Origin of the sequence: Acinetobacter sp. NS-4, from assembly GCF_037402435.1 — a bacterium.
In the GTDB taxonomy this organism is placed as follows: Bacteria; Pseudomonadota; Gammaproteobacteria; order Pseudomonadales; family Moraxellaceae; genus Acinetobacter.
The window spans coordinates 1-54,365 of the sequence record NZ_JBBEUE010000022.1; the positions used below are offsets into that span (position 1 = coordinate 1).

The window sequence follows — 54,365 nt, forward strand, 5'->3', positions numbered from 1 at the left end:
AGCTGCTGTTGAAGCAGCTGCGTCACAAGGCGATGCTGGCATCTCTAAATTCGTTTCAGAAGAAATCGTTAAATCTGAACGTCCAGAATTAACTGCTGCACGCATCGTTGTTTCTGGTGGTCGTGGTGTGGGTTCAGGTGAAAACTATCACAAAATCCTGGATCCATTAGCGGATAAACTTGGCGCTGCGCAAGGTGCTTCACGTGCTGCAGTTGACGCTGGCTTTGTTCCTAACGACATGCAAGTGGGTCAAACGGGTAAAATCGTTGCGCCTGAGCTATACATCGCTGTAGGTATTTCTGGTGCGATTCAGCATTTGGCAGGTATGAAAGAGTCTAAAGTGATCGTTGCGATCAACAAAGATGAAGAAGCGCCAATCAATGCAGTTGCTGACTACTGGTTAGTGGGTGACTTGAACACTGTAGTTCCGGAATTGGTGTCTCATATTTAAAGATATTTGATGACTTAAATTAAAAAGCCAGTCTGTATAAACAGACTGGCTTTTTAATGGGTTACTATTAATTCAAGTGAGCTAAATAAATGTATATAGACTGAGGTAAGTCAAATCAAATCTTAGTCTAGAGTGATCTCAAAGGAATGACATCGCGGAATTAAAAAAAAGCCTTTTTAAAGCGCATTTAACGCATCTTCAATATTTTGAACCATGTAAATCAGACGTGGCCCAATTTCATTTTCAAGCTTTTCTTGATTGACCAAATAGCTTGGTGCGCCGCAGTTAAAGACCAGTAAACCATGAATTGGATGCACCATAGGTACAGCAACAGAATTGACTTCTTTGTGCCATTCACTCAAGGAAAGGCAATAACCATAGTTTCGATAATCGTGAAATGAACGTTCTAGCCCCCGCCTCATCATTGGCCATTCATCTTGATGGCGTTTTGATAAGGCTTCCATAATGAAATTGCGTTCGTTTTCAGGCAGTGCAGCCAAACACGCGCGGCCCATTGCAGTATTGTGTAAAGGGATTGTTGAACCAATCGGGCGACGCATGGTTAAATTTGACTCAGCTTGTACCACGTCTAAATACAGCATATTTAAACGGTCGCGCGTTGCCATCGCTACTGGTGCTTGAGCATATTTCGCCATTTCTTCCATATAAGGACGGGCATGTATACGCGCAGAGATATTTGATAAAGATGCATAGCCCAGTGCCAAAACACCTGTATCTAATGTGTATTTTGTTGAATTCGGTAATTGTTTTAAGTAACCAAGGGAAACCAGTGTATTGGTAATCCGTGCAATCGTAGGCTTTGGTAAGCCTGTTAATTGTGAGAGTTCTTGATTACCTAGAATTTGAGTGGTTGCGGTAAAACAGCGCAGAATTTCTAAGCCGCGTGCAAGAGATGCAATAAATTGGGGATTATTTTCACGATGGATATGTGAAATTGGATCAAGGCGAATTTCATCTAAATTTATTTTTTTTTCTAGTTGCTCAGGAGCAATCTCATCTTGATGATTCATAGTGTTCCATTCGTTAGTCAAACAATATATAACATATAATATCAACAAATTTCGCTATACAAAACTTTTTAAAGATTTGACTTGAAGATATCTGTATAGCGAACTTTATTATTTAGACCAATGCTTATTTTTAAAATGCATTTAATTCAGCTGGGTATTTTCAATAACCATGGCTAAACCTTGTCCAACCCCAATGCACAAGCTGATGACAGCATATTTTTTGCTGCGGCGTTTTAATTCACGCGCTGCAGTCAAGGCAAGACGTGCACCCGAGCAGCCCAATGGATGACCAATCGCAATTGCACCGCCATTTGGATTTACCCGCGGATCATCAAACTCGATATTTAAGCCTTTGAGGCAAGATAAAACTTGCGGTGCAAAGGCCTCATTAATTTCAATAATATCCATGTCGTCTAAGCTGAGATTGGCACGTTTTAAAGCTTTATTGATTGCTTCAATAGGGCCTGCACCCATGATGCGCGGTTCGATCCCGGAAGATGCAGAGGCTAAAATTTTAGCCAGAGGGCGAATACCGTATTTTTCTTCGATACTTTCATTACCAATCAGTAAAGCTGCGGCACCATCATTCACTCCAGAGGCATTTCCAGCAGTCACAACACCATCTTCAAATAAAGGTTTTAATTTTTGTAAAGCTTCAAAGTTAGACGTAGGGCGCGGGTGTTCATCTTCATCCACAATTTTTGGCGGAGCTTTACGGCCTTGCGGCACTTCAATTGCTAAAATTTCATCTTTAAAAAAGCCGTCTTGTTTGGCTTGTCCATATTTGGCCTGTGACGCTGCTGCAAAACGATCGGATTCTTCACGGCTAATGCCATAAGCTTCTGCAACATTGTCACCGGTTTCTGGCATAGAGTCGTTGCCATATAGTTTAGTTAAAATCGGATTCGGAAAACGAGAACCAATGGTGCTATCAAACATTTTTATGTCACGGCTGTAAGCAGATTCTGCCTTGGCTAGAACAAAGGGCGCGCGTGACATACTTTCAACACCGCCGGCAATATAAAGGTTGCCTTCACCGCAGTGTATGGCACGGGCTGCATCAACCACTGCGGCTAAACCGCTGGCGCATAAGCGATTGACCGTTTGAGCTGCAACACTGACCGGCAGCTCCGCCAGCAATAAAGCATGACGAGCCACATTTCTGCAATCTTCGCCGGCTTGGTTGGTATTTCCTAAAATCACTTCTTCGATATCAGCAGCATCTACGCCCGTTTTTTGCACTAAGGATTTAATGACCAGAGCAGCCAGATTGTCAGGACGGATACTGGCAAGACTGCCTGCATGGCGGCCAATTGGGGTACGTAAACCATCGTAAATATAAGCGTTCATACTATTCTTTCCTTGAAGTTTTAATTTAAAATTTATTGTTGATGCATCAGTGATAAATTTAGTTTGCAGCGGCGCTGTAACCATGGGCTCGGGCGATAGCGCGGATCTTGGCTAATGCTAGAGATGCGTTCCAGAATCCGTAATATTTTTTCTTTGCCAATCACATCGCCCCATTCAATTGGGCCAAATGGATAGCCAAGTCCAAGCTTCACCGCAGCATTAATATCTTCAACCGTCGCGATTTTCTGCTGCGCCATATCGCATGCCAAATTGACCACCATGGCAAGCACACGCTGCGAGATAAAACCAAGACTTTCATCAATCACAATGGTTTCGCAGTCTGGCTGGCTGAATAGATCCAGCGCAGCTTCAATCATTTTCGGTTTGGTAATGAGGCTTGGCATTAAAGTGCGGCAGTGTTCAAAATTGCCCAGCATATCAATGCAGACCACCTGTTCAGGATTGACCCCTAAACGCAGCGCACTGTATGTTGCGTCATCGCCATAATTGGCAATTAAAATCAAATCATCGGCATCTGGTTGGGTATTTGGATTAATCTGAATATTTTTTTGAGCTAAATATGCAGAGAGCTTTTCAAAATCATCTTTAAATTCAGTGCTGAGCCAAACTGTTTTTAGGCCATGACAATTTGCTGAATATTTTTGAACAATCGGAATCTCTTGTTTGACTTGATCAATATATTTGTAAAATCCTTCGCTTGTTTTACGCCCTAATTTTTTACCGATCAGCATTTGCTGTGTTAATACATTTGGGCGGTAACGCGGCTCTTGAAAATACTGGTTGTAAATCGACAGCATGACAGGGTGAGAAACGTCTAAGCCAGTGAGATCAAGCAGCTCAAATGGTCCCATTTTAAAACCCAATGATTTTTTCAAAATAAGGTCAATTGCAGGAATTGAAGCAATATTTTCACTTAAAATTTTAAGCGCTTCAGTGCCATAAGCACGGCCTGCGTGATTGATAATAAAGCCAGGAGTATCTTTAGTGCGTACAGGGTGATGTCCTATATTGCGGGCAAGTTCTGAGAGCTGTTCAATAATTTGTGCATCGGTATGTAAGCCTTGAATGATTTCAACCACTTTCATTAAAGGTACAGGATTGAAGAAGTGATAGCCAACTACCCGTTCTGGGTGCTGGCATTCAGCGGCAATTTCAGTAATGGACAGGGAGGAGGTATTTGACGCCAATATACATTGCGGACTGACAATGCTCTCAAGCTGTTTCATCAGCGTTTGCTTGATCTCTAATTTTTCAATGATTGCTTCAATAATCAAATCACAGGCATGCAGATCTTGAATATTTTCGACAATATGTAAGTTTGATAAAGCTTGTTCAAGTTCAGATTGAGAAATTTTATTTTTTTCGACCAATCGGCTGAATGTCGCATTTAATTTTTCATAAGCATTTTTCGCCGCATTTGGCTGTGCATCATATAAGTAAACAGGATGATTGGCTTGAACAGCAATTTGAACAATGCCAATTCCCATGATTCCTGCGCCGATCACTCCAATGTTTTTGATTCGTCTTTCCATGTTGACCTCAATAGCGTTTAATCAATGTTGCGCTGATGTTTATTATTTGCCTTGATAGCTTGGTTTGCGTTTTTCTAAAAATGCTGCCATGCCTTCTTTTTGATCTTCAGTACTGAAGAGCAATTGGAACGCTTTACGTTCAAAGGACAGCCCAGCATGCAAAGGCACATCTTCACTGAGTAAAACCGCCTCTTTAATTTGCTCTAGGGCAATTGAAGGAAGCTTGGCGATTTGCTGCGCCATTTTATAAGCGGTATTTAAGGTCTCAGTATCCTCTGTGACTTGAGAAACTAACCCCATGGCGAAGGCTTCATCTGCAGATATAAGGCAGCCCGTCATAATCATGCGCATAGCTTGAAATTTACCGACTGCGCGGACTAAACGCTGTGTGCCGCCCGCACCAGGCATAATGCCAACTTTAATTTCCGGCTGACCAAATTGTGCATTTTGACCTGCAATAATAATGTCGGCATGCATTGCCAGTTCACAGCCACCACCCAAAGCAAAACCATTGACTGCGGCAATAATCGGTTTTGGGCAATTGGCAATGGTTTGCCAGTAGCGTTCAGTTCGGCGTAAATACATGTCCATTGAACTTGCTTCAGCAAGTTCAGTTAAGTCAGCGCCTGCAGCAAAAACATCATCACCACCAGTTAAAATAATCACGCGGATATCATGATTTTCAACTTGCTGAGCAACAGCCTCAGCAAGCATTTTACGCACTTGTGTATTCAGTGCATTTTTAGCTTCAGGGCGGTTAATTTTTATTGTTGCTATTGCAGGAAGTGCATAATCAATTTGAACAACTGCATTTTGATTCATTTTTATAAAATTCCGTATAGCAAAATTAAATTTACAAAATAATTTAAGCCAAATTTGTTCATTGTTCAATCAAAATGACAATAAAAAATAAAATATCTAAAACAAAAGCAAATTTTTGTAATTATTTTTATAAATATACACAATTTTAATTGTCACCATAGGGAAATATTGATAATGTATTTCGCATAACGAAATTTAATGCCTATTTTGATAATTAAAGGAAGTCTCATCCTAAAAATGGACTAGGAGAAAAAATGATTCGTGACGAACAGATGTTAGAGCAGTTGCTATCGACGCTTCGTGATTTTGTGAAAACTGTATTAAGACCGCTAGAGCATGAAGTTGATGAAACAGATGCGATCCCTGAACATATTGTGCAGCAAATGCGTGAAATGGGGCTTTTTGGTTTAACGATTCCAGAAGAGTTTGGTGGCCTTGGTATTACCATGGAAGAAGAAGTCCGTGTAGCTTTTGAGCTTGGTCATACTTCTGCTGCATTTCGTTCTTTAATTGGGACAAATAACGGTATCGGTTCAAGCGGTATTTTGATCGACGGTACGGAAGAACAGAAACAGAAATACCTGCCGCGCTATGCAAGCGGTGAAATTATCGGTTCATTCTGCTTAACGGAACCAGATTCAGGTTCAGATGCCGCAGCATTAAAAACATCAGCTGTGAAAGATGGTGACTACTATGTGTTAAATGGAACAAAACGTTTTATCACCAATGCTCCGCGTGCGCAGACCTTTACTGTAATGGCTCGCACCAATCCTGAGATTAAAGGCGCAGCGGGCATTTCAGCCTTTCTGGTAGAAGCTGGTACCGCAGGTTTGTCACTGGGTAAAATTGATAAAAAAATGGGTCAAAAAGGCTCTTATACCTGTGATGTAATTTTTGATAATTGCCGCGTGCATAAGGATCAGCTGATTGGCGGTGTTGAAGGTGTGGGCTTTAAAACGGCGATGAAAGTCCTAGATAAAGGACGTTTGCATATTGCTGCCTATAGCGCTGGTATGGCGGAGCGAATGCTTGATGATGCTTTGAACTATGCCATTGAACGTAAGCAATTCGGCCAGCCGATTGCAAATTTCCAGCTCATTCAAGGTATGCTGGCTGACTCTAAAACTGAAATTTATGCAGCCAAATGCATGGTATTGGATGCTGCGCGCCGCCGTGATTTAGGTGAAAACATCAGTACGGAAGCATCTTGCTCGAAAATGTTTGCAACAGAAATGTGCGGCCGTGTTGCAGACCGCTGCTTACAGATTCATGGGGGTGCAGGTTATATCAGTGAGTATTCAATCGAACGCTTTTACCGTGATGTGCGTTTGTTCCGTTTATACGAAGGTACCACCCAGATTCAGCAGATTATTATTGCGCGTGACATGATCAAAGCAGCGACTGCATAACACGATAAATTGAGGAAAAACAAAATGAAAAATGCAAAGTTTAACTGGCAAGATCCGTTTTTATTAGAGCTTCAACTCACTGAAGAAGAGCGAATGATCCGTGATTCAGCACATGCCTATTCCCAAGAGCGCTTGCAGCCACGTGTACTGGAACAGTTCCGTCATGAACAAACCGATCCAAAAATTTTCCGTGAAATGGGGGAGCTTGGTTTACTAGGCCCGACCATTCCAGAGCAGTATGGCGGCGCAGGTTTAAACTACGTCAGTTATGGCTTGGTAGCGCGTGAGATTGAATATGTCGATTCGGGATACCGTTCTATGGCGAGTGTGCAAAGCTCACTGGTGATGGTGCCGATTAATGAATTTGGCTCAGAAGAGCAGAAACAGAAATACCTGCCGAAACTTGCAACAGGTGAATATATTGGTTGCTTCGGTTTAACCGAACCGGATCATGGCTCAGATCCTGGCAGTATGATTACCCGTGCAAAAAAAGTCGATGGCGGCTACCGTTTAACAGGTGCGAAAATGTGGATTACCAACAGTCCAATCGCCGATGTCTTTGTGGTTTGGGCCAAAGAAGTCTCTGCTGAGGGTAATGTTGGTGATATCCGCGGTTTTATTCTGGAGAAAGGCTGGGAAGGGTTGTCCGCTCCTGCAATTCACGGCAAGGTGGGTTTACGTGCATCCATCACGGGTGAAATTGTCATGGATAATGTGTTTGTCCCTGAAGAAAATGCCTTCCCTGAAATACGCGGATTGCGTGGTCCATTTACTTGTCTAAACAGTGCCCGTTATGGCATTGCATGGGGTGCCATGGGTGCCGCTGAATTCTGCTGGCATACCGCACACCAATACACTATGGATCGAAAGCAGTTCGGACGACCATTGGCAGCCAATCAGTTAATCCAAAAGAAACTTGCAGATATGCAGACTGAGATAGCCTTAGGTTTGCAAGCAGCACTACGTTTTGGACGTATGAAAGATGAAGGTGTTGCATCGGTAGAAGGCACCTCACTGATCAAGCGAAATAACTGTGGTAAGGCGCTTGATATTGCTCGTGTTGCTCGTGACATGATGGGGGGGAATGGTATTTCTGACGAATTTGGAGTGGCACGTCATCTTGTGAATCTTGAAGTGGTGAATACTTACGAAGGGACTCATGATGTGCATGCATTGATTCTCGGGCGAGCGCAAACGGGTATTCCAGCATTTTGTAATTGATCCGTAACGGTCACTTTTAAAAGAACACAGCAATCCACCGTTAAAATAAACAGTGGGCAGTTGAGCGTTATTTTAAAAATCTGTATTTTTTAAAGGCATTACCTTCGTTGTAATGCCTTTTTTATGCCAATAGACCAGCTTAAAGCTTTTTTATGATAAAAATATTAAATTTCACTATACGGAATATTTTAATATTTAAGTTTCATTTTTAAATTTATATGCAGAAATAAAGATGCTATTTTTTAAATTTAATGATTTAAAAATTAAACAATATCTAAATATGTAACAAAATATTTCTATTTTTGGTCTTTATTTTAAATAATAAATATAAATAACAATAAGATATGTTTTTTTAGATTAATTTAGAAAAATTTCGTATAGCAAAATATTATAATCAATAATTGAAATTAATTTTCTTTTTGTCTATGTTAGATTTATCGATTAGAAGATCATAATTCTGAATAACACGAAGAAAGGATACTGGTATGAAAGGCCTAAAGGATAAAGTCATTATTGTAACAGGCGGTGCTGGTGGTATCGGCAGTGCAACATGTAAACGCTTAGCACAGGAAGGCGCAAAAGTTGCGGTATTTGACATGAATATTGATGCTGCGCAAAAGGTAGTAACGGATATTCAAAATGCAGGCGGGAATGCACTCGCAGTGCAGTGCGACATTACCAATAAAGAAGTCGTTGATCAGGCGATTGTGCAAACAGAAGCTGAGCTTGGCCCAATCGATGGTCTCGTAAACAATGCAGGTTGGGATATCTTCAAACCATTCATTAAATCTGTTCCTGAAGAGTGGGAAAAACTGATTCAAATCAATTTAGTCGGCATGTTGAACATGCACCACGCTGTACTCCAAGGCATGGTTGAGCGTAATCAAGGACGTATCGTTAATATTGCATCAGACGCAGCGCGCGTGGGTTCATCAGGTGAAGCGGTATATGCCGCGTGTAAGGGTGGATTGCTTTCTTTCTCTAAAACTTTAGCGCGTGAGCATTCGCGCAATAACATTACGGTCAATGTAATTTGTCCAGGCCCAACAGATACAGCACTTTTAGCTGGCGTGACTGAAGGCGCATCGAATCCTGAAAAACTTCGTGAAGCATTTACACGCGCTATCCCGCTAGGCCGTTTAGGTCAGCCGGATGATCTGGCTTCATCTATCGCATTTTTCTTAAGTGATGACGCAAGCTTTATTACAGGACAAGTCCTGAGTGTCTCTGGTGGTTTAACCATGAATGGTTAAGTGACTTGCAACGCGCAGAGTTAAGTAATGAGCGATGGACTCTACTGAATTTGCAAGTCCTAAAAATATATGAAGTAAAAAGTTAAAAGTAGTTTTCAAGGAAAGGAAAAGATCATGAATTTTGAAGATATTTTATACGAAGTAAAAAATGGCGTGGCATGGATCACCATTAATCGCCCAGAAAAAATGAATGCTTTTCGTGGACAAACCTGTGACGAAATTATCCGCGCATTAAACAAAGCAGGCTACGACCGTGAAATCGGCGCAATTGTACTGACGGGTGCGGGTGAGAAAGCCTTCTGTACCGGAGGAGATCAATCTGCACATGACGGAAACTATGATGGTCGCGGTACGATTGGTTTGCCAATGGAAGAGCTGCATACCGCTATTCGCGATGTGCCTAAACCAGTGATTGCCCGTGTACAAGGCTATGCAATTGGCGGTGGTAACGTTTTAGCTACCATTTGTGATTTAACCATTTGTTCTGAAAATGCAATTTTCGGTCAAGTGGGTCCAAAAATGGGTTCAGTAGATCCGGGCTTTGGTACAGCGTATTTAGCGCGTGTGGTTGGTGAGAAGAAAGCACGTGAAATTTGGTATTTATGCCGCCGCTATAAAGGTCAAGAAGCTGTCGACATTGGTTTAGCCAATAAATGTGTACCTGCAGATCAATTAGACGCAGAAGTACAAGCTTGGGCAGAAGAAATTTGTGAACGTAGCCCAACGGCAATTGCCATTGCTAAACGCAGCTTCAACATGGATACCGCACATCAAGCAGGCATTGCAGGCATGGGCATGTACGCTTTGAAGCTTTATTACGATACAGAAGAGTCGCGTGAAGGTGTCAATGCGCTAAAAGAAAAACGCAAACCTGAATTCCGTAAATTTTTTAAGTAAGGAGAAACAAGCCATGAGTAAAAATCCTTACATCACTGAAGATTTAGAGTTCTTAGCAGAAACTGCTGAAAAATTTGCGCAAAAGTATATTGCTCCAGGTTTTTTAGAACGTGATCAAAGCCGAATTTTTGACCGTGATTTAGTCAAAAAAATGGGGGAAATGGGCTTCATCGCACCTGAATTGCCTGAACAATATGGCGGACAAGGCATGGGGCGATTGGCAGCTGGCGTGATTCATGAAGCCGTTGCAAAAGCCGATTTAAGCTTTTCTTATATCAATTTATTAGCATCACTGAATGGTCAAATTTTGGCGGAACATGGCGATCCAGAAGTAGTAGAGCCATGGCTGCGCAAGTTAACTGCTGGTGAAGCGATTTTTTCCATTGGATTAACCGAGCCGCGCGGCGGTTCAGATGCAGGCAGCCTGCGTCTTAAAATTGAACGTGATGGCGACGAATACGTGCTCAATGGTGAAAAGACCTCAATTTCTGCTGCCGACCAAGCTGATGCATCGGTCATTTTTGGACGTACGGGTACGATTGAATCAGGCGCACATGGCGTGACGGCCGTTTTAGTGCCGATGGATTTACCGGGCATCACCACGACCCGTTTCGATTGTCATGGTCAGCGTGCAATTGGCCGTGGTTCAATTTTCTTTGACAATGTGCGGGTTCCGGTTAATCACCGCTTAGGTGAAGAGAATAAGGGCTTCGTTCAAGTGATGCAGGGCTTTGACTTTTCCCGTGCATTGATTGGTTTGCAAGTACTGGCTGTAGCACGTGTGTCTTTGGATGAGGCTTGGCAATATGCTGCGCAGCGAGAAGCTTTTGGTAAACCATTGACAGCATTCCAAGGTGTTTCACATCCATTAGCGGACTATGAAACTCAAGTCGAGGCAGCCCGTTTATTATGTTTACAAACTTTATGGTTGAAAGATAATCACTTGCCGCATACCGCAGAAGCAGGCATGTGCAAATGGTGGGGTCCGAAATTGGCTTACGATGTTGTGCACCAATGCTTGCTAACTTTCGGTCATGCAGGTTATGACCGTGGTGTGATGGAACAGCGTATGCGTGATGTACTTGGTTTTCAAATTGGCGATGGCACTGCGCAAATTATGAAAACGATTATTGCCAGACATAAAGCGGGACGTAAGGCAGTGCCAGCGTAAACAAACGTGAAGCAGTTTTATATGTCTATTACCTGAATTTACTTTTGGGTAATAGGCACATATTGAAATGAAATAAGAAAAGCAGCTGTGCGCTGGCAATTAAGCGGTTTGAAATAAAACGGTTGGATAATTATAAATTGGAGTTATGGAATGGATTTCGATGCGGTTCTTTTACCCCCTCGCAGGGAAAAAATGATTCAAGAAGGCTACTGGCTGAATAAAACTATCCTGCAATCCTTAAATGAAGCAGTGCACCAGTATCCGGATAAAATTGGCTTAGTGAGCTATAAGACAGAAGATCAGTCGGAAACCAGCTTTACTTACCGTGAAATGCTGCATACAGCAAATCGAATGGCTTTGGGTTTAAAGCGTCTGGGGGTGCAAAAACAAGATATCGTTTCTTGCCAATTGCCCAACTGGTGGGAATTCACATTGCTTTATATTGCTTGTCGACGCATTGGTGCAGTGTTGAATCCACTCATGCCGATTTTCAGAGAACGCGAACTTTCTTTTATGTTAAAACATACGGAAAGTAAAGTTTTTGTCGTACCGAAAATCTTCCGTAAATTTGACTATGAAAAACAGGCGAATCAGCTTAAAAGCAACATTCCAAGTATTGAGCATGTTGTTGTCATCGGCGGTGAGGGAGAAAACAGTTTTGAAAAATTGTTGCTTAATCATGGCTTAGACAGTGATCCGCAGATTCTAAACACATTGAATGATGTCACTATTACGGCAGATGATATTGCACAGCTGGTCTTTACCTCGGGAACCACGGGTGAACCCAAAGGTGTAATGCATACCGCAAATACCTTATTTTCCAATATTGTACCTTATGCTAAACGCCTGCATTTAAATAAAGATGATGTGATCTTCATGGGTTCGCCAATGGCACATCAAACGGGCTTTATGTATGGCCTAATTATGCCTGTATTGCTCAAAGCCAAAGCTGTATTGCAAGATGTATGGGACGTTAATACCGCAATTGATCTGATTCATAAGCATCAAGTGTCATTTACCATGGCATCTACACCATTTTTAAATGATTTATCTGAGGCTGTTTTGGATAGCCATCAATCCTTAGATAGTTTGAAATTATTCTTGTGTGCAGGTGCGCCAATTCCAAGTACTTTGGTGCAAAAAGCGCGTCAGAATATGGGGGTTAAAGTGATTTCGGCCTGGGGAATGACCGAGTGCGGCGCAGTGACCATGACGCGCCCTGAAGATGATGACGAGCGTTCATTTAATACCGATGGACTGCCATTGCCTGGTGTTGAAGTGAAAATTGTCGGTGATGATGGTAAAACTTTATCCCCGATGCAATCGGGCACACTGATGATCCGTTGCTGTTCGAATTTTGGCGGATATTTAAAACGTCCACAATTAAATGAAACTGATGCCGAAGATTGGTTTGATACTGGGGATATCGCTTATCAAGATGAACAAGGCTATATCCGCATTGCGGGACGTAAAAAAGATGTGATTATCCGTGGCGGGGAGAATATTCCAGTTGCAGAAATTGAATCTCTTATTTACCTACATCCTGAGATTGCGACAGTCGCTTTAGTACCGTATCCAGATGAGCGTATGGGGGAAAAAGCCTGTGCAGTAGTCAAACTGAAAAATCCAGAACATGAGCTGACGCTGCCATCACTATTGGAATTTTTGAAAACGCATCAACTGGCTAATCAATATTTACCAGAACGGCTAGAAATTTGGGATGAACTTCCAATGACGCCATCGGGCAAAATTCAAAAATTCAAAATTCGTGAATTATTAAAGAATTAACAAATACAGAGACGTATTTTACCAACCAAAATCTGAACAAATCTATTCGATAAATATTATTTTTTATATTTATCAATAGTTTTTTTCGGTCTGTAAAAAATGTGAGTATCCAAAATTAAACATTTGGGGAATAAAAGGACTTTAACAATGAAAAAAAATGTACAGCTTTTTGCTAAAAGCACTCTGACCTTATCCATATTGGTTTTTACGTCATTGGCTCATGCAAAGGTCAGTTTGGAACAGCAAGTTACACAATTGCAGCAGCAAGTCCAAGCCCTGCAGGAATTGGTGCAACAACAGCAAAAAGCCAATGATCAAAAGTTCAATGAACAGAAAATGGCAGCTGCACCTGTATGGGTTGAAAGTGCTGCACCACAAAAATCACCAGCACCTATTTTAAAGCATACGACAAAGGGCGGTGCTGAATTTGAACTATACGGCAATGTGCGCGCGGACATGAGTTATCAAATGAAAGGTCCAAGCACCATGTATAACTTAATCAGTGCTGTACCGCTGGAAGGAACAGAGACTGAACGCAAAAACTCAGATAAATTTCAAAGTACTTTAAATGCCACACGTTTTGGTTTTAATTTTAAAACACCTCAACTTGGCGATCACGCAGTTGGCGGTAAGGTAGAAATGGACTTTTTTGGCGGAGCTGGGCGTGATACTTTCCGTATTCGTCATGCCTATATGACTTATGATCAATGGCTCTTGGGTCAAACATGGTCTAACTTTAATGCTGTAGAATATTTCCCTGAAACGGTAGATGCATCACTTTCTGTCGGTGGGTCATTAACCCGTGTTCCGCAAATCAAATATTCAGTTCCTGTGAACCCTCATCTGAATTTGGCATTTAGTTTGGAAGATTCGAAAGCTGAAACGGTGACACGTACAGGTACGCAGAATTTTACAACAGATCCCGATGCGAAATTAAAATTGCCATCAGCAACTGGGCGTGTGAATTATAAATTTGATAATGGTTTGGCGCTTTCTGGACGTGCTTTCATTACACAAAAAGCAACCAATCATGAAGGCAATGATGATTTCTTAGCATGGGGTATGGCATTAGGCGGAAAATATCAGGCTGCGGAAAATACCTTAATTCGTTTCGACTACAACCACATTAAAGGAGATACCAAAAACTTACTTTGGTCTAATATGGCCTATGTCTTTGATGAAAATAATAAAATGCGTGCCAATCAGTTTGATGCGATTAGCGTCGGTTTAACGCAAAAAATCACGCCTAAAATCCGCTCAACATTAGGCTTTGGCTATATGAAAGCAGATGATAATAATGCCTTTTCACAGCTGGTGCATAATGATGAAACCCAAAATTCCGAGCTGAAAGAAGGCTGGATCAATTTATTTTACAATCCAGTGAAACCAGTGAATTTTGGTCTGGAGTATATGTATGGTGAGCGTAAAACATTTAATGATAAAAAGGGTATCGATAATCGACTGAATTTCACGGCAATTTATGATTTTTAATTCATCATACCGTTCATTTGATTATCCATCTTGTTATACATTTTATGCGCTTAAAGCTTAAATAGGGTTTATAGCAGGGTGGATATTTAAATGAGTTGAAACGATTCAATAGTCAATAATAAATCCTATCAAATATATCGCGGTTTATTCCTTATGAATTTAGCTAAACAGCAAAGACACTTGATGAATATCCATAATATTCTGGAGGCTGCAGAACAGATCATTATTGAAAGTGAACATGAGCTGGTAGTTTTAGACCTGGCAAAACAAGTAGATCTGGCAAAAGGGACGGTATATAAATACTTTAAAAGTAAAAACCAGTTATATCTTGAAATATTAATAAAAAACGAAAAACGTCTGCTCGAAATTTCCATACAACACGATGGAAATATTCATAAGTTTTTATCTACGTATATGAAATACCATTTGTATGCGTCGCTTCGTACAATTAAATTTCATCATTTAGAAGAAAAAATTACCAATAAGGAAAAAAACCTCAATGCCTTGTTTCAAGAGCTATATGCGATACGGGAAAAAAGAATTGTTGAAATGAAAGACATTACAGCGGAGCATTTAAAACGGGTGGGAAGTGGATTTTCTGTGCGTGATTATTTTTCTTATATTTGGAGTATTACCTATGGGGCTGCTCTGCTGATCAGTTCAAACAATTGTAAACTATCAGTGCTGAATAAAGAGAAATTGATCAACTTTTACATTGACCAAGTCATGAATATTTAAGGTTGGAATCTAGAGATTATCTTTGGGCAAGCAGCTAGTAGGTGCTTTGATATTTGAGTAAGCTTGTTAGATATGTTTTTAATCCTAATCCTTTAACTGATTCATCCCAGAAAATGACATAAGGTTTTTTATCAGGGCATGTACATTGGTTTAAGCGATTGGTTGTAAATTTAAATGTTGTAGTTGTCATAAAAAAGGTAGTAGATAGAATCAATTTTAAGATTTTATTATCAACTCAAAATAGATTAGATTTTTATAATTCTATCTATATATCATTAAATTAAAGCAATAGAACAACGCTAATGAACGCTGATAAATATATTGAAGCAAGAACTCATAATTCTATGCCTTCGACCACATAGCATCGATTAATCTTTTATGGCGAGAGATATTCAGTCTTTTGAATACATTAAACAAGCCAGTTCCATAAAAATGCCTATTCTGATGAATCTGAATAGAACCTATGCATTATCATCAAAACGACATACTGATTAGTGCTTCTTTCTAACCTGTAATGCCCCCTATTGGAGTAATTTTAATAGTGCTTCTGCTGTCGCAGCAGAAGAAGCCGGGTTTTGTCCGGTAATCAGTAAGCCGTCTTGCTGTACATGCACCTGCCAGTCTTCAGCTTTAGAATACTGTCCTCCATTTTCCCGGAGCATGTCTTCGACCAGAAAGGGAACAATTTCGGTCAGGCCCACAGCATTTTCTTCCGTATTGCTAAAGCCTGTGACTGATTTGCCTTTTACAATAGGCTGGTCATCAGTGCTTTTTGCATAACGGAGTACGCCGGGTGCATGACACACCAAGGCCAGCGGTTTATTGGCTTGCAGGGTTTGCTCAATCAGGGAAATCGAGGTCTGATCTTCGGCCAGATCCCATAATGGACCATGACCACCCGGATAAAATATCGCATCAAAATCGGCAATAGAGATTTCACTTAGTTTCCGGGTATTCGCCAAGGCTTGCATGGCCGATGTATCCGCTTCAAAACGCCGGGTGGTTTCAGTTTGTGCATCCGCTTCGCTGCTTTTCGGATCTAGCGGTGGCTGCCCGCCTTTCGGAGAGGCCAAGGTGACTTCTGCACCGGCATCCACAAAGGTGTAGTAAGGCGCAGCCAGTTCTTCCAGCCAGAAGCCGGTTTTCTTAGTGGTCTTACCAAGCGTGTCATGTGAAGTCAAAACCATCAGAATGTTCATATTATTTTCCTGTCTTTCTTTAACGTTTATACGCATCATCGCAAGTTAATTTAGCAATTCGCTGGCATGTAGATTGTTGTGATCCGTTCATTTGCTGTATCGAGATGTTGTTATTGAAATTGATTCAAGCTGTGATTTATCAGCCCATTAATAGTCCTTGCTGAACATCGGCCTGTTTACGCAAAAAATCCCACACTAACTTAATTCTGGGCTCATGTTGTAAATCGACCAGAGTCAGCATCCAGAAAGTATGGGTAAAACTCAGCTGATCGCCCAGAACTTCTTCCAGTTCGCTTTTATCATGCACCAGAAATCGTGGCAAAATCGCCAGTCCGGCACCTGCACGCACTGCAATCTCCTGCGCCAGAATGCTGTTACTGCGAAAGCAGGCGCTGACCTGCAAGGGTAAACGTTCCAGCGAATACAGCGCAGCGCTATAAACCAGATCATCAATATAATCGACAAAGCGGTGCTGCTTGAGGTCTTCCAGTTTTTTAATTTTCGGATTTTTCTGTAAATAATGCTGACTGCCATACAGCTTTAGACAGTAATTCGACAGCCGGGTAATGATATACGGTCCGGATTTGGGCCGGTCGATGGAAATGACAATGTCGGCTTCACGATGCGAGAGTTTAATGGTTTTCGGCACTGGAATCAGGTCAATGGTCAGCAACGGATAATGCTGGGAAAACTCTGCCAAAAGACCGGCCAGAAATGCCGTGCCGAATCCTTCCGGCGCTCCGATACGGACTCGACCTTGCAAGGGGTCATGCCGCTTGTCAATCTGGATAAAGGACTGTTCCATCTGTTCTACACGCGGTACCAGCGCCAAACCTTCCGAGGTCAGCTCATAACCGCTGGCTTCGCGTTTAAACAGTTGCGTACCCAAGGTACTTTCCAGCGCCTGAATGCGCCGTGCCACGGTACTGTGTTCGACCCCAATCAAGCGGGCTGCATTGGTGAGCGTTTTAGCACGTGCCAAAACCAAAAAAAAGCGTAAATGATCCCAATCTACTTTCATCTTCTATTTAACATCCTGTTAAATTCCTGTGCATATTTGCACAACCATCGTGCATCAATTTCTATTGGTGGTCAAAGTGTTCTTTGTTAGTCTGCTGAAACAGCGTAAAAAATACGTTAAAAAAGCCAGTAAAGGCAGAGACAACGACAATAACAAACCAGCACGGAGCGACCATGAACGCTATTCATCATCCACAGCAAAGTACCGGATTCACCACGGCCAAATTATTGATTAATGGTGAATTTGTCGATTCAAAAACCAGCCATTGGCAAGATATTGTCAATCCTGCGACTCAGGAAATCTTGGGTCAGGTGCCTTTTGCCACGACTGAAGAAGTCAATGCTGCGATTGCAGCTGCACAAAATGCCTTGGCCAGCTGGCGCCAGACCCCCATTCAGGCCCGTATGCGCATTATGCTGAAACTACAGGACCTGATCCGTAATAATTTAAAAAGCATTGCCCAGGTCTTGACTGCTGAACAGGGCAAAACCCTGGCCGATGCCGAGGGTGATATCCAGCGCGGTCTGGAAGTGGTCGAGCATGCCTGTTCTATCGGTACTCTGCAAATGGGGGAGTATGTGGAAGGCGTGGCACGCGGTGTCGATACCTACACCTTGCAGCAGCCGCTGGGGGTCTGTGCGGGGATTACCCCGTTTAACTTCCCGGCGATGATTCCCCTGTGGATGTTCCCGATGGCCATTGTCTGCGGCAATACCTTTGTCTTAAAGCCTTCGGAACAAGACCCCCTGTCGACCATGATGCTGGTGGAGCTGGCGATTCAGGCGGGTGTACCGGCGGGTGTACTGAATGTGGTCCATGGTGGCAAAGAAGTAGTCGATCTGCTGTGTACCCATCGTGACATCAAAGCCATTTCTTTTGTCGGTTCAACCGCAGTCGGTACGCATGTGTATAACCTTGCAGGCCAGCATGGCAAGCGTGTGCAGTCGATGATGGGTGCCAAAAACCATGTGGTGGTGATGCCGGATGCCAATAAAGAACAGACCTTGAATGCGTTGGTGGGAGCAGCTTTTGGCGCGGCGGGTCAGCGTTGTATGGCTCTTTCAGTGGCAGTGATGGTCGGTGAAACCAAACACTGGGTCGATGAACTGGTGAATAAAACCAAAACCTTAAAGGTCAATGCCGGACATGAACCCAATACCGATGTTGGACCGGTGATTTCAACCCGTGCCAAGGCACGCGTATTGGACCTGATTAACAGCGGGGTTGAACAGGGCGCCGAACTGCTGCTGGATGGGCGTGATGTGCAGGTTCCAGGCTATGAACAAGGTAATTTTGTCGGTCCCACGATTTTTAACCATGTTACGACCGAGATGCGCATTTATAAGGAAGAAGTGTTTGGCCCGGTACTGGCGATCATGCATGTCGACACTTTAGAGCAAGCAATTGAGCTGATTAATGCCAATCCGTTCGGTAATGGCGTTGGACTGTTTACCCAGAATGGCAATACGGCGCGTACATTCCAAAACCAGATTGATATCGGTCAGGTCGGTATTAACATTCCAATTCCGGTACCTGTACCTTTCTTCAGCTTTACCGGATCACGCGGTTCAAAACTCGGCGATTTAGGTCCTTATGGCAAACAGGCAGTGCAGTTCTATACCCAGACCAAAACCATTACCAGCCGCTGGTTTGAAGATGATCAGGAAACTACTGGTGTGAATACCACCATCAGTCTGCGTTAAGGAGTATCAGCATGAAGATTGCATTTATTGGTCTAGGCAATATGGGCGGCTCGATGGCGCAGAATCTGCTCAAGTCAGGACACCAAGTGTTTGGTTACGACCTCAGTGAAACAGCACTACAGCATTTTGCATCAGCCGGTGGCATCGTCTGTGACAGTCCACAAGCCGCTGCCAAGCAGGCAGAGGTTGTGGTCAGTATGTTGCCCGCAGCCAAGCATGTTCGTGACGTCTATCTCGGTGAACACGGTATTTTGAACGTACTTCAAGCGGGCAGCCTGTGTATTGACAGTAGCACCATTGACCCGCAAACCATTCAAGAGATTGCCGCAGCAGCGCAGGCCAAACAGGTTCGCGTCTGTGATGCACCGGTATCCGGTGGAACTTTAGGGGCCAAAGACGGCACTTTAACCTTTATGGTCGGTGCCGATGATGCCACCTTTGAAGCGGTTAAACCGGTTCTCAGCTGCATGGGTAAAAATCTGGTGCATTGTGGCGCTGTGGGAACAGGACAGGTGGCCAAAATCTGTAATAACCTGATTCTGGGTATTTCCATGACTGCTGTGGCAGAAGGAATGGCGCTCGGGGCCAAACTGGGGATTGATCCACAGGCGCTGGCTGGCGTGATCAACAGCTCTACCGGACGTTGCTGGAGTTCTGAAATCTATAATCCCTGGCCAGATATCTGTGCCAATGCACCGTCTTCACGGGGGTATACCGACGGTTTTGCCGCGCAACTGATGCTGAAAGATCTGGGTCTGGCGGTTGATGCAGCGCAACAGGCCGAGCAGCCGGTAGTTCTGGGCAGCATGGTACAAAAACTCTACCAACAGCTGTGTCAGGACGGTCATGCCCATCTGGATTTCTCCAGCATCATGCATCAATACACCACAACACCTGCTTAAAAAATTAATGATCCAATGGAGCAAGGATTCGCTTCATCAACAATACCTTGTCAGTAATAACGATAAATTCAGGCTGAGGTTGAACATGTTAGATTATCAAAAAACGGTTGAAAATTTTGATTTAGATGCGGTGGCAAAGCAGTATTTGTCCGGTTCGATGCAGGCAGTGAATGCCTGTTATGAATGTTGTGACCGGCATGCCGATTCCGATGCGATTGCCTTGTACTGGTATGGCAAAGATGGCCGCAAAGAACAATACAGCTTTCGCGAGCTGAAGAAATATTCCAGTCAGTTTGCCAACTTTTTAAAGTCACAGGGCATTGGTAAAGGCGACCGCGTTTCCGGCTTATTGCCGCGCACCCCAGAGCTGATCATTACCATTTTAGCAACCTGGCGCATTGGTGCAGTGTATCAGCCTTTATTTACCGCCTTTGGCCCTAAAGCTATTGAGCATCGTATTCAGCTGGCGCAAAGCAAGCTGGTGGTGACTGATCTGGCCAATCGGGAAAAATTATCCGAGATCAGCAACTGTCCCCCGATTGTGACGGTACAGGCTGAACTTCAGGCCGAAGTCTATCCGCAGGATCTCAGCTTCTGGAGGGTGCTGAACCGGCAAGCGAAAAACTGTGAACTGGAAATGCTCGGTATCGATGAGCCATTTTTACTGATGTTTACCTCGGGCACCACCGGGCCAGCCAAACCGTTAAAAGTTCCGCTGAAAGCGCTGATTGCTTTTGCCGGCTATATGCACAATGCCATCGGTCTCACCGAGGACGACGCCTTCTGGAATATTGCCGATCCGGGCTGGGCTTATGGTTTGTACTATGCGATTACCGGACCCTTACTGCTTGGACACGCGACCCTGTTTTATGAAGGCGGTTTTAATGCCGAAAGTGTCTGCGAAATCGTCAAGGAATATGGCATCACCAATCTGGCTGGTGCACCGACCGCTTACCGCATGATGATGGCAGCAGACCCTGAACAGATGGCCCAGCTGCGCGGCAAGTTGCGCGTGGTCAGTAGTGCCGGAGAGCCGTTAAATCCTGAAGTGATCCGCTGGTTTAAAGATGTGCTGGATGTGCCGATTTATGACCATTATGGCCAGACCGAAGTCGGGATGGTGGTCTGTAACCATCATGCACTGGAACATCCGGTGCGTTCAGGTTCGGCAGGCTTTGCCAGCCCGGGTTACCGGATTGCAGTTGTCGATGAGCAGGGCCATGAATTAGCGGCTGATGTTCCGGGCATTCTGGTGGTGGATATCAGCCAGTCGCCGATGATGTGGTTTTCGGGCTATGAAGAAAGCCGCAAGTCACCTTTTGTCGGTCATTACTATTTAACCGGAGATACCGCCGAAATTCATGCTGATGGCAGTATGAGTTTTGTCGGACGCAGTGATGATGTCATTACCACTTCAGGTTATCGGGTCGGTCCGTTTGATGTGGAAAGTGCCTTGCTGGAGCATGACGCGGTGATCGAAGCGGCGGTGATAGGTGTACCCGATCCAGAGCGGACCGAAATCATTAAAGCCTTTGTGATTCTGGCCAGCCATTCTCCTGCAACTGCCGAGCTGCAACAGGAACTGGGACAGTTTGTGAAAAAGCGCTTGTCAGCCCATGCCTATCCGCGTCTGATTGAATTTGTGACTGAACTTCCGAAAACCCCGAGTGGCAAGATTCAGCGCTTTTTACTGCGCAATCAGGAAATCAACAAGCAGCAGGCCAAGACAGCATAAGCAGCCAAAGCCAGCAGATTGAATAAAAGATCAAATTAAAGAGATTGAAGGAAGAATCGATGCAATTTACGGAAGAACAACACCTGATTCAGGATATGGCCAAGAGCTTTGCCCAGGAACAGATTAAACCACATGCCGGCGAGTGGGATCAAAAAGGCATCTTTCCCAAAGATGCGTTGGCTCAAATGGGCGAGTTAGGTTTTCTGGGCATGCTGATTCCCGAGGAATGGGGCGGTTCCGGCACAGGCACATTGGCTTATGTGCTGGCACTGGAAGAAATCGCCGCAGCCGATGGTGCAACTTCTGCGATTATGAGCGTGCACAATTCGGTCGGTTGTGTACCGATTCTCAAGTTCGGAACCGAACAGCAAAAGCAGCAATTTTTAAAGCCGTTGGCCCAAGGTGAAATGATTGGTGCTTTTGCCCTGACCGAACCGCATACTGGCTCGGATGCTGCTGCAATTAAAACCCGTGCGGTCAAAGATGGCGATCACTACATCATCAATGGTGCCAAACAGTTTATTACTTCTGGAAATAATGCCGGAATGATTATTGTCTTTGCCGTCACCGATCCGACTGCGGGTAAAAAAGGCATGAGTGCTTTTCTGGTTCCGCGCGATACTCCCGGCTATGAAGTGATCCGGGTGGAAGAAAAACTGGGCCTGCATGCTTCGGATACCTGTCAGATTGCCTTAACCGATATGCGCATTCATGAAAGTTTAAGACTCGGTGCAGAAGGTGAAGGCCTGAAAATCGCCCTGGCCAATCTGGAAGGTGGACGGATTGGTATTGCCGCACAAGCGGTCGGTCTGGCGCGTGCCGCTTTAGAAGAAGCCAGCAAATATGCGCATGACCGCGTGGCCTTTGGCAAACCGATTTTTGAGCAGCAGGCGATTGCATTCAGGCTGGCCAGCATGGCCACCGAAATTGAAGCGGCACGTCAACTGGTCCATTTTGCCGCACGTAAAAAGGAAGCTGGTGAAAGCTGTTTGACTGAAGCCTCCATGGCCAAACTATTTGCTTCGGAAATGGCCGAACGTGTCTGTTCCAAAGCCTTACAGATTTTTGGTGGCTATGGTTATCTGAAAGATTTTCCGATTGAACGCATTTATCGCGATGCCCGGATTTGTCAGATTTATGAAGGCACCAGCGATATTCAGCGCTTGGTGATTGCACGTAGTTTATAACCAATTAAAAAGGATTTTTATCATGCAATGGCAAACCATTTTACTCGAACAACGTAACGGCGTCGGATTGATTACTTTAAATCGACCACAGGCATTAAATGCACTGAATAACCAGCTGATTGTCGAGGTCAATCAAGCCCTGGATCAGCTGGAAAAAGACCCGGCCATCGGCTGTATCGTGATTACCGGTTCGGAAAAAGCTTTCGCAGCAGGCGCCGATATTAAGGAAATGGCCGATTTAACTTTCCCGCAAATTTATCTGGACGATTTTTTCAGTCTGGCCGACCGGATTGCCCAGCGCCGTAAGCCTTTAATTGCCGCGGTCAGTGGCTATGCCTTGGGCGGTGGTTGCGAATTGGCGCTGATGTGCGACTTTATTTACTGTGCCGACAATGCAAAATTTGGTCTGCCTGAAGTCACCTTAGGTGTGTTGCCCGGCATTGGCGGCACCCAGCGTTTAACCCTGGCCATTGGCAAGGCCAAAGCTATGGAAATGTGTCTGACTGCACGACACATGGGAGCACAGGAAGCCGAGCAAAGCGGTCTGGTGGCACGGGTCTTTGCCAAGGAAGAACTGCTGCAACACACCCTGCAAGCGGCGGAAAAGATTGCCGAGAAATCTTTGCCGGCAGTGATGATGATTAAAGAGTCGATTAACCGGGCCTTTGAAGTGAGTCTGGCTGAAGGTCTGCGTTTTGAACGCCGGGTTTTCCATTCCATTTTTGCCGGTGCTGACCAGAAAGAAGGCATGCAGGCCTTTGTGGAAAAACGTCCAGCCCAATTTACCCATCAATAAAAATCATAATAGGAACAAAAAGAATGAGTGATGAAAATAATTTAGCGATTCGTGTCGCAGGAGGTCTGGGCATCATCAGCCTGGACCGCACCAGCCATTTAAATGCCTTAACCCTGCCGATGATTCAGGGTATTCAGGCACAACTCGATCAGTGGCGCCATGACCCGCAGGTGCAAGCTATCCTGATCAATTCCAACAGTCCGAAAGCGTTCTGTGCTGGAGGCGATATCCGTTATCTGTATGACAGCTATCAGGCCGGAAATACCCGATATCAGGATTTTTTCGCCACTGAATATGCCATGCTGAGCACATTGCGCAATTTCCCTAAACCTGTGATCGCGATGATGGATGGCTATGTACTGGGCGGAGGATTTGGATTGGCTCAGGCCTGTCATATCAAGGTCACCAGTGAAAAATCACGTTTTGCCATGCCAGAAACCGCGATTGGCTTTTTCCCTGATGTCGGTGCAACCCATTTCCTGTCTCGACTGGATGAAGTCGGCGTTTATATGGCACTGACCGGTGAGCAGATCAGCAGCAGTGATGCGCTGTATCTGGATCTGGTCGATTATCATGTGCCGAGTGAACATTTTGCTGATTTAGAAGCGGCATTGAGCGCGGCAGCTGTTTTGAACCCAGTGGAAATCCGAAAAATCATCAGTACATTTATCACCCATCCGCTAGAAAGCGAATTACAAAAACGTATCGACCCGATTAACCAGCATTTTTCCTATCCTCATCTGGACGAAATTGAACACAGTCTGGCCCATGCCAGCGATGCCCTCAATCAGGACTGGGCCAAGAAAATGCTGGCTCTCTTGCAGCAACGCCCGCTGATGGCAAAACAAGCCAGTCTGAAATTGCAGCAGACCGGTCAGAACCTGTCACTGGAAAAATGTATGCAACTGGAACGGGATTTGCAGGATATCTGGTTAGAGCAGGGCGATTTTATTGAGGGTGTACGGGCACTGATCATTGATAAAGACAAAAATCCGCAGTGGCAAACAGATGCTGCAAAATTCAAGCAAATTATGGACAGGCTATCCTAGTGCCAAACAGGACACTCAGCTTCACCGGCAAAGTGCTGCTTTTCAGCAGGTGGTTTGGCTCTTGGATGGGTGGTACGGCTTTTAATAGGTGCATGAATCTGGAGAGATTGACTATATGCTGAAAAATATTTCCCCTTACACTGCTTGATCGAAAGAGCAATGCGACGACTTGAAGAACAATTAAAACCCGGGAAAAACCAACAGTATTGCGCTATTCTGGATGAGGCACATGCCTGGGCAGGTGCATGCCGGCATGTGATGCAAAAATGAAGCATGCATTGCCGAATCCAGTACATCAAGCACAAAGTATAGGCAGCATTTCGGTCTAATGGGGGAGAGCAACATGCCGTGGATTAAACCGGTTGAATTGGTGGGTGAACAGGTCATTTTAAGACCGCTTGATTTAACCCAGGTCGAAGCACTTGTGGATGCGGTTCGCGATGGCGAACTCTGGAAGCTGTGGTATACGCGTATTCCTGCACCAGAGCAAGTGAGTGCTGAAATTCAACGACGGCTGGCATTACAACATTCGGGAAGTATGCTGCCTTTTTATATAGAAGATCGCAGCACAGGGCAGGCATTAGGCATGACCAGTTTTATGAATATTGAGCCGCTGCATCGACGTGTGGAAATTGGTTCTACCTGGTATCGGCAGTCCGTACAGCGCACACTGGTGAATACAGAGTCTAAGCAGTTACTGCTTGCGCATGCCTTTGAACAATTGAATTGTATTGCGGTGGAATTCAGAACATCTTCTTTTAATGTTCGCAGTCAGGCCGCAATTTTACGCCTGGGGGCAAAGCTGGATGGTATCTTAAGAAGTCATCAGGTGGTGGCTGGCGATATTTTAAGAGACACCTATGTGTACAGTATTCTAAAACATGAGTGGCCTGCCGTTCGCCAAAACTTAAACTGGCTGATCAGTAAACCCCGCGGGTAACAACTTCTCAAGTCCGCCATTTTTTAGCCAGCTGCCGCAACAGCAGCTGTCTGTTTAGCGTCGGGTTAAGCGCCTGTGTTATGATACATCCCTGCAGGAAGCTGGTGTAATACAGCGTTTAACCGGTTCTTATCACAAGCCAACCTCCATCGATTGGGCCTAGAAGCAATGACATGGTCTAAGCCTACTTCGGCATTCATTCGCCCTATTTCCACCTCAAGGGCGTTTAAAAATTCCAGCGAATAGCGTGAGACAACAGGATCCAGTAGCGGAATTTTGATGGACAAAAGCTAGAAACCCAAGCTTTCAGCACTTCAAGCCAATTTGATTCATCATGGTGCAGGGCAGCGAAGATTACGTTGCAATGCCTGCTTTTATGCCCAATACAGTGTGATAAAAATAAAAAATCGTAATACTAAACTGGCACATCATTTGCATTTACCTCTCTAGCATAAAGTGATCTAGGGTTCCGGCAGTTATTTGGGCAGTTATTTGCAAAAATACTGTGCCTGAGACCGAGAGTTCACGGCTTAGTTTTGATAAAAAACAGAGCTACACGGAGGGATAAAAGCCCGGGAGGTTGGAACAAAAACCTTAGAGAGGTCATGCACATGGGCGACTATCATAACAATCACACTTTATGGACTGAAATCTTGCCAGGCGGGCATCACTGGTCCGGCCGCATTCAAAAAGGCGCAATTCTGCAATTCAAGGCACTCGGTGCCAATGCCAACGTTTCCCTGTTCTGTGTCAATGCTGAGGATAAGCTGGAACGCTACAACATGCCCGACAGCCTAAAAGGGCAGCATACCGCATTTTTAAGCACCGGCCATGTGCTGTATTCAGATCTCGGCCGGGTCATGGCATCGATTGTCAAAGATGAGCATGGCTGGAATGATGCTTTATGCGCTCCAAGCACCAAAGTACAAATTGAAAAACAGTTTGGAACCAAAACCTTTCAAGATGCACGCAATGACATGTACCGCAATGGCCGTGACAGCTTGCTGTTAGAGATGACCAAATTTGGCTTATCGACTCAAGATTTAAGCGCTACGGTCAATCTGTTTTCTAAAGTTGTGCCAAATGATGCCGGTGAGCTGTCTTATGTGGCATCGGACCATACCGATCAGATCATTGAACTGCGTTTTGAAATGGACTGTCTGCTGTTCCTGTCTGCAGCACCCCATGCCTTAGATAACAGTGCTGAGTATCAACCTGCCGATATTCAATTGTCATTGTTCAAAGCCAATACTTTAGCCGAGACCGATATTTGCCGTGATTCATGCCCGCAAAATCAGCGTGCTTTCCAAAACAATAATCGTTACTACGCTCTAGGCGCTTAATTGGGGGAATCATCATGACTGCATTAGCTAATTTAGAAAATGGTTTAGAAAAATCAGTATTAAGTGAAGTCTGTCCTGCCGGTGAAGCGTGGATGGGTGAAGTCAAGAAAGGACAGTATTTCCGTATTGTTGACCTGGAGGGCAACCAGGCGGTGGATACCTTATTTATTTCAGCAAGAAATCCTGAAGAGCGTTACAGCGCAAGCGATACGCTTTCGATCAATAAACAGATTTATTTAGAAAAAGGCATCACGCTTTATAGCAATTTTGGCAATGCGATTGCAAAAATCCAGGATGATAACTGCGGCCGTCACGACACTTTAGGCGGTGCATGTTCATGTGAAAGTAACAGCGTGCGTTATGCGCATGATAAATACCCAATGCACAGCTGCCGTAATAATTTCATGATGGCGTTGTCTCAGCATCCGATTGCGAAAAAGCATGAGCTGAATGTGCGTCATATTGGTCCAAACATTAATTTCTTTATGAATGTGCCGGTGACAGCAGACGGTCATTTGAAATTTGATGATGGCATTTCAGCACCCGGTAAATATGTCGAGATTCAAGCAGAAATGGATCTGATTGTACTGATCTCAAATTGCCCGCAACTGAATAACCCCTGCAATGCCTATAACCCAACCAAAATTCAACTGATCATCCGTGAAGGTGAGGAGTAAGTCATGTTCAATAAAGTCCTCATTGCCAACCGTGGCGCGATTGCCTGCCGCGTGATCCGTACTTTAAAGAAATTGGGTATCCAGTCGGTTGCGGTGTATTCAGAAGCCGACCGTGATTCCTTGCATGTCACTTTGGCGGATGAAGCGGTGTATATCGGTGAAGCAGCGGCCAGTCAAAGCTATTTAAATGTTGAGAAAATTCTAGAAGTTGCCAAACAGACCGGTGCGCAGGCCATTCACCCGGGTTATGGTTTCCTGTCTGAAAATGCCGAATTCTGCGACCTGTGTGAATCTCAAGGCATTGCCTTTATTGGTCCAAACTCCACACAAATGCGTAAGTTTGGCCTGAAACACACCGCACGTGAACTGGCGATTCAAGCCAAGGTGCCATTACTGCCGGGCAGCCAGTTACTGGCGGATGAAGCTGAAGCGCTGAATGAGGCTGCGCGTATTGGCTATCCGGTGATGCTAAAAAGTACTGCAGGTGGCGGCGGCATCGGCATGCGTCTGGTCTGGAACGAAGCCGAGCTGAAAGATGCCTATGCAACGGTGTCTTACTTAGCCCAAGCCAACTTTAAAGATGCAGGTTTATACCTAGAGAAATTTGTACAAAACGCGCGTCATATCGAAGTGCAGATTTTTGGTGATGGCAACGGACAGGTACTTGCACTGGGTGAACGTGATTGTTCAGTACAGCGTCGTAACCAGAAAGTGATTGAAGAAACCCCGGCACCGCATATTACTGATCAACAGCGTGCCTATATCCAGAATGTCGCGATCCAGCTGATGCAGTCAGTGAATTACCGTTCGGCCGGTACGGTTGAATTCGTGATGGATACCGATACGCAGGAATTTTACTTCCTCGAAGTGAATACCCGTCTGCAAGTCGAGCACGGCGTGACGGAGCAGGTCTTTGACGTGGATCTGGTGGAATGGATGGTGACCCTGGCCAGCGGTGACTGGACCGCCCCAAGTGAGAAACTGGAAGCCAAAGGCCATTCGATTCAGGTGCGTCTGTATGCCGAAGACCCGATCAAGAACTTCCAGCCCAGTGCAGGACTTTTGACCCATGTTGAGTTTGATGCCCATGCCCGCAATGAAACCTGGGTAGAAACCGGTTCCACCGTATCCTCTTTTTACGATCCGATGATTGCCAAAATCATTGTGACTGCGGACGATCGTGAGTCTGCGATTCAGGCGGTGACCGAAACGCTGGCAAAAACGCAGGTTGCGGGGATTGAAACCAATCTGGAATATCTGCAAAACATCATCGACGGTGAGGTGTTTAAAGCCGGTACCCAAACCACACGTTTTTTAAATACCTTTGCATGGAAAACCCAAAAAATTGAAGTGCTACAAGCGGGCATCCAAACTGCGGTACAAGACGTCACAGGTCGTTTGGGCTATTGGGATGTTGGTGTACCGCCCTCAGGTGCGATTGATCCATTGTCACTCAATGTCGCCAACCAGTTACTTGGCAATGCGCCAAATACGGCCGGTCTGGAATGTACCCTGCAAGGCCCAACACTGAAATTCCATTGTGATAGCCAGATCGTACTGGCCGGTGGGGATATGCCATCGACCTTGGATGGTGTAGAGGTGCCGATGTGGCAAACGGTGAATGTAGGTAAAGGCCAGATTTTAAAATGTGGCAAAATCACTACAGGTTGCCGTACCTATATTGGCATCAAGGGCGGTTTGAATGTCCCGAAATATCTGGGTTCACAAGCGACCTTTACCTTGGGCCAGTTTGGTGGTCATGCCGGGCGTAACCTGTTAATTGGCGATATGCTGCCAATCACAGCATTTAGTTCAGATGAAGTGAAAGCACTTGCACCTGAACAAGTGCCAACATTCAGCCATGAATGGGAAATTGCGGTGATGTACGGTCCGCATGGCGCGCCGGATTTCTTTAGCAAAAATGACATTGATACCTTCTTTGCCAACAGCTTTGAGATTCACTTTAACTCCAGCCGTACCGGGATTCGTCTGATTGGTCCAAAACCGGAATGGGCACGTGAGGACGGTGGTGAAGCCGGTCTGCATCCCTCCAATATTCATGACAATGCTTATGCCATTGGTGCGATTGACTTTACTGGCGATATGCCGATTATTTTAGGCCCAGATGGACCAAGTCTGGGTGGCTTCGTCTGTCCAGCCGTAGTGATCAATTCAGAACTGTGGAAACTCGGTCAGCTGAAAGCCGGTGACAAAGTCAAGTTTGTCCCTGTCAGCTATACCCAAGCCAAAGTGCTCAATGAAAAATATCATGCGCAGTTAGAAGCGTCAGATACAAAAAATGTAGCATTTGATGAATCGTTCTACCCTGAAATCAGTACGCTGAAAAATGCCGTGCTGGATACCTTAAAAGGTCAGAATGGATTGCCGGATGTAGTGTATCGTCCTGCCGGCAATAACTATATGCTGGTGGAATATGGCGAGCTGGTGCTGGACCTGAACCTGCGTTTCCGTATCCATGCCTTGATGCAATGGGTACAGAAACAGAATATTGCTGGCATTATTGACCTGACACCGGGCATTCGTTCGCTGCAAATCCATTTTGATTCGATCCAGCTGGATCAGCTTGACCTGCTGCGCCTGTTGCAAGTCGCTGAAGCTGAACTGCCGGATGTGACAGCAATGCAAGTACCATCACGTACCGTGTATCTGCCGCTGGCCTGGGAAGATTCACAAACCCAACTGGCAACTGAGCGTTATATGCAAACCGTGCGTCCAGATGCGCCGTGGTGTCCAGACAATATCGAGTTCATTCGCCGTATTAATGGCTTAAAAGATAAACAAGCCGTGAAAGATGTGGTCTATAACGCAAGTTATCTGGTTATGGGCCTGGGCGATGTGTATTTAGGGGCACCTGTGGCAACGCCACTTGATCCGCGTCAGCGTCTGGTCACCACCAAATATAACCCGGCACGTACCTGGACACCTGAAAATGCCGTAGGTATTGGCGGTGCCTATATGTGTGTGTACGGTATGGAAGGTCCGGGGGGGTATCAGTTTGTCGGTCGTACTACGCAAATGTGGTCACGCTACCGTAAAAATGCCGACTTTGAACAAGGCAAACCTTGGTTACTGCGCTTCTTTGACCAGATCAAGTTCTATGAAGTCTCTGAAGTGGAACTCATGCAAATGCGTGAGGACTTTAAAGCGGGACGTTTAAAATTGCGTATTGAAGAAGGTGTACTCAACCTCAAAGAGTACAACGATTTCTTAACGGAAAATCAGGAATCAATTTCTGCCTTTAAGTCTGTGCAACAAGCCAACTTTGATGCAGAACGTCGTCGCTGGCATGCAGCAGGTCTTGCAGAATATGTGTCTGAAAGCCTAGATGCTGTCGATGATGGTGAAGGCGTTGAAATTCCTGATGGTGGCTGTGCAGTAGAGTCGCATATGCCGGGTTCGATCTGGAAAATTGAATGTCAGTCAGGTGATATTGTGGAAGAAGGTTCAACTTTGGCTGTAATTGAAGCGATGAAAATTGAGATTCCAATTCTTGCCCCTGAGCGTATGCGTGTGGATGCCATTACCATTGAGAAAGGGCAAACGGTGAAAACGGGGCAGGTATTGTTTACCTTGGCGCCAGTGGCTTAATTAAGTGGAAATAAAAAAGACCGTCCGTTAGGGCGGTTCTTTATTATACTAATGAAAAATATATGAATTATTCAAATCCAGACTATGAATGAAACCAATAGTGCTCTATCAAATATTACTGATGCAGGATTATTCGAAAGATTAGCATCTGATGTGCTTAGATTTGCTGAACCTGAGATTTATAAGAGTATTTCTCATCAGGGTATGAATCCGCAAGGTAAAACAATTAAAGCACCATTGGATAATGTAGGTTGGTGTTATGTCAACGGCGAAGCAAAGGTTGTTGCAGTAGCACATACAACAACATCACGTAATGATTTAGAAACCAAATGGTTGAGAGATTTAGACACAGTTACACCGAGAAAAAAAGGTAGTAAACCCACAGGAAGTGATGGTGACTTAGTAAAAGCAATTAAAGAGTTAGTTAAAATTAGGCAAGGAAATCCTGATTTAAAAGCAAGGTTAGCCTTGATGTGTAATAGTGATGAGCCTCAAGAAATACGTATAAAAGCACATCAGCTTGCTTCACAACATGATATTGAATTAGAAATATGGTCAAACTCTAGAATTTCTTCATTTTTAGATATTGATCCGAATGGTCAAACAATCCGTCATAAATATTTTGGTGTTTTGCCTACTGTTCTATCTCATGAAGAACTCTTAAGAATAGGCACTTTAAGTACTGTACATCTTAATTTTAAACAAGACTTATTCGTTGAACGTGATGACATAAAATTTCAAAATTTGAATTTAGTAATTGGAACCTCTGGTTCAGGTAAAACTACTATTTGTACGAACTTTATTCTAAAAAAGTTAGATAAAGGGCATCCGATTTTAGTATTGAGGGAAGAAAACATACAAAATTCTTTAAACTTAGATGAAGCTATTGAAAAAGAGCTACAGAGATATTCAGGTCGCTTAATTAAAGGATGTGGTAGAAAGGCTTTAGATTTATGTTCTGTGGAAAACCCTTTAATCATTTTAATTGAGGATATTAACAATATAAATAATACCGAACAACTAATTGAAAAAATTAGCTCATGGGCAAGCAATGAAAAAAGAATAAATATCTTGTGTCCTGTTTGGTATCAAAAACTAAGCATACTTTCACTCAAGCTCAAAGAAGAATTATCTAAAAACGGATTTTCATATATTTATTTAGATAATTACACAGATGAGCAAGCATTAGAGGCATTACAAAAAAGATGTAAATCAGAAAACCTAAATATTGATGAGTTGACATTAAAAAGTATTGCAAGGAACGTTGGTAATGATCCCTTGCTTTTGGCTTTAGTTGATTTTAAGGAAACTAAAAAAAATGATAAAATTATTGAAAAATTTATTTCAACAACACTAGAAAATATTGCATATGCAAAAGAAAAATTTTGTAATGATCTTGAAATAACTCTTTCAAAAAGTATTTCATATTTGGTTTTAAATAAGATTGATAAAATCAATATAAGTCAATTATCTGGATTTTTAGATCGTGAGGAAAGGTCAGATCTACGGAATATACTCGATGATGGACAAATTATAAGACTTGATGAACAAAATATTATTATCTTTCGTCATGACAAGATTAAATTTCTGCTCATGGCTCAAGCTATACAGGATTTTTTAGAAAAAGATGAATATTTAGAATTTTTGACTGATCCCTATTTCTCAGAAGCATTGGGACTATCCTGTTATTTATCCTTATTAAACATTGAAAGACTTGAATTACTTAATCAGCATAATTTTTTAATAGGAATATATGCTTACTATTATGCTATCAAAGACAATTCTGAATATATTGATACTTGCATAAAAGTTATTTCAAATTGGTTGAATAATCAAGAAAATCATAAGCTATCGAAGAGTACATTACGTTATAAATCACTTACGGTTCTAAATGAATTGGTACACACCTCAATTCTAGAATTGCTTAAACTTTATCCTAAAAAAGATCGCCATGATTTGTATTATGAATGTGGCTTTAAAAATGGAAATTTAAGTGATGGTATTCATTGGATAAGATTGTTCCCTTTTGAAATAAACTATCCGCAGATTCATTTAGTTATAAATTTCATAGTAAAAAAATATAAAAATGGCTTAAAAAATAAGTTATTTGAAATTCTTAAAGATCAAAATACTAAAGTTTCAACTCTTCATTCGCTATTTATAATCATAGGATACATTGAAGATGTAGAGTATTTAGATTCGGTAACGATTGCTATAGACAACATTAAAGATGAAGAAAAAGATTACCTTCTTGTATTTTGGGTGCTATCAAGAATCTGTGATGAAAAATCAGTATATTTACTAGATTCAGTTTTAAACTATTGGAATAACTTATCAGAAGAGCAAGATCAGTATCAGAGATCACCTAAAAATTCATTCACAATGTACTCTTTGGACTTTAAATTTAAAAATTATTTACCAACAGAGTCTACTATCCATTATTTACTAAATTGGGCTCAGACGAGTGGTTTAAAAAATTATATTTTGTATTTATTGAGATTAGTTGATCATCCTGATGTATTAGAAGCCCAAGTTAAAAAATTAGCAGATTGGGATAGAAGAGGATTTCATACATGGGGACAGATAGCTGACGATGTGAGTCGTGCTTTTAAAGAAGGTCAATTATTATCTAAGCCTTCAAAGGATAGACTTAAAGAAATATTTATAAATAATCAAAATGATTCTTGTGCTCGTAAACATGCTTTAGCTATATGGATTAGCAGTCCTAGTGAGGGGGATCTACCTATACTTCAAACCATTTTAAGTGAAGATGAAATATATGATAGAGTTTTAATGGCAAAAGCAAAATATAGGGATTTGAGCATAGTCGATCAGTTAATAGATAAAATTAAAAATGATGATTCCACATATTGGTGGCAAGCAACTCGCTATATGTGGCATGACAAATTTGAACAAATCTTTGAAGATCATATGTTGACCATCAATGATGATAATTATTGGATGCTATTTGAAATATTCGAAAAATTCTCTATAGAGAAAGCAGAAACTTTATTAAAAAAACATTGGGATAAGCTCAATCAATATAATATTTTTATTCAGCTAGCACTTTTAGTTGGTACTGATAAATTATGTTCGTTAGTGAATAACTCAATCCAAGAGAGAAATTTACAAGAAGTTTTTAAATACTTTAATCATCATTGGGGCTTTAAAACTGAAGGTCGTAAAGGAATCTATCGTGATCAACAAATTTTAGCAATAAAGCCATATATTCAATATTTTGATGATCTAGCTAAAATGAATTTGTACCAAATTTGTCTTAAAAATGGGTGGAAAAATTTTGCACAAGAAATTATAGAACCTCTAATTGCTGATGATAGCCAATATTCCTTAAAAATAAGTACTAAAAGGCTTAGTGAAGAACTTCAAGAAGGCAGAATTATTTGGTCAGATAGATGGCTTCATGATTGTGTTGATCAAGGATGGAGTATTGTTGAAGCATTTGAAGTCTTAATATCTTGGCTTGATACCAATTATTGTGATTTAGCGGTAGATATTGTTGTATCTAATCTTGAGTACACAGGTTTGAGACAACATTTTTTAAGATTGAATGACTTATGTGAAATAAAAGGTGTAAATCAACATATACAAGAAATATTAGAGAGAACCTATTGGGCAATTTATTTAAGAACGATTGAATGAGTTTAAAGACCAATTAATAGGTCTTTTAAAAGATCTCTAAATTAGTTATAATTTGTCTATTGTTTACATATCCAGGACATCCACCAATATGAACAATATTATCCATTCACGCTTTGTCGCAAGCGTTTCAGACCTGAAAAAGAACCCCATGGAAGTGGTTAATAACGGATTTGGTGAAGCAGTCGCAATTCTGAACCGAAACAATCCAGCATTCTATTGTGTTCCTGCGGACATGTATGAACGTCTGATGGATTTAATTGAAGACAAAGAACTGCTCAAACTTGCAGAAGAAGCTGAAACTGAAGAAACCATAAAGGTAAGCTTAGATGACCTACGAGCTAGAGTTCACAAAAATCGCGCTTAAAAAGTTTGATAAGCTGAATCCGCAAATAGCAGAACAGTTTATTCGTAAGCTCGAAACTATTTTGGAAAATCCCAAGATTCCCAAAAACAAGCTCAGTGGCTCAGTAGACCTATACAAAGTAAAACTCAGATCCGCAGGCTATCGCTTGGTCTATCAAGTGATCGACTCAAAAGTTGTTGTGCTTGTTCTGGATGTAGATCGGCGAGATACCATTTATAAAAATATGTAAACAAACCGCCTCTTGGCGGTTTTTATTTTAAATATGCTTATGATCTAAGAGCCAAATCCCCCAAGCCACCACAGCCGGAATCAAAATCCACAAACTCATTGGTAAAACACTATAACTGCCACCCAAGACTACACAGCACAATTTTATATTTTAAATGACATCGTTTTGGTGCAAATCTGATCAATCTTGGCGCATAAACATTTGATCAATATTTTGAAGCACTTTTTACTTTAATAAATAACTGTTTTTAGATAATTTTATTTATAAGAACTAAGCTGGCATGCTTTCTGCTTTTATTTATATGACAGATAAACAGAGGAGAGCCATTCACTTGATCACTCAACCACACTCATCGGTCAACCCATCATGTATAAAAAAAATAACTGTACATGAAGAATAAAAGCAATCGAACCGGTGAAATCATCAATAACCCCCTGATTTAAAACAGGCCCCAGCTCAGCGTACTGGGGCTTTTTTTTAGCCGTTTTTATTTCACCCCATCGCTAAAATTGGCACGCTTTCTGCATTTTAGCAAGTAATACGAAATTCCAGTTTTGTAATACCTGTAGGAGTTGCACATGAATCATCCAAACTCGAATAAAAAGCTGCATCCATGGCTGAAATTTTTAGTTGAGCTTTTAAGCGTACGTGCCGGACTACATTTACAGCAATCCGCACAGCAGAAGGAATACCACCGTGGCTAAACAGAAATTGGCACGGATTAGTATCACCCTGCCGGAAAGCACGCTTCAGGCACTCGATCAAAAGATTGTCGAGCAACATTATGAAAGCCGTTCTCAGGCTATTCTCGACATGATTAACCGGTATTTGATTGATGATCTGGTGGCACACGATGAAGTGATGGTCGGCACACTGACTTTGGTCTATGACGTCAGCCTCAAGCCGCTACGTTCCCAGCTGGTGGACCTGCAACAGCAATATCTGGAACAGGTGATCAGCTCTCTGCATATTCAGCTAGATGATGAAAAAGTGCTGCAGGTGATGCTGATGCAGGGCGTGAGCAGTGACCTGAAAGAAATTAGTGAACAATTTATTGCATTGAAAGGGATGCTCAAAGGGCATCTGGAACTGATGGATGCCGTGATGCCTCCCATTCCTCAAAATACCAATAAAGGAGTATTGTCATGAACACTTTATGGACCATTCAGGACTGGCAGAATGCTTACCAACAGCAGCAGATCCAGTTACAGGACCTGATCTCCTATGTTGCATCGTTTAACAACGACGATCATGCCTGGATTTCCATTGCCTTAAGCGAACAACTACAAGCCCAAATTGATACTTTAAAGGGTAAATCCGCAGCAGACCTGCCACTGTACGGTATTCCATTTGCGGTGAAAGACAATATTGATGTTGCCGGTTTTTATAGCACGGCAGCCTGTAAAGAAGCTGCGTATCTGGCCAGCAGGGATGCGGCTGTTGTTGCAAAATTAAAAGCGGCTGGTGCGATTGTGGTGGGTAAAACCAATCTGGACCAGTTCGCGACGGGTCTGGTCGGCGTACGTTCTCCATACGGTGCAGTCAAAAACAGCTTTCATCCGGACTACATCAGTGGCGGTTCAAGTTCGGGTTCATCTGTGGCAGTTGCCAATGGTCAGGTGCCCTTCAGTTTAGGCACCGATACCGCAGGTTCAGGCCGTGTGCCGGCAGGACATAACAATATTGTGGGGCTTAAACCGACCAAGGGATGGTTCTCAACTTCGGGGCTGATTCCGGCTTGCCGTACCATTGATGTGATTTCAATTTTTGCCTTGACGGTGGATGATGCCTGGCAAGTGGCTCAGCTAATGCAAGGCTATGATACATCTGATGAATATTCACGCCAGCATCCAGCCAATGTACCCACCCAGTTCTCCAAAGGCAAAATTGCCATTCCGGCACAGCTGGAATTTTATGCAGATGTGGAATCGGAAAAAGCCTTTAAACTGGCGATCGCTCGTGCCAAACAGCTGGGCTATACGGTCGAAGCGATTGATTTCAGCATCTTCAATCAGCTGGCTTCGGCTTTATATAACAAAGCCTGGGTCGCAGAGCGTTGCAGCGCCGTAGAGAAAATGGTCTCGTGTGAGGTGACCCATCCGGTGATTCACCAGATCATCAGTCAGGCGGACAACTTCAACGCTGTCGATATGATGCAGGCGGAATATGAACGTGCCCAGCTGGCGAGCCAAATCAATCTGGTATTGGCGGACTTTGATGCCTTGATGGTGCCTACCGCACCGACCATTTACAAGATTACCGATGTGGAAGCAGATCCACTGGTCAAGAACAGCCACATGGGTGCCTATACTAATTTTGTCAATTTTGCCGATCTGTCAGCCTTGGCACTGCCAAATAGCATTCGTGCCGATGGCCTGCCAAGCGGTGTGACCTTTATTGCTCCCGCCTGGATGGATCAGGCCTTGGCCAACTTTGCTCAACGCTGGCAGCAAGCGACCGCTTTAACGTTGGGGACTTCGCAAAAAACTTATATACCAAGCACCCAGATTCAATCTCAGCATTCGGTCAAACTCGCAGTCGTAGGTGCACACCTGACGGGTATGCCGTTGAACTTTCAGCTGACTACACGTGGCGGAACCTTGCTGCAAACCACCCAGACCGCAGCCAGCTATAAACTATATGCCTTGAAAAATACCACACCGCCTAAACCTGGCCTGCAGTACAGCAGTACAGGTCAGAAGATTGCAGTCGAAGTCTGGGATATTCCATTTGCCAACTTTGGTCAGATTGTTGCAGAAGTGCCGGCACCGCTCGGTATTGGCAATGTTCAGCTGGCGGATGGTAGTTGGGTCAAAGGCTTTATCTGTGAAGGCTATGCGCTGGAAGATGCCACTGACATCAGCCATTTCGGCGGCTGGCGTGACTTTATTCAATCAAAACAACCTTCAAACACGCATTTTAAATGTAATTGCATAGGGGAAATCGCACCATGATGAAAAAATTAAGTTTAGCCGCATCAGTCTGTGGCGCCATTTTATTGAGTGGCTGTGACAATACGGCTAAAGTGCCAGAACCATCCAGTAAAACAACTGGAACGGTAAATACTAAACCAATCACCATTGGCTACAGCGACTGGCCGGGCTGGGTGGCTTGGCAAGTCGCTATTGAAAAAGGTTTCTTTAAAGAAGCTGGTGTGAATGTAGACTTTAAATGGTTTGACTATTCAGCGTCGATTAATGCCTTTTCTGCGAACCAGCTGGATGCAATTTCCGTGACCAATGGTGACAATCTGGTGATTGCATCCGGCGGTACTAAAGGTGCAATGATCATGGTGACAGATTATTCTGCGGGTAATGACGTCATCATCGCTAAAAATGGCATCAATAGTGTTGATGAACTGAAAGGCAAAAAAATTGCGGTAGAAAAAGGTCTGGTCGATCACTTGCTGCTGTCTACAGCCCTGGAAGATGCCAAGATTAAATCTTCTGAGGTCAATCTGATTAACTCGATGACCAATGAATTGCCACAGGTGTTTAATAGCCCTGATGTATCGGCGATTGCAGTTTGGCAACCAGTAGCAAATCAGGCACTCAAAGCAGTTTCAGGTTCTAAAATTATCTATAGCTCGAAAGATAAACCGGGTCTGATCTACGATACGCTGACTGTGAATATGACCCATTTGTCTGCAAATAAAGAAGAATGGAAAAAGATCATTCAGGTTTGGGACAAGACTGTTAAATTCATCAATGACCCAGCGACCCATGAAGAAGCTGTAAAAATCATGGCAAATAAAGTGGGCGTTGATCCTAAACAATATGAACAGTTTATTGGTGGTACACATCTGCTAGATCTGTCAGCCAATAAAAAGGTATTTAGCAAAGGTACAGGTTTCGATTCAATTTATGGATCAACTTACTATGTGAATAAATTCAACGTAAGCAATGGTGTTTATACTACTGAACAAGATGCAGATGGCCTGATTGTGCCAACACTGGTGGAATCATTACAATAATACCAAAAACGTGAAAAGCCCAGATCCAAATCTGGGCTTTTTTCTAGTTTATTTTTAAAGTTTGCAATGACTGAGAAACGACAAGTAAAAAATTAAACAGTAGTTGAACTTGAAAAGATATTAATAATAAAAATACCCACCAAAATAAATGCCAAACCGATCATCGCAGCGGCATCCAGATGTTGTTTAAAGACAATCCAGCCTATCGTAGAAATAAATACAATCCCAGCACCAGACCAGAGAGCATAGGTAATCCCCATCGGAATACTTTTCATGGTTAATGCCAGGAAATAAATAGCAATCAAATAACCAATACAGGTCACAACACTGGGTTGCCAAACGGTAAAGCCTTTTGATGCATTCAGTGCAGAGGTCGCAATAACCTCTGAAATGACTGCAATCAATAAATACACATAAGCCATTATGGTCTTGGTCTACCTCTTATTTGGAGTTACTAATTTTAGTTAAGCGTGGAATAGTCGGCAGATCCGCCAGTGCAGGATCCAGTTCATCTTCCTGGGCATGCACCAGGTGATTGACATGCTCACGCAGCTGTTTAAATTCCGGCGTCAGCATCAGATCGGGATGACGCGGACGTGGCAGATTCACTTCAATAATTTCCTTGATCTCACCTGGATTGGCTTTCAAGGTCACAATCCGGTCGGCCAGCAAAATCGCTTCATCCATATCGTGGGTCACGAAAATAATGGTGATATCGATGTTCTGCCACAGGTCCAGCAGGTGACGCTGCATTTTCTGGCGCGTATGCGGATCCAGCGCACCAAAAGGTTCATCCATCAGCAAGACTTTGGGTTCATTGACCAGCGCACGGGCAATCGCGACACGCTGTTTCATCCCGCCAGAAAGCTGATGCGGATACTGGTCCTGATATTTTTCCAGACCAATGATATTGATCCATTCCCGTGCCTGCGCTTCGGCTGAGGCATTACTTTGGCCTTTCATTTTCGGGCCAAACATGACATTTTCTTTGACGGTTTTCCATGGGAACAGGGTATAGCCCTGAAACACCATGCCACGTTCCGGACTCGGACCGGTAATCGGCTGGCCATCGACCAGAATCTCACCACTACTATAAGGGTCTAGCCCCGCCACCACACGGCTAAAGGTCGATTTACCACAACCGGAAGGACCAATCACACAGATAAACTCACGCTTATGAATTTTGAGATCTAAGGCATTTAAAACCGTACGTTCAGTTTTGCCATGACTGAATTTTTGCGTCAGCTGTTTCGCTTCCAGAATCACCGGACGGCTATAAATCTTGTCAAAGTATTCGCGGGTATTAAATTCAGGGTTTTGCATCAGTTTGCTCCCGGTTTCCATTTAAATAGGCGTTGTCCCAGTTTCATTAACATCACATCGCAAAGCAGACCAATCACCCCAATGATCAGGATCGCTGCAAAGACATTGTCAAAATTCTGGTAACGGGCTTGCTGGGTAATGAACCAGGTAATCCCGGAGGTACTGCCGATCAGTTCCGCCACGATCAGGTAAGTCCATGCCCAGCCAAGCAGGACACGCAGATTGCGGTAAATTTCAGGAAGGGCCGCTGGAATGACCACATGAAACAGGCTTTTCATTTTATTGGTGCCTAAGGTAAAACCGGCTTCAATCAGGCTACGGTCTACCAGACGTGTGGTATTGGCAATAATCAGGATTTGCTGGAACAGGGTGCCAATGACAATGATGGCAATTTTCGGTGCATCATTGATCCCTAAAATAGCCACTGCAAGTGCACCAAAGGCCGGGGCAGGCAGATAGCGGAAAAATTCAACAAAAGGCTCGGTCAGCTGGGAAATTTTGTGAGAGAAGCCACATAAAATACCGAGTGGAATCCCGATCAGCGAAGAAATAAAGAAAGCACTAAAGACCAGCTTGATACTGTGCCACAGGCTTTCATGGAACCAGGGTGCATTGGCCTGTGCCGGTTCAGTGGTGAATGCCGTGACCAGGGCAATCGCCACTTCATGCGGGGCGGGCAGATAGATCGGATTCACCAGAATCCCTTGAGGTGGAGCCAGACCTTGATCTAGCGCAGACTGGGCGGCAGAGAAAAAGACGTCTTTATCAATGCGACTACCGACCTGTAAATAGTTCACGCTGCCTGAATCGGCAATCTGGACTTGTGGATGCCAGATAAAAGGTAAATAGCTGACTGCACACCAAATCAAGACCGGTATTAAAAAAGACCCCAAGCCAAACAGCAGTTTATTTCTTTGACTGAGTTCACGTGCAACGTAACCCATAGTGTTGCCCCTCAATATTACAATTTTTATAAAACGTAATACTGATTAAGCAAAATGGGTGCCAAAATGATTGTTTTCATTCACTGGACTGCTGGAAATAGCCTAAGCTGAAAGAAACTGATGTTTAAATTACGCATAATGCCACCTTTTACATAGGACAAAGGCTTTGGAAGCGGGGACGTTGTGCAGGCCATCATCTGGTGTGTTTAGCCCCTGGTTAAAAGAACGTGGAAACTAAAATCAGGTGGTTCGGATAGAGGGGTAAGGAGCTAGCCTCAACCATGATCTGGCTTAATGGCTGGCAAGCGCCAGAGAGGAAGTATTGAAAGCTTTTAAACCTGCAGTTAAAAAATAACGTAAAAACCCAAAAATGGAAGAATTTCTGCAATGTGATCAGACATATAGCGATGGTTAGCTCATCATTTCTCTACTTTGGGTATGTAAACAGATTGCAGTAAATAAATTAGAAATTGACATTCTGCTTAACCTCAAGGCGCAGCTATCTACACATTTTTCTCGATCCTTAAAATATGTTGCTATTTTCTCTAACTCATCCACTGAATATTCTGAAGCTAGCTGCAGGGCACCAGTCTACTGAATAAGCCAAACGACCCACCCGAGTGGGAGCTTGCAGTTATCACCACCCGAGATATTGCGCCTTTAAAATATTTGTATAATCCTGCCATAGCCAGATAAAAACTCAGGGTTAAAGCACCGCACCCTCTAGAAAAATGCAGCGCTGGTCTTATGTTCAGGATGGCTGTTCAGCGGTGGCAATGTTCAGCTTTAAAGAGCATCCAACAGCTAGGCAAAAATGATGGGTTGGATAATCAACTTTTCACTCTTAACCTTTGTGGATCATAAAAAGGCAACTCCACCACTTTGGCTTTCAGGCGTTTTTTAAGACCATCCAGTTGTCCAACTTCGACAGCGGTGCCTGTTAGGGCATACTGCGGTGCAAGGCGGCACAGGGCAATCTGTTGCTGCAGTAAAGGAGAGTTGGCTGCACTGGTCACCACACCCACAGGAAAACGTCCGACATAGACCGGGTCGCCATGCTGGACCGCTTCATTGCCCTCCAGGACCAGGCCCATGAGTTTATGCCGGCTTTCCGGCGCCTGATTTTTCATGGCCTGTTTGCCGATAAAATCTTCTTCCTTGGTTTTCATCGGTACCGTGAAACCAATGCCGGCTTCATAGGGATTGGTTTCAGCTGAAAACTCATGCTGTGCAAAGATCAGCCCAGCTTCTATGCGCAATAGATCCAGGGCATCAAAACCGAGCGGAGCAATGTCATATTGCTGGCCTTCCTGCCAAACGGCATCCCAAAGCTGTTCGGCATGGCTAGGATGACACCAGACTTCAAAGCCCAGCTCCCCGGTATAGCCGGTGCGTGATACCATGACCGGAATCCCGTCTGTACCGCCCAGCTTGCCGAGGGTAAAGTGGAACCATGCTAATTTTTCTACGCTTGGCTGATGTTCAGGCGTCCAGATCAGTTGCTGCAACAGCGCACGGCTGTGCGGACCTTGCACTGCAATATTGTGAATATGCCGGGATGAATTGCGGATGCTGACTTTATAGCCATGCTGCTGTGCCAGCTGTTTCAGCCAGGTTCCTGAATATTCATCACCGCAAATCCAGCGGAAACAGTTTTCACCCATGCGGAAAATCGTGCCGTCATCCACCATGCCGCCTGTTTCCAGACAGGAGGCCGAGTAGGCAATTTCACCCACCGCCAGTCTGCGGATATTGCGGGTCAAGGCATACTGCATAAAAGCTTCTGCATCCGGGCCGGTAATTTCAAATTTGCGCAGCGCGCTTAAATCGATCATGGCGACCCTTTCACGGCAGGCCAGATATTCCGCTTTGGCACCCCAGCCGTCGTATTCATTGGCAATCCAATAGCCGTGGTACTCACTGATTTTTGAAGTAAGCGCTTGGATGCGCGGAAAAAATCCTGATGCTTGGGTCATGCGCGGCAGTTCCTCGGGGTCAATTCGATAATGCTGGGAGCGTGGGAAATGCTGATCCTGATCATAAATCCGGACCAGAATATCCGTCGGTACCCAGCCATTGGAAGGATCAATATCGTCAGGGCAGGCAGATGATGCACAGAGCAGATCGCGGTGGGCACGCAGCAGGACATAATCTCCCGGTCTGGACCACGGTTCTGCCATGCTGATTGCACCGCAAGGTTCAACAAAGGTGTTGTAAAACAGGTTAATGGCAGGCCATGCATTGCGGCTTTGGATGCCAAAAGGCTGCAGAACCTGGTTAAAGTTATCGGTGCAGGAAATGTGGCCAAAGTAGCCGGAATCGTTATAGAACTTCGGACTGCAAGCACTCAGGAACATATCGTGCCGACCCACGGTGTCTTGAACCACTTCGGCCAGCGCTTGCAGATCTGAGGCAAAAAATTTAGAGTGCAGCCCGGGAGCCGGGGTGGCATGCCCCAAAATGGTCCGGGTGGCCATGGCATCCAGACCCAGTTCTTGGCCTTGGGCTAAAGCCTGGGCATCAAAGGCTAAAAAATCGGAACACTGCTTGCCCGACAAGTCGATAATTTGAATCCATTGGCCCGCTTTAACGCTATACGTCCGTGCTGAAGCACGCGGTATCAGAATTTCCTGCACCGGTTTGGCTAAAGGCTGCGGCAAATAATAATGCACGGGCTGGGCTTTAAATAGCGTCACTGGCACTTCATCTATGCAGTACTGCTGCTGTACATTCATGTCCAGGCCAGTATTGAACACGATGACTTGAATTGCCGCCGACGCCTGAAAAATGCTCTTTCCAGGGCTGTGCAAGGTCAGCGCCTGCTCCAGCCAGTCAGGCTGTATGGCATGCTGTGTTAACTGCTGTTTCAGGCGCTGGCCTGAGGCGCTGGCCTGATTTAACTGCGCAAGCGTAGCCCGAGCACCATTGGCCACCAGAAGGGATTCGGCCTGTAGTGCCTGCAGCAATTCCGGCCTAAGCTGCTGTTCTGTATTGAAAATAAGTAGATCAATACTCTGTTGTTCAGGTAAGTCAAATTGAATGCGATCGCCCGCATCCAGGTCAAAAATGTGCATGTACTGTGCATCTGCGCGCAAATACAGTTCATGGATTGGCTGCTGCAAATGAATATATTCATCTGTCACTGCAGTGGCTAAAGCTGAAGTAAGCGTTCCCATAGATGAGCCCAAAGCGTCCCGCTGGTTCTGATGCTATTCATTTCACACATATTCTGCTGGCACAGCAATTTCTCCAGAGGTATACCCTGAATAGGGTAGTGCTGGATTTTGGCATGATTCCTGCTCAAATAATTTAACTGTAAAGAATAATTCAGCAGCATGGCGCATCTTGCGAGTGAAGTGATGAATGACGGCAAAATAGAGACAGAGCGTGCCATAAACCAGGCAGGTGATTTAGATCAGACCCAACGGCTGCTTCGCCAGAGTGAATTGACGCTGTTTTATCTGCAGGCCAAATTAAAGCTGATGCAGATTCAGTATCCCAAGGCCGAATTGCCACTTTTTCTGCAATGGCTGAAACAGCATTTTCCTGTGCCGGGCTTGCCGGAATATTGTCTGGTGATGTGCTATCCCTTCACTCAGGAATGTTTCATTTTTCATGCCTTGGCGCAACCGCTGGCGCAGTCTGAGGTACGTCTGCTCCAAGAGCAGCTGCTACCTCGCTCCATCTCTGTGATGCAGCAAGATGTGCCGCTGCTGCTGGACCAGCATGATTGCCTCCCGCTGTTTACAGGACAGAATTTTGCAGTCTGGCGAGTCTATTTAAACTATTCGGCAGCCCAGCCGGTGGAAGCGGAGCTACTGCAGCAGCTGGATCAGGCTTTGCAATCGGGCTTTCAGGAACGCGCGCTACAGCAGGAGCGCATACAAACCATATTGCAGCAGGAGCGGCGTGATTTTTCGGCCGACTTACATGACAGTATTGCGCAAATTATTGGATTCTTAAGATTGAAATCTGCGCAGCTGAACCAACAATGCAAACAGCAGCCTGGCTATGCACCGCTGCTGGAACAGACCGAGGAACTGGCAGCTTATACCCATTATGCTTACCAGCAGGTGCGTGAATTGATTACCGCCTCACGCTTAACCTATCAGGAACTGGATTTTTTCACCGCGCTGAAAAAAATTATTGCCGAATTTGAACATCAGTCCAGTGTGGCCTTTGAACTGGATAACCGTATCCCGCAGCTGAAAGTCAGTGCCAGACAGTCGGTACAGCTGCTGTATATCATCCGTGAAAGCCTGAGCAATGTTGTGCGTCATGCCCATGCCAGTACAGCTGTCATTTCTGTAAAGCGCAATTTCACTCAGCAGCTGCACATTCAGATTGCAGATAATGGCCGCGGCATACAGGCAGGGCGGAAACGGCCGGACAGTTTCGGACTGGAAATTATGCAGGAACGAGCCGAACGGATTGGTGCTGTGCTCAGTATCCGCCCGAATCAGCCCTGCGGCACCTGCGTTGAACTGATATTAGACCTGAGCACTGGAGGGGAATGAGATGAATAAAATTGCAGTCAGTATTGTAGATGACCATGCGCTGTTCAGGCGCGGTGTGGCGGATATTATCCGCCAGTCCGAGCATTTTGATGTACAGCAGGAATACAGCTGCGGATCAGCATTTCTGTTAGCACTGGACACTGCGAACATTGAATTGCTGCTGCTGGATGTACAGATGCCGCAGATGAGCGGCATTGAGGTACTAAAATGCATCCGGGAACGCAATGCCGATCTTAAAGTGATTATTTTAACCGCCAGCCTGGAGGACAGCATTGTATTGGATGCCATTCGTCTGGGTGCCAATGGCTTTTTGCCCAAAGATACCTTGCCGGAAGATATTCTGCTGCAACTGCATCAAGTCATGCAGGGCAGGACCGTATTGCATGCCGATGGAGTCGCTTTACTGGCCCAGCAAGTCCGACAGCAGACGGCACCCTTAGCCGCTGCCTTGCATAAAACCTCTGAACAGGTGCTATTGCAGCGCAAACTGCTGTCGGAAATGACGCAGCGGGAGCAGGAAACGTTAAAGCTGATTGCCAAAGGATTGAATAATAAACTGATTGCCCGTGAATTAGGCATTAGTGACGGTACGGTAAAAGTCTATGTGAAAAGTCTGCTACGCAAACTGAATGTACATTCACGGCTGGAGCTTTCCGTGTGGGTGCATCAGCAGCTTAACACTGCAGATTTTGATATTTATCCCTCGTCTTCCGTTTAAGGTTCACCGTGCGAGTAATGCTGATATGTCGAAAATAGCGCTGCCCTCCAGCAAAGACGGGCTGAATATGGACTTGAATCAGGATTGGCCTGAACTGTTTGACCAGTTTGCCGATATTGCACTGTTGCTGGATAGCCATGGCACGATTCAGCGCAGCAATCGTACCTGGCACAACTTGCTACAGTTGCAACCGGATGCTGCAGCACAGCGCTTACCCTTAAGCTACTGGCTGTATTCCGAAGATAGTTTGACCTTCCAATGTGCCCTCATGGCCGGACGGCCGTGTAAGCTGGCACTGCGCCTGTTAATTCCGGAACAGCCCTTGGTGTGGTTTGATCTGTCGCTGCAGCCGATCTGTGCCGGTGCCGGAAAAAACCAGTTGCGGGGATGGTGCATTTTAGGCACGGAGCAGACGCAAAAAATCCGGCAGCAAGAACTGCAGGATGCACAGCAGCGCAGTCTGCATGATTTGCTGTCGCGCCTGCCGGTCATGCTGTACCGCTCACGCAATGACTGGAACTGGACCATGGACTATGTCAGCAGCGGCTGTCAGCAGATAACCGGTTATCGCAGTGAGCTGCTGATCAATACGCCGCGCTATGGACAGCTGATTCATCCCGATGACCAGCAGTATGTCTGGGACAGTATCCAGTTGGCTGTGCAGCATCATCGCGTATTTCATTTGCACTACCGCATTGTCACTGCCCAGAACCGCATACAGTCGGTACAGGAAATCGGGCAGGGCCTATATTCGCAAAGTGACATGGTGCTGGGTCTGGAAGGCGCTGTATTTATCCAAAACTGAGGGCATGCAAGTCGCTAAAGCGGCATGACCCCAGGTCAGTATCCCATTGTGCATACCCCATCTGAGGAATTTCGAAATAATCTAGGTCTGTCTAAGGTAATGGCATCACGGCAGTTTTGTTTAAAACAGATCACATGGAGATTCACCATGAAACGAGTTGCAATTATTGGGGCAGGGCCAAGCGGGATGGCGCAACTGCGCGCTTTTCAATCTGCGCAAAGCAAGGGCATCGAAATTCCGGAAATGGTATGCTTTGAAAAGCAGGCCGACTGGGGTGGTCAATGGAATTATACCTGGCATACCGGCCTGGATAAACATGGTGAACCGGTGCATAGCAGCATGTACCGTTACCTGTGGTCGAATGGCCCGAAAGAATGTCTGGAATTTGCAGACTATACCTTTGATGAGCATTTTGGCCGGCCGATTGGTTCTTATCCGCCACGTGCCGTGCTGTGGGACTATATCAAAGGCCGGGTAGAAAAAGCCGATGTACGCAAATATGTCCGCTTCAACAGCGCGGTGCGCCATGTCGAGTTTCACCCTGACAGCAAGCAGTTTTCAGTGACGGTGCATAACCATGTCACCGACGAGATGTATACCGAGACTTTTGATTTTGTGGTGGTGGCTTCAGGCCATTTTTCTACCCCAAAAATTCCTGAATATGAAGGTTTCGGCAGTTTTGGCGGACGGATTTTACATGCCCATGACTTCCGTGATGCACTGGAATTTAAAGGTAAAAATGTACTGCTGGTCGGCAGCAGCTATTCTGCTGAAGATATAGGTTCACAATGCTATAAATATGGTGCAAAGCAGATTATCAGTTGTTACCGCAGTTCACCGATGGGCTATCACTGGCCAGAAAATTGGTCAGAGCGTCCGCAACTGCTGCGGGTCGATCAGACCCATGCCTATTTTGCTGATGGCAGTTCGGCCGAGATTGATGCCATTATTTTATGTACCGGCTATTTGCACAGTTTCCCTTTCATGTCGGAAAGCCTGCGTTTAAAAACCGATAACATTCTCTATCCGCTGCACCTGTATCAGGGCGTGGTCTGGGAAGCCAATCCGCAGCTATTTTATTTAGGCATGCAGGATCAGTGGTATTCCTTCAATATGTTTGATGCACAGGCCTGGTATGCGCGCGATGTGATGCTGGGTAAAATTGCCTTGCCGAGTTTTGCCGAGATGCAGGCCGACACCCAAGCCTGGCATGAGGAAGAAAAAACCCTGCAGGATGCAGCAGCCATGTTCAAATTTCAAGGCGACTATATTATGCACCTGATTGATCAGACCGATTATCCAAGCTTTGATATTGAAGCGGTGCGGCTGACCTTTTTGCAATGGAAAAAACACAAGCAAGAAAACATTATGGCCTTCCGTGACAATACCTACTGTTCATTGATGACCGGGACTATGGCAACGCCGCATCATACGCCCTGGATTGATGCCCTGGATGACTCCCTGGAGGCTTATTTACAGACCGAGGCAGACCTACAGCAAAAGGCAGGTTAGGACGGTCAATGCTTGATCCGCCACACTGCCGGGCAGACCCACAAAATATAGTAACAACCTGGTATACGTTTCTTCTGCAGCAGCTGGTTTCCAGCTGCTTTTTTTATGTCCGCATTCGCTTAAAAACCTCCCCCGCATGCTGTGCTTTACCCCTTAGTGGGTATGATTTAGAGGGAATGGTCAGGCGGCGTAAAAACCTTTAAATATCTGATTATGTAGTTCTTATATGAGGTTTCTCAAATGATGGAAGCCATGCACAGTACCCCCAGATATCAAACTGTAGAAACGCTGCACTGGAATGCACCCAAGTATGTGCTGGTGTTGCAGCATGCAGCATCAGCAGTGACACAGCAATTAACCGAAATGAGCAAACAGCATCCGCAAACGCTGCAGCTGATGCTGGACAGTCAACAAGATCCAGCCTTGGCTGGCTTGCTGCATGAACTAGAGACCGTGCTGCAGCAGGAAAAGGCTGGCGTGCGTGCCGTGGTCTGCGGTGATGAATCCTTTGTTTGGACAGTACAGCAGTGCCTGGTGGGTACGGGCTGCCTAGATGAGGAAATCAGCTTGATTGCGGATAGCTCCAGCCTGCAAAACCCACGTAAAAAAGTCTACTGCGTGCACTGCGGTCATACCCAGCACACGGTTAAAGACGAGCTCTGTAGCTGTGAACAGTGTCAGGTCGAACTGCTGATCCGCAGTCATTTTTCTGAACGCCTTGGCGCCTATATGGGAGTCTGTGCCAATGCGCATCAACCTATGGGAGCACTCAGCGCATGAATCCAACCGTTCCTGTCCATGTGACCCGCATTCATCAAGTTACCCCGATGATTCGCGAATTTACCTTGGCCGCTTTAGATGCCCCCTTGCAGCCGTTTTCCTCCGGCAGCCATGTGATTGTGCAGCTGCCAGTTGAAGGCCGCATCATCCGCAATGCCTATTCATTGCTGAATGCCCCGTATGAGCAGCACCAGTATCAAATTGCGGTACGCTTGCAGGAGAACTCGCGCGGCGGATCGCAATACCTGCATGAAAAAATTCAGGTGGGCGATACCCTAAATATTTCTGCGCCGCTGAATTTATTTTCCCTCAATTCTCAGGCCCAGCACCATGTATTTATTGCCGGCGGCATCGGCATTACCCCGTTCCTGTCGCATATGAAATACCTGCTGCATGCCGGACACAGTTTTGAACTGCACTATGCCTGTCGTGACGGCATCAGCAATGCCTATGAAGATATGCTGATGCAGTTGTTCCGTGACCAGGTACATATTTATTCGGAAAAAAACCAGCGCCGTTTGGACATAGCAGCACTGCTGGGCCAGCAGTCTCTCGGCAGCCATGTCTATATTTGCGGGCCAGAGCGCCTGATTCATGCCGTTGTTGACTGTGCGCAAATGCTGGGCTGGTCAAAAAAACGTGTGCATTGGGAAGCTTTTTCTTCGCCTGCACCTGGAGTCGCATTTGATGCCGTGCTCAGTAAAAGCCAGCGCCGTATTCATGTGCCCGGCGATTTCAGCCTGCTGGAAGCACTGGAACAAGAAGGCATTGAGGTACCCAATCTCTGCCGCGGTGGCGTATGCGGTCAATGTGCCACCTCATACAGCCAAGGCGAGGTGGAACATCTGGATCATTATTTAACGGTGCAGGAGCGCTCGGCGCAGTTGATGCCTTGCGTTTCGCGTGCCAAACCAGGCCATTGCCTGCATTTAGACCTATAGCTTTGGGAGATTACGATGACGGTTCAATTTAACCCCAATGAAAATATGCATGATCAGTTTCACTACCATAACAGTGCAAAGGCGATTGCCCGTTTTCCTTTTCCATTTCCCGAAGACCAGTATATGTATTCGGTGAATATTGAGCCTGTTGTTTCAAGGCCGGATAGTATTTTCGAGCATTGGTTTGATGTGGATGAGCATTATGTAACGGACATGAACGAACGCCGCTTAACCCTGGAACAGGACCCGAAACGTTGCATTATCATGCCGCACATGCATCAAGCCAGCTGGGACTTTTTGGAAATGGTGATGCTGCGTTATGCGCAAGACTACCCTGAACATTTCCAGCTGGAGCGCGATGGCCTGAACTGGCACTGGGTCAACCAACCCTTAAATATCGATGTCCATTTTATTTTTGGTCAGGCAAACAGCTTGCCGATGGATCCGTTTGAATTTATCAGCCGCCAGTTTCAAGGCGATGTTGCCTTGCTGGACCAACGTGATGGCGATCTGTTTATGGATACTGGCATGATCACCGGCCCTGCAGACTGGTCACTGAATTTTGATGCTGGCATGAGTTTTAAGCAATGGCATGCACCTGTACCAAAGCTGGCACATAACCTGGGGGTGTTTGAGCGCGCACTCAAATTCTTGCTCAACATTCAGGTTGGTCAGCCCTACCGGCGTCTGAATTGGACCATGACCATCAATCCGCGTATGGATACTTCCTCGGAAACCTATCATTTATGGGGACATGAACGCGGTCTGGTCACTGCGGAAAATGCCGGTGAACTGGTGCATTTGCGGGTGGAGCTGCAAACGATGCCGCGTCTGGCGCGCAGCAATGCACTGCTGTTCAGTATCCGCACTTATCTGATTAGCCTGAATGATTTGACCCGCAATCCGGCATGGGCCAAGCGGCTATACCGGGTAATCCGCGATTTGCCTGAGCCGATCGCAGAATACAAGGGCATCAGTGAATATCGTGAACCGCTGGTGCAATGGCTCAGCCAGTTCGATGGCGTAGATGAATAACAGCTCAGTTTCAAAAATTAAGTAATCAGCACATTTTAAAATATTCAATAAGGAAGACCTGTATGGCAAACTCTTGGCGTATTTCTGCATTGGCAGCCCACCACCGTCAGCTCGGTTCAAAATTAGAAGACTGGAACGGCATGGGAACGGCATGGACCTATGATTCGGATATTGCAGATCACTATACGGCCATCCGTACCAAAGCCGGCTTGATGGATGTTTCGGGCCTGAAAAAAGTCCATTATGTCGGCCCGCATGCGGAAAGCCTGCTGGAATATGCAACCACCCGTGACATTTCCAAATTGTATCCCGGAAAATCCGTATACGCGACCATGCTGAATGAGCAAGGAAAATTTGTGGATGACTGCGTAATTTACCGTACCGGGCCAAATGCCTTTATGGTGGTGCATGGCACAGGTATTGGCTATGAAATGCTGATCCGTTCAGCGGCTGGGCGTCAGGTTGCGGTACTGTTTGATGATGACCTGCATGATTTATCGCTGCAAGGGCCATTGGCAGTAGACTATTTAGCTCAACATGTCGCGGGCATTCGTGATTTACCCTATTTTCACCATCTGCAAACCAAACTGTTTGGCGCGCCTGTCATGATTTCACGTACCGGCTATACCGGCGAGCGCGGCTATGAAATTTTCTGTAAGGCTGCCGATGCACCGATGATCTGGGAAACCATTCTCAGTACCGGCGCTGAATATGGCATTATTCCCTGTTCATTTACCACGCTGGACTGGCTGCGTACCGAAAGTTATTTACTCTTCTTTCCGTATGACAATTCAGAATATTTCCCCTTCGAGAATGATGTCTGCGGTGACACCTTGTGGGAACTTGGCCTGGATTTCACGGTGTCACCGCATAAAGGCGAATTCCGTGGCTGCTATGAGCATCGCCGTTTAAAAGGCAAAGAACGCTTTAAAATCTTCGGTGTATTGCTGGAGGGCAATCAGGTGCCTGCAATGGGAGATACCTTATGGGACGGCAATCAGCAAGTGGGGGTCATTACCTGCGGCATGCATTCGCCGCTGACCGGTAAAACCGTGGCCATCGCACGTCTGGATGTACCTTATGCAGAGCAGGGCAAAGCGCTGCAGGTCAAAGGCAGCCTGGAGGTGAATGCAATCGCGCATACCTTGCCATTTGATGATCCAGAGAAATTAAAACGTACAGCAAAAGGCTAAGTAGCCAGCAATCCACTCGGCCTAAAAAAATCCTGCAGTTAGCAGGATTTTTTTAGGTGTTCTATTTGACCAGTTTGAGCAGCCGATGAGTCTGGAGCTGAGCCTGCTTTAAACTTATGGGAAGCCGTTTTCATATTCCCTTTTATTTGAATGACCGCATGGACATGGCCTGTGATGTAGACATGTAGCAAGTTGCAACACATCTCGAGGATAGCGGCATAGTCACAGCCGTAGAAGGGATTTTAGAACCCATGAACAAGGGCAGAAACGGTGCAATAGGCTTTCAGAGGGATAGTCAGAATTGTACCCGGCTGGCAATAAAAGAGTTGAGTTCAGTCTTATGTGTCCCCAAACCCCACTTGCCGGGTAATTCAGTGTTTAACTTCTTGGGGCAGCAGCAAATCGGGGGATAGGGAGGAGATGAAGCACAACGTTAAATGGCATCCATACCGGTTTCACCTGTGCGGATACGTATCACTTGTTCCAGTGCGCTGACAAAAATTTTACCGTCACCAATTTTGCCCGTAGCGGCAAATTTGCTGATAATTTCAATCGCTGATTCGACCTGATCGCTCCGGACGGCCACTTCCAATTTCACTTTCGGCAAAAAATCGACCCTGTATTCGGCGCCTCGGTACATTTCGGTATGGCCTTTTTGACGGCCTGCGCCTTTGACTTCGGTCACGGTCATACCATGAATGCTGTGTTTGTTGAGCTCTTCACGGACATCGTCCAATTTGAATGGTTTGATAATGGCGGTGATCAGTTTCATACAGTACCTCTTAATTTTATTGTATTCATTTTCATTCTTGAGCAAGATTTATTTTGCAAGAATGATGCCATTTTTCATTTTAAAATCATATTAATAGCAATCGATACAGCTGTACGGCCAGCATAGTTGCTAGCTGAATGGCCATACAGCTGCATCGGTGGAGTTCTCAGCCTTCACTTAGGCCCTATTTAAATACCACCGTACGGTCATCATTAAGGAATACGCGGTGTTCAACAAAGTATTTCACCGCTTTGGACAGCGCA

General features: G+C 44.8%; 46 protein-coding genes and 1 riboswitch. Of the genes, 35 read left to right on the forward strand and 11 right to left on the reverse strand.

What is annotated here, in order from left to right; all coding sequences use genetic code 11:
- The coding region (locus WAE57_RS14110) for an FAD-binding protein (protein WP_337711067.1) at positions 1-451 on the forward strand (451 nt) is incomplete at its 5' end.
- A 176-nt stretch (positions 452-627) separates the two neighbouring features.
- On the opposite strand, the gene WAE57_RS14115 is transcribed toward WAE57_RS14110, so the two are convergent.
- The 4 genes from WAE57_RS14115 to WAE57_RS14130 form a co-directional block, all read right to left on the reverse strand.
- A complete protein-coding gene (locus tag WAE57_RS14115) occupies positions 628-1,482 on the reverse strand; it encodes an IclR family transcriptional regulator (protein WP_337711068.1) in 855 nt (284 codons plus the stop codon).
- A 141-nt stretch (positions 1,483-1,623) separates the two neighbouring features.
- Positions 1,624-2,832: a 3-oxoadipyl-CoA thiolase gene (locus WAE57_RS14120; protein ID WP_337711069.1), complete on the reverse strand. Its 1,209-nt coding sequence runs from the start codon at positions 2,830-2,832 to the stop codon at positions 1,624-1,626.
- Positions 2,833-2,864: 32 nt separating this feature from the next.
- The gene (locus tag WAE57_RS14125) at positions 2,865-4,385 is read right to left on the reverse strand and encodes a 3-hydroxyacyl-CoA dehydrogenase (RefSeq protein ID WP_337711070.1); all 1,521 of its coding nucleotides are present in this window, start codon (positions 4,383-4,385) and stop codon (positions 2,865-2,867) included.
- A 42-nt stretch (positions 4,386-4,427) separates the two neighbouring features.
- Positions 4,428-5,207 (reverse strand): enoyl-CoA hydratase, encoded by a 780-nt coding sequence (locus WAE57_RS14130; protein WP_337711071.1) that lies wholly within the window; start codon positions 5,205-5,207, stop codon positions 4,428-4,430.
- 254 nt (positions 5,208-5,461) lie between these two features.
- On the opposite strand from WAE57_RS14130, the gene WAE57_RS14135 reads away from it, so the two are divergent.
- The 8 genes from WAE57_RS14135 to WAE57_RS14170 all read left to right on the forward strand — a co-directional run bounded on the left by WAE57_RS14135 (position 5,462) and on the right by WAE57_RS14170 (position 15,175).
- On the forward strand, positions 5,462-6,616 hold the full coding sequence (locus WAE57_RS14135; RefSeq protein ID WP_337711072.1) for an acyl-CoA dehydrogenase family protein: 1,155 nt from the start codon (positions 5,462-5,464) through the stop codon (positions 6,614-6,616).
- Between the two features lie 24 nt (positions 6,617-6,640).
- A complete protein-coding gene (locus tag WAE57_RS14140) occupies positions 6,641-7,837 on the forward strand; it encodes an acyl-CoA dehydrogenase (protein ID WP_337711073.1) in 1,197 nt (398 codons plus the stop codon).
- 485 nt (positions 7,838-8,322) lie between these two features.
- Complete coding sequence (badH, locus tag WAE57_RS14145) at positions 8,323-9,090, forward strand: 2-hydroxycyclohexanecarboxyl-CoA dehydrogenase (protein ID WP_337711074.1); 768 nt, start codon at positions 8,323-8,325, stop codon at positions 9,088-9,090.
- A gap of 114 nt (positions 9,091-9,204) precedes the next feature.
- Entirely contained in the window at positions 9,205-9,987 is a 783-nt protein-coding gene (badI, locus tag WAE57_RS14150) for a 2-ketocyclohexanecarboxyl-CoA hydrolase (protein WP_337711075.1), read from the forward strand.
- 13 nt (positions 9,988-10,000) lie between these two features.
- Complete coding sequence (gene aliB, locus WAE57_RS14155) at positions 10,001-11,158, forward strand: cyclohexanecarboxyl-CoA dehydrogenase (RefSeq protein WP_086176642.1); 1,158 nt, start codon at positions 10,001-10,003, stop codon at positions 11,156-11,158.
- Between the two features lie 150 nt (positions 11,159-11,308).
- Positions 11,309-12,946: a cyclohexanecarboxylate-CoA ligase gene (gene aliA / locus WAE57_RS14160; RefSeq protein ID WP_337711076.1), complete on the forward strand. Its 1,638-nt coding sequence runs from the start codon at positions 11,309-11,311 to the stop codon at positions 12,944-12,946.
- A gap of 147 nt (positions 12,947-13,093) precedes the next feature.
- Positions 13,094-14,437 (forward strand): DcaP family trimeric outer membrane transporter, encoded by a 1,344-nt coding sequence (locus WAE57_RS14165; RefSeq protein ID WP_337711077.1) that lies wholly within the window; start codon positions 13,094-13,096, stop codon positions 14,435-14,437.
- Between the two features lie 153 nt (positions 14,438-14,590).
- A complete protein-coding gene (locus WAE57_RS14170) occupies positions 14,591-15,175 on the forward strand; it encodes a helix-turn-helix domain-containing protein (protein ID WP_337711078.1) in 585 nt (194 codons plus the stop codon).
- Positions 15,176-15,696: 521 nt separating this feature from the next.
- Here WAE57_RS14170 and WAE57_RS14175 read toward each other — a convergent pair.
- Positions 15,697-16,374, reverse strand: a complete 678-nt coding sequence (locus WAE57_RS14175) for a type 1 glutamine amidotransferase domain-containing protein (RefSeq protein WP_337711079.1) — start codon at positions 16,372-16,374, stop codon at positions 15,697-15,699.
- 139 nt (positions 16,375-16,513) lie between these two features.
- Positions 16,514-17,395 (reverse strand): LysR family transcriptional regulator, encoded by an 882-nt coding sequence (locus WAE57_RS14180; protein WP_086176824.1) that lies wholly within the window; start codon positions 17,393-17,395, stop codon positions 16,514-16,516.
- A 49-nt stretch (positions 17,396-17,444) separates the two neighbouring features.
- Here WAE57_RS14180 and WAE57_RS14185 point away from each other — a divergent pair, with 49 nt between their 5' ends.
- The 18 genes from WAE57_RS14185 to WAE57_RS14270 all read left to right on the forward strand — a co-directional run bounded on the left by WAE57_RS14185 (position 17,445) and on the right by WAE57_RS14270 (position 39,562).
- Entirely contained in the window at positions 17,445-17,630 is a 186-nt protein-coding gene (locus WAE57_RS14185; RefSeq protein ID WP_166171712.1) for a hypothetical protein, read from the forward strand.
- The gene (locus WAE57_RS14190) at positions 17,569-19,098 is read left to right on the forward strand and encodes a CoA-acylating methylmalonate-semialdehyde dehydrogenase (protein WP_337711080.1); all 1,530 of its coding nucleotides are present in this window, start codon (positions 17,569-17,571) and stop codon (positions 19,096-19,098) included. The genes WAE57_RS14185 and WAE57_RS14190 overlap by 62 nt, the downstream gene beginning before the upstream one ends.
- 11 nt (positions 19,099-19,109) lie before the next feature.
- Entirely contained in the window at positions 19,110-20,000 is an 891-nt protein-coding gene (mmsB, locus tag WAE57_RS14195; protein WP_337711081.1) for a 3-hydroxyisobutyrate dehydrogenase, read from the forward strand.
- Between the two features lie 85 nt (positions 20,001-20,085).
- Entirely contained in the window at positions 20,086-21,735 is a 1,650-nt protein-coding gene (locus WAE57_RS14200; RefSeq protein ID WP_337711082.1) for an AMP-binding protein, read from the forward strand.
- A gap of 59 nt (positions 21,736-21,794) precedes the next feature.
- Positions 21,795-22,922 (forward strand): acyl-CoA dehydrogenase family protein, encoded by a 1,128-nt coding sequence (locus WAE57_RS14205; RefSeq protein WP_086176820.1) that lies wholly within the window; start codon positions 21,795-21,797, stop codon positions 22,920-22,922.
- A gap of 22 nt (positions 22,923-22,944) precedes the next feature.
- Positions 22,945-23,718: an enoyl-CoA hydratase gene (locus tag WAE57_RS14210; RefSeq protein WP_171534476.1), complete on the forward strand. Its 774-nt coding sequence runs from the start codon at positions 22,945-22,947 to the stop codon at positions 23,716-23,718.
- A 23-nt stretch (positions 23,719-23,741) separates the two neighbouring features.
- On the forward strand, positions 23,742-24,767 hold the full coding sequence (locus WAE57_RS14215) for an enoyl-CoA hydratase/isomerase family protein (protein WP_337711083.1): 1,026 nt from the start codon (positions 23,742-23,744) through the stop codon (positions 24,765-24,767).
- Between the two features lie 343 nt (positions 24,768-25,110).
- A complete protein-coding gene (locus tag WAE57_RS14220; protein ID WP_337711084.1) occupies positions 25,111-25,707 on the forward strand; it encodes a GNAT family protein in 597 nt (198 codons plus the stop codon).
- A gap of 450 nt (positions 25,708-26,157) precedes the next feature.
- Positions 26,158-26,288: riboswitch (guanidine-I (ykkC/yxkD leader) on the forward strand.
- A 24-nt stretch (positions 26,289-26,312) separates the two neighbouring features.
- Positions 26,313-27,050: an urea amidolyase associated protein UAAP1 gene (locus WAE57_RS14225; protein ID WP_337711085.1), complete on the forward strand. Its 738-nt coding sequence runs from the start codon at positions 26,313-26,315 to the stop codon at positions 27,048-27,050.
- Positions 27,051-27,064: 14 nt separating this feature from the next.
- The gene (locus WAE57_RS14230; RefSeq protein ID WP_337711086.1) at positions 27,065-27,727 is read left to right on the forward strand and encodes an urea amidolyase associated protein UAAP2; all 663 of its coding nucleotides are present in this window, start codon (positions 27,065-27,067) and stop codon (positions 27,725-27,727) included.
- Between the two features lie 3 nt (positions 27,728-27,730).
- On the forward strand, positions 27,731-31,336 hold the full coding sequence (gene uca, locus WAE57_RS14235) for an urea carboxylase (RefSeq protein WP_337711088.1): 3,606 nt from the start codon (positions 27,731-27,733) through the stop codon (positions 31,334-31,336).
- An 84-nt stretch (positions 31,337-31,420) separates the two neighbouring features.
- On the forward strand, positions 31,421-34,996 hold the full coding sequence (locus WAE57_RS14240) for an ATP-binding protein (RefSeq protein ID WP_337711089.1): 3,576 nt from the start codon (positions 31,421-31,423) through the stop codon (positions 34,994-34,996).
- Between the two features lie 88 nt (positions 34,997-35,084).
- On the forward strand, positions 35,085-35,360 hold the full coding sequence (locus WAE57_RS14245) for an antitoxin (RefSeq protein ID WP_337711090.1): 276 nt from the start codon (positions 35,085-35,087) through the stop codon (positions 35,358-35,360).
- Positions 35,323-35,589, forward strand: a complete 267-nt coding sequence (locus tag WAE57_RS14250) for a type II toxin-antitoxin system RelE/ParE family toxin (protein ID WP_337711091.1) — start codon at positions 35,323-35,325, stop codon at positions 35,587-35,589. Before WAE57_RS14245 ends, WAE57_RS14250 begins: the two co-directional genes overlap by 38 nt.
- Before the next feature lie 578 nt (positions 35,590-36,167).
- A complete protein-coding gene (locus tag WAE57_RS14255) occupies positions 36,168-36,293 on the forward strand; it encodes a hypothetical protein (RefSeq protein ID WP_337711092.1) in 126 nt (41 codons plus the stop codon).
- Positions 36,286-36,738 carry a ribbon-helix-helix protein, CopG family gene (locus tag WAE57_RS14260; RefSeq protein ID WP_086194862.1) on the forward strand — a complete coding sequence of 151 codons (453 nt, stop codon included), beginning with the start codon at positions 36,286-36,288 and terminating at the stop codon, positions 36,736-36,738. The genes WAE57_RS14255 and WAE57_RS14260 overlap by 8 nt, the downstream gene beginning before the upstream one ends.
- Positions 36,735-38,543, forward strand: coding sequence for an allophanate hydrolase (gene atzF, locus WAE57_RS14265; protein WP_337711093.1), 1,809 nt, complete (start codon positions 36,735-36,737; stop codon positions 38,541-38,543). The genes WAE57_RS14260 and atzF overlap by 4 nt, the downstream gene beginning before the upstream one ends.
- Positions 38,540-39,562, forward strand: a complete 1,023-nt coding sequence (locus WAE57_RS14270) for an ABC transporter substrate-binding protein (protein WP_337711094.1) — start codon at positions 38,540-38,542, stop codon at positions 39,560-39,562. Before atzF ends, WAE57_RS14270 begins: the two co-directional genes overlap by 4 nt.
- Positions 39,563-39,654: 92 nt before the next feature.
- On the opposite strand, the gene WAE57_RS14275 is transcribed toward WAE57_RS14270, so the two are convergent.
- The 4 genes from WAE57_RS14275 to WAE57_RS14290 all read right to left on the reverse strand — a co-directional run bounded on the left by WAE57_RS14275 (position 39,655) and on the right by WAE57_RS14290 (position 45,005).
- On the reverse strand, positions 39,655-39,984 hold the full coding sequence (locus tag WAE57_RS14275; protein WP_237788153.1) for a multidrug efflux SMR transporter: 330 nt from the start codon (positions 39,982-39,984) through the stop codon (positions 39,655-39,657).
- A gap of 19 nt (positions 39,985-40,003) precedes the next feature.
- Positions 40,004-40,885, reverse strand: coding sequence for an ABC transporter ATP-binding protein (locus WAE57_RS14280; RefSeq protein WP_337711095.1), 882 nt, complete (start codon positions 40,883-40,885; stop codon positions 40,004-40,006).
- Positions 40,885-41,829 (reverse strand): ABC transporter permease, encoded by a 945-nt coding sequence (locus WAE57_RS14285; RefSeq protein WP_337711096.1) that lies wholly within the window; start codon positions 41,827-41,829, stop codon positions 40,885-40,887. The genes WAE57_RS14280 and WAE57_RS14285 overlap by 1 nt, the downstream gene beginning before the upstream one ends.
- 830 nt (positions 41,830-42,659) lie before the next feature.
- Positions 42,660-45,005, reverse strand: coding sequence for a DUF1989 domain-containing protein (locus tag WAE57_RS14290; protein WP_337711097.1), 2,346 nt, complete (start codon positions 45,003-45,005; stop codon positions 42,660-42,662).
- Between the two features lie 159 nt (positions 45,006-45,164).
- Between WAE57_RS14290 and WAE57_RS14295 the strand changes: the two genes are divergently transcribed.
- The 8 genes from WAE57_RS14295 to WAE57_RS14330 all read left to right on the forward strand — a co-directional run bounded on the left by WAE57_RS14295 (position 45,165) and on the right by WAE57_RS14330 (position 53,330).
- Entirely contained in the window at positions 45,165-46,346 is a 1,182-nt protein-coding gene (locus WAE57_RS14295) for an ATP-binding protein (RefSeq protein ID WP_337711098.1), read from the forward strand.
- A 1-nt stretch (position 46,347) separates the two neighbouring features.
- Positions 46,348-47,064: a response regulator transcription factor gene (locus WAE57_RS14300; protein WP_337711099.1), complete on the forward strand. Its 717-nt coding sequence runs from the start codon at positions 46,348-46,350 to the stop codon at positions 47,062-47,064.
- A gap of 25 nt (positions 47,065-47,089) precedes the next feature.
- Positions 47,090-47,869, forward strand: a complete 780-nt coding sequence (locus WAE57_RS14305; RefSeq protein ID WP_337711100.1) for a PAS domain-containing protein — start codon at positions 47,090-47,092, stop codon at positions 47,867-47,869.
- 147 nt (positions 47,870-48,016) lie between these two features.
- Positions 48,017-49,381: an NAD(P)/FAD-dependent oxidoreductase gene (locus tag WAE57_RS14310; RefSeq protein WP_337711101.1), complete on the forward strand. Its 1,365-nt coding sequence runs from the start codon at positions 48,017-48,019 to the stop codon at positions 49,379-49,381.
- Positions 49,382-49,621: 240 nt separating this feature from the next.
- Positions 49,622-50,161: a dimethylamine monooxygenase subunit DmmA family protein gene (locus tag WAE57_RS14315; protein WP_337711102.1), complete on the forward strand. Its 540-nt coding sequence runs from the start codon at positions 49,622-49,624 to the stop codon at positions 50,159-50,161.
- Positions 50,158-51,102 (forward strand): PDR/VanB family oxidoreductase, encoded by a 945-nt coding sequence (locus WAE57_RS14320; RefSeq protein ID WP_337711103.1) that lies wholly within the window; start codon positions 50,158-50,160, stop codon positions 51,100-51,102. The genes WAE57_RS14315 and WAE57_RS14320 overlap by 4 nt, the downstream gene beginning before the upstream one ends.
- Before the next feature lie 15 nt (positions 51,103-51,117).
- Positions 51,118-52,137 (forward strand): DUF3445 domain-containing protein, encoded by a 1,020-nt coding sequence (locus WAE57_RS14325; RefSeq protein WP_337711104.1) that lies wholly within the window; start codon positions 51,118-51,120, stop codon positions 52,135-52,137.
- A gap of 62 nt (positions 52,138-52,199) precedes the next feature.
- Positions 52,200-53,330, forward strand: a complete 1,131-nt coding sequence (locus tag WAE57_RS14330; RefSeq protein WP_337711105.1) for an aminomethyltransferase family protein — start codon at positions 52,200-52,202, stop codon at positions 53,328-53,330.
- Between the two features lie 433 nt (positions 53,331-53,763).
- Here WAE57_RS14330 and WAE57_RS14335 read toward each other — a convergent pair whose 3' ends face one another.
- The gene (locus WAE57_RS14335; protein ID WP_337711106.1) at positions 53,764-54,102 is read right to left on the reverse strand and encodes a P-II family nitrogen regulator; all 339 of its coding nucleotides are present in this window, start codon (positions 54,100-54,102) and stop codon (positions 53,764-53,766) included.
- Between the last annotated feature and the right edge of the window lie 263 nt (positions 54,103-54,365).

Coding starts and splice junctions, on each gene's coding strand:
- WAE57_RS14175 (WP_337711079.1), bottom strand. CDS start 16,374: ATGAACATTCTGATGGTTTTGACTTCACATGACACGCTTGGTAAGACC.
- WAE57_RS14290 (WP_337711097.1), bottom strand. CDS start 45,005: ATGGGAACGCTTACTTCAGCTTTAGCCACTGCAGTGACAGATGAATAT.
- WAE57_RS14190 (WP_337711080.1), top strand. CDS start 17,569: ATGAACGCTATTCATCATCCACAGCAAAGTACCGGATTCACCACGGCC.
- WAE57_RS14310 (WP_337711101.1), top strand. CDS start 48,017: ATGAAACGAGTTGCAATTATTGGGGCAGGGCCAAGCGGGATGGCGCAA.
- WAE57_RS14200 (WP_337711082.1), top strand. CDS start 20,086: ATGTTAGATTATCAAAAAACGGTTGAAAATTTTGATTTAGATGCGGTG.
- WAE57_RS14300 (WP_337711099.1), top strand. CDS start 46,348: ATGAATAAAATTGCAGTCAGTATTGTAGATGACCATGCGCTGTTCAGG.
- mmsB (WP_337711081.1), top strand. CDS start 19,110: ATGAAGATTGCATTTATTGGTCTAGGCAATATGGGCGGCTCGATGGCG.
- badI (WP_337711075.1), top strand. CDS start 9,205: ATGAATTTTGAAGATATTTTATACGAAGTAAAAAATGGCGTGGCATGG.
- uca (WP_337711088.1), top strand. CDS start 27,731: ATGTTCAATAAAGTCCTCATTGCCAACCGTGGCGCGATTGCCTGCCGC.
- WAE57_RS14215 (WP_337711083.1), top strand. CDS start 23,742: ATGAGTGATGAAAATAATTTAGCGATTCGTGTCGCAGGAGGTCTGGGC.
- WAE57_RS14225 (WP_337711085.1), top strand. CDS start 26,313: ATGCACATGGGCGACTATCATAACAATCACACTTTATGGACTGAAATC.
- WAE57_RS14205 (WP_086176820.1), top strand. CDS start 21,795: ATGCAATTTACGGAAGAACAACACCTGATTCAGGATATGGCCAAGAGC.
- WAE57_RS14230 (WP_337711086.1), top strand. CDS start 27,065: ATGACTGCATTAGCTAATTTAGAAAATGGTTTAGAAAAATCAGTATTA.
- WAE57_RS14135 (WP_337711072.1), top strand. CDS start 5,462: ATGATTCGTGACGAACAGATGTTAGAGCAGTTGCTATCGACGCTTCGT.
- WAE57_RS14305 (WP_337711100.1), top strand. CDS start 47,090: ATGTCGAAAATAGCGCTGCCCTCCAGCAAAGACGGGCTGAATATGGAC.
- WAE57_RS14220 (WP_337711084.1), top strand. CDS start 25,111: ATGCCGTGGATTAAACCGGTTGAATTGGTGGGTGAACAGGTCATTTTA.
- WAE57_RS14325 (WP_337711104.1), top strand. CDS start 51,118: ATGACGGTTCAATTTAACCCCAATGAAAATATGCATGATCAGTTTCAC.
- WAE57_RS14335 (WP_337711106.1), bottom strand. CDS start 54,102: ATGAAACTGATCACCGCCATTATCAAACCATTCAAATTGGACGATGTC.
- aliB (WP_086176642.1), top strand. CDS start 10,001: ATGAGTAAAAATCCTTACATCACTGAAGATTTAGAGTTCTTAGCAGAA.
- WAE57_RS14130 (WP_337711071.1), bottom strand. CDS start 5,207: ATGAATCAAAATGCAGTTGTTCAAATTGATTATGCACTTCCTGCAATA.
- aliA (WP_337711076.1), top strand. CDS start 11,309: ATGGATTTCGATGCGGTTCTTTTACCCCCTCGCAGGGAAAAAATGATT.
- WAE57_RS14240 (WP_337711089.1), top strand. CDS start 31,421: ATGAATGAAACCAATAGTGCTCTATCAAATATTACTGATGCAGGATTA.
- badH (WP_337711074.1), top strand. CDS start 8,323: ATGAAAGGCCTAAAGGATAAAGTCATTATTGTAACAGGCGGTGCTGGT.
- WAE57_RS14255 (WP_337711092.1), top strand. CDS start 36,168: ATGAATCATCCAAACTCGAATAAAAAGCTGCATCCATGGCTGAAATTT.
- WAE57_RS14315 (WP_337711102.1), top strand. CDS start 49,622: ATGATGGAAGCCATGCACAGTACCCCCAGATATCAAACTGTAGAAACG.
- WAE57_RS14295 (WP_337711098.1), top strand. CDS start 45,165: ATGGCGCATCTTGCGAGTGAAGTGATGAATGACGGCAAAATAGAGACA.
- WAE57_RS14140 (WP_337711073.1), top strand. CDS start 6,641: ATGAAAAATGCAAAGTTTAACTGGCAAGATCCGTTTTTATTAGAGCTT.
- WAE57_RS14285 (WP_337711096.1), bottom strand. CDS start 41,829: ATGGGTTACGTTGCACGTGAACTCAGTCAAAGAAATAAACTGCTGTTT.
- WAE57_RS14165 (WP_337711077.1), top strand. CDS start 13,094: ATGAAAAAAAATGTACAGCTTTTTGCTAAAAGCACTCTGACCTTATCC.
- WAE57_RS14170 (WP_337711078.1), top strand. CDS start 14,591: ATGAATTTAGCTAAACAGCAAAGACACTTGATGAATATCCATAATATT.
- WAE57_RS14280 (WP_337711095.1), bottom strand. CDS start 40,885: ATGCAAAACCCTGAATTTAATACCCGCGAATACTTTGACAAGATTTAT.
- WAE57_RS14330 (WP_337711105.1), top strand. CDS start 52,200: ATGGCAAACTCTTGGCGTATTTCTGCATTGGCAGCCCACCACCGTCAG.
- WAE57_RS14210 (WP_171534476.1), top strand. CDS start 22,945: ATGCAATGGCAAACCATTTTACTCGAACAACGTAACGGCGTCGGATTG.
- WAE57_RS14245 (WP_337711090.1), top strand. CDS start 35,085: ATGAACAATATTATCCATTCACGCTTTGTCGCAAGCGTTTCAGACCTG.
- atzF (WP_337711093.1), top strand. CDS start 36,735: ATGAACACTTTATGGACCATTCAGGACTGGCAGAATGCTTACCAACAG.
- WAE57_RS14250 (WP_337711091.1), top strand. CDS start 35,323: ATGACCTACGAGCTAGAGTTCACAAAAATCGCGCTTAAAAAGTTTGAT.
- WAE57_RS14320 (WP_337711103.1), top strand. CDS start 50,158: ATGAATCCAACCGTTCCTGTCCATGTGACCCGCATTCATCAAGTTACC.
- WAE57_RS14125 (WP_337711070.1), bottom strand. CDS start 4,385: ATGGAAAGACGAATCAAAAACATTGGAGTGATCGGCGCAGGAATCATG.
- WAE57_RS14180 (WP_086176824.1), bottom strand. CDS start 17,395: ATGAAAGTAGATTGGGATCATTTACGCTTTTTTTTGGTTTTGGCACGT.
- WAE57_RS14120 (WP_337711069.1), bottom strand. CDS start 2,832: ATGAACGCTTATATTTACGATGGTTTACGTACCCCAATTGGCCGCCAT.
- WAE57_RS14115 (WP_337711068.1), bottom strand. CDS start 1,482: ATGAATCATCAAGATGAGATTGCTCCTGAGCAACTAGAAAAAAAAATA.
- WAE57_RS14275 (WP_237788153.1), bottom strand. CDS start 39,984: ATGGCTTATGTGTATTTATTGATTGCAGTCATTTCAGAGGTTATTGCG.
- WAE57_RS14270 (WP_337711094.1), top strand. CDS start 38,540: ATGATGAAAAAATTAAGTTTAGCCGCATCAGTCTGTGGCGCCATTTTA.